This window comes from Streptomyces sp. ISL-12, from assembly GCF_018614415.1.
GTDB lineage: Bacteria > Actinomycetota > Actinomycetes > Streptomycetales > Streptomycetaceae > Streptomyces.
The window spans coordinates 1-54,013 of sequence record NZ_JAGGOO010000074.1; the positions used below are offsets into that span (position 1 = coordinate 1).

A 54,013-nucleotide genomic window follows, 5' to 3' on the forward strand; every position below is an offset into this window, starting at 1 on the left:
GGCTCGGGCTCGGGCTCGGGCTGGGGCTCGGGCTCGGGCTGGGGCTCGGGGTCGCGGTCGGGGACATGGGGGCCTCGCTGTTCTGTCCGTCGGTCGTACGCGCATGCTGCCGCACCCCCGGTCGCGGCGGGCGACAGGGGGTGCGGCAGAGCGGTCCCGGACGGGTCAGGCGGAGACCGTCTCGCCCGGCAGGGACAGGTCGAGGTCGACCGGGTGGCCGGTGCCGGTGTGGGTCGCCGAGTGGGCGAGCGGGCCGTGCCCCGCGGCGCGGGCGGCCAGGACGTACGGGCCCGGGGCGGGCACGGGCAGCGCGTAGCCGCCGTCGGGCGCGGAGAGGGCCGCGCCCGCCTGCCGTCCGTGCCGGTCGATCAGCGTGACCTTGGCACGGGCGACGGGCGTGCCGTCGGCGGCCAGGACACGGCCGCGGAAGCCGCGCAGCACCTCTCCGGCCAGTACTTCCTCGGCGCGGGCCAGGTTGGCGTCCTCCTCGCTGCTCGCGCGCAGCTGGGTGTGGGCGGAGGGGCGGCGCCGGGGGAGGAAGAACGCGAAGACCAGGCCGGCGGCGACCGCGGCCGTCGCGATCAGGAACGAGACGCGGAAGCCGTGCATCGTCGGGACGGCGACGCCCCCGACGTCGTCGGCGGTGTTGGCCAGCACCATGCCGATGACGGCGCTGGACACCGACGTACCGATGGACCGCATCAGGGTGTTGAGGCCGTTGGCCGCGCCCGTCTCCGAGGCCGGGACCGCGCCGATGATCAGCGCGGGCAGCGAGGAGTAGGCGAGGCCGATACCGGCGCCGAGCAGCACCGAGGTGACGACCGTCTGCCAGGCGGCGCTCATCAGGCCGAGGCCGCCGCCGTAGCCGACCGCGATGACCAGCAGGCCGACGATGAGGGTGGTGCGGGGGCCGTAGCGGGCGGAGAGACGGGCGTAGACCGGGGCCGTGAACATCATCGTCAGGCCGAGCGGCGCCACGCACAGGCCGGCGACGACCATCGACTGGCCGAGGCCGTAGCCGGTGGCGGCGGGCAGCTGGAGGAGCTGGGGGAGGACCAGGGAGACGACGTAGAAGGAGACGCCGACCATGATCGAGGCCAGGTTGGTGAGCAGGACCTCGCGGCGTGCGGTGGTGCGCAGGTCCACGAGGGGGGCCTTGACGCGCAGTTCCATCAGGCCCCACAGCAGCAGGACGACGACGGCGGCGGTGAACAGGCCGAGGGTGGTGGGCGACGACCAGCCCCAGTCGCTGCCCTTGGTGATGGGCAGGAGGAAGAGCACCAGGCCGGCGGAGAGGCCGAGGGCGCCGGGGAGGTCGAAGGTGCCCTTGGCGCGCAGCGGGGACTCCGGTACGACGGCCAGGGTCAGGGCGATGGAGAGGATGCCGAGGCCGGCGGCGCCGTAGAACAGGGCGTGCCAGTCGGCGTGCTGCGCGACGAGGGCGGCGGCGGGCAGGGCGAGGCCGCCGCCGACGCCGATCGAGGAGCTCATCAGCGCCATCGCCGAGCCGAGCCGTTCGCGCGGCAGCATGTCGCGCATCAGGCCGATGCCGAGGGGTATCGCGCCCATCGCGAAGCCCTGGAGCGTACGGCCGACGATCATCGGGAGCAGGGCGTCGGTGAACGCGCTGACCAGCGCGCCGACCACCATCACGGCCAGGCTGAGGATCAGCATGCGCCGCTTGCCGTAGAGGTCGCCGAGGCGGCCCATGATCGGCGTGGCGACGGCTCCGGACAGGAGCGTGGAGGTCAGCACCCAGGTGGCGTTGCTGGGCGTGGTCTCCAGGAGTCGGGGCAGGTCCTTGATGACCGGGACGAGCAGGGTCTGCATCACCGCGACGACGATGCCCGCGAAGGCGAGGACCGGGACGGTGGCCCCGGTCGCTCGCCCGGTGGGTTCGTCGGTCGTCGTGTGGCTCATTGCGTGCGGTCCTCCGGGACGGGTGTGAGCGGATGCGTGCGAGGACGTACGCGCAGGGGCGGCGTACGGGATGTGTGTATGCCCAACCTGGTTTGCCGAAGCACCTATTCCGTTGCTTCGAGTCCCTAAGTAATTCTTGACCTGCTCTTTAGATCCAGCCTTGGTGGCGGGCCTCGCGGAGGGCTTCCGCGCGGTTGCGGGTGCCGGTCTTGCCGATGGCGGCGGAGAGGTAGTTGCGGACCGTGGACTCGGACAGGTGCAGGGCGGCGGCGATGTCGGCGACGGTGGCGCCGTCCGCGGAGGCGGTGAGGACGTCGCACTCACGGGGGGTGAGCGGGCTCGGACCGGCGCTGAGCGCGGCGGCGGCCAGGGCCGGGTCGATGACGGTCTCGCCGGCGAGGACGCGGCGGATGGTGCCGGCGAGTTCCTCGACGGGGCCGTCCTTGACGAGGAAACCGGCGGCGCCGGCCTCCATCGCGCGCCGGAGGTAGCCGGGCCGGCCGAAGGTCGTGAGGATCAGCACCCGGCAGTCCGGGGCCCGCTCGCTCAGCTCGGCGGCGGCGTCGAGGCCGCTGCGGCCCGGCAGCTCGATGTCCAGGAGGGCGACGTGGGGGCGGTGCGCGAGAACGGCCTCGACGATCGCGTCGCCGGTGGCCACCTGCGCGACGACCTCGATGTCCTCCTCCATGCCGAGCAGCAGCGCGAGCGCGCCGCGCATCATGCCCTGGTCCTCGGCGAGGAGGACGCGCGCCGGTGCCGGTCCGTACGCAGCCTGCGGCGTCTCGTCCATGGGCCCAGAGTACGGGCGCCGTCGCGGGCCGGAGCGGGGGCGAGCCGCGTCCCGCGCCCGGCCGGAGGCGGGGCGAATCCCCTCCCGCGCCCGGCCGGAGGCGGTCCGTTCCGGGGCGGGGACGGCGACCCGGCCGCCCTCCGAGGAACGGCGGGCCGCCCCCGCCCGGCCGGAGGCGGTCCGTTCCGGGGCGGGGACGGCGACCCGGCCGCCCTCCGAGGAACGGCGGGCCGCCCTGCTCACCTCCCCGTGCCCCCCGCCGCCGCCGAGACCGCGCCGGCCGCGTCCCCCACCGGCAGCTCCGCCCGCACCTCGAACCCGCCCCGCCCCGTCACCCCGGCCGTCAGCACCCCGCCCGCCGCGGCGAGGCGTTCCGCCAGACCGGTCAGGCCGGTGCCGGGGGTGCCGGGGGTGCCGGGGGTGCCGGGGGCGCCGGTCAGGCTCATGCCCGGGCCGCCGGGGCCGCCGGTAAAGCCCATGCCCGGACCGCCCGGACCGCCTGGCACGCCGGGGACACCGGCCAGGCCCGTCCCCGGCCCACCGGGAACACCGGGGGCGTCGGCCGTCCCCGTCCCCGGCCCGTCGTCCGTGACGGTCAGCCGGACCCGCCCCGCACCGCCGAGCAGCGTGATCTCGCAGCGGCTCGCCCCGCTGTGCCGTACGACGTTCGTCACCGCCTCCCGTACCACCCACCCGAGCAGTGCCTCGGTCCCCGGCGGCAGTGGCGGGCCCGAGCGGCGCACCACCGGTTCCACGTCGGCGGCGCGCAGCGCGGAGCGGGCCCGGTCCAGCTCCGTACCGAGGCTGCCCTCGCGGTAGCCCGTCACCGCCTCCCGGATCTCGGTGAGCGCCTGCCGGCCCACCGCCTCGATGTCGGTCACCTGGGTGACGGCCGCCGCGGGGTCACGGGCGGACAGCCGGCGGGCGGCCTCCGCCTTCACCACGATCACCGACAGGGTGTGGCCCAGCAGATCGTGCAGGTCGCGGGAGAAACGCAGCCGCTCCTCGGCCACCGCGCGCCGGGCCAGTTCCTCGCGGGCGGCCCGCAGTTCCCGTACCGCGTCGGACAGGCCCAGGATCGCCGCCGTCACCATCGTCGACAGCAGCGTGCCGTACGCGATGTTCAGGCCGTTCCAGCCGTCCTTGACGCCCGTGACCACCCCCGCCAGGGCCGCCAGGGCCCAGCCCCATCGGGCCAGCCGCCGCCCGCGCAGGGCCGCGCCCGCCGCCAGGCCCAGCAGCGGGAAGAACAGCGCCCAGGTGCCGCCGTAGGCGAGCGTCAGGGCGCAGGTCAGCAGGCCCATCAGGAGCAGGGCCGACCGCGTCGACGGCGCCCGGCGCCTGGTCCGGTCGAAGGAGCGGAAGGTGACGTAGACGTACAGCGAGTTGAAGGCGAGCAGGCCCGCGCCGGCGAGGACGGGGTCGGACGTGTCGTCCTGGAAGAGGTTGGCGAGCGAGCCCAGGCCCATCAGCAGCCAGGGGAGCAGGGCGAAGCCGGTGGGCGGCGGGCCCGGCGTCCCCTCCCGGCCGCGCGGCTCGCGCGCCAGGTCCCAGGCGTCCAGTCGGCAGGAGATCCCGCGCAGCGCTCGTGGCCGAGTCATGGTCCTTGTCTTCCCCTTCCGGCCTCATGTCTCCGGTCCGGTCCGGTCCGGTCCTGTCCGGTCTGTCGGGCCCGATTCTGGTCGCGGGGCGGCAGGGCGCGGCAGAGACGCCCGTACGGCTTCCGGCGGGACGAATGTCCTGGTTCCCTCGGAGCAGCCAGTGCCCCGACCGCCGTCAGGAGAACCGTGCCCATCGACGCAGCCGCCGCCCTCGCCGCCGCACCCCGTACCGGAGAGATCACCTGGGACCACAAGGACGTCCAGCTCTACCACCTCGGCATCGGCGCCGGTGTCCCCGCCACCGACCCCCGCGAGCTGCGCTACGTCCTGGAGTCCCGGCTGCACGTCCTGCCGAGCTTCGCCACCGTCGCCGGCGCGGGCGCGCCCGGTGTGACGGCCGGGCTGGACCGGCCCGGCGTCGACGTCGACCTGGCGCACGTCCTGCACGGCGGCCAGCGGGTCCGGACGGCGCGGCCCCTGCCGGTGCGCGGCACGGCGGCCGTGACCTCCCGGATCACCGCCGTGTACGACAAGGGCAAGGCGGCGGTGCTGGTCCTGCGGACCGAGGCGGCGGACGCCGACGGGCCGCTGTGGACCGACGACGCCGAGATCTACGTACGGGGAGCGGGCGGGTGGGGCGGGGAGCGCGGGCCTTCGGGGCGGGCCGAGGTGCCGGGCGGGGAGCCCGACGCGGTCGTGGAGCGGCGGGTGAGGGAGGAGCAGGCGCTGCTCTACCGACTCAGCGGCGACTGGAACCCGCTGCACGCCGATCCCGCGTTCGCGGCGCGCGCCGGGTTCGGGCGGCCGGTCCTGCACGGGCTGTGCACCTACGGCATCACGCTCAAGGCGGTCGTCGACACGCTGCTCGACGGGGATGTGACCCGGGTACGGGACTACCGGACGCGGTTCGCCGGGGTGGTGTACCCGGGGGAGACGCTGCGGGCGCGGATGTGGCGGGATCGGGCGGGCGCGGGCGCGGGCGCGGGCGCGGGCGCGGGAACGGGAACGGGAACGGGGACGGGGACGGGGACGGGAACGGGAACGGGAACGGGAACGGGGACGGTGGTGCGGGTGGCGGTGGATGTCGCGGGGCGCCGGGACGCGGCCCCGGTGCTGACCGGGGCCGTCACCGTCACCGATGCCGTCGGCTCCCGTGCCGTGCCGTGCCGTGCCGTGCCGTGACGTGCCGTGACACGCGTCGGCCCCGCCCGTCATGGTGACCGGGCGGGGCCGACGCGTACGTCGTGTCAGGCGGCGGCCGTCCCGCTCTGCTCGGCCGGCTTGCGATGACGGCCCTGCGGGGCCGTCTCGCCGTCCTGCACGGAGACCGGACCGCGGTGCCGGCCGTGGCCGGAGTCGGTCGTCGTCCGAACGTCGGCACCGTCGGCCCGCATCGGCTGGTTCGTGCTGGCGTCGTTCATCGGAAGGAATTCACCCCGTCAACATGATCTTTCTAACAGCCGAAGGAGTGTAACCGGCACGCCTCGGGGGCGAATCCAGACGGCCGCGCCAACCGGCACTACTTTGTTACAAGCCGCGCCAGCGGGGCCTCCTGGAGCGGAACCGGACGGGGCGAGACCTCCGCCGCCGGGGGCTCCGGGGCCGGCTCGGGTTCCGGGTCCGGATCTCCCGGCACGGCCAGCGCGGCCACGGCGCAGGGCAGTTCCGCCGTGGCGTACGGCAGCCGGAGCAGGCCGTCGGCGGACCACCAGCCCGCGCCGGCCAGCCAGCCGCGCGGCGCGGGCAACTGGTGCAGTTGCCGCCGGTCGGGCCGCCACATCCCGACCCAGCTGCCCGTCGGGCCGTCCACCCGCAGCGCCACCGCGCACCGCTCCGGCGTCAGCATCTGGCCGGGCTGGATCGCGAACGGCGTCAGGGCGCGGTCCGGCAGCCGCAGGCACCGCGGGAACCGCACCGGCAGCGTGCTGCCCAGCACCCCCCAGCCCAGCCGGGCCCGCCCGGGGGAGGGCGCGTCGGAGCGGATCAGCAGCAGCCCGCTGTCCGGGTCGGCCAGCAGCAGCCGGTCGTCGCTGCCGGCGGCGATCTGGAGCAGGGGCGAGACCTCACCGCCCCGCTCCAGGTCCACGACGACCGTCTTGACGACCGGCCCGGCGGGCCCGGCCTCCTCCCGGTCGAGCGCGAGTATCCGGGCCGTACGGTCCAGCCACACCCCGCCCGAGCAGCGGCCCGGCACCTCGGCCAGGTGCTCAGGGCCGAAGGCGCCGCCGGCCACCAGCCACACGGACGCCGACCGCGGGCCGACTTCCAGGGCGTACGCCGTCTCGCCGTCCGGCGCCGGCGGCAGCAGCCGCAGCCGGGTCCCGTCGTCCGGGCACTCCACGCCGCCCATCGGCAGCTCACCGGTGCCGGGCCCCTGGGTCGGGTACAGCAGCGTGAAGACGTGCCGGCCGCCCGCCCGGCGGTGGATCAGCACCCGTCCGTCGCCCATCGGCTGCACCTCGGTGCCCGGCTCCTCCGGCTGGTCGCCGGGCAGCGGCACCGCGTACGGCTCGGGACCGTCCAGCGTCCAGCGCTCCGGGTAACGGGCCCCGTCACGGCCGGCCAGCCGGGCCGCGTACGCCGCGTCCACGGTGAGGGAACAGCCCGCCCGCGGTGTCCCGTCGCTTCCCTGGTCCGCCGAAGGCTCGATAGCACAGGCTGTCATCGTTCGGTCACCTCCGGCGACGAAGCTAGTTTCGTACGCACGGACGTGGTCCCGACGACCGTCCGCTTCACACAAACGGATGGAAGCGAAACGGTTCGCCTGAGGATCGAGCGGCGGATGTGCTGGTCCCGGCCGGGTCGCGGGCGGGCGGGGAACGGGGCGGCGGTGGCGGTACTGCGCCGCGAAACAGGCAGGTAGCCTTGGGTCCGTGCCCCGTCTGTCAGAAGTCATCGCCGCGCTGGAGAACCTGTGGCCCGCCGAGCGGGCCGAGTCCTGGGACGCGGTCGGCACCGTCACGGGGGAGCCCGGCCAGGACGTCCAGCGGGTCCTGTTCGCCGTCGACCCCGTCCAGGAGATCGTCGACGAGGCGGTGGACCTCGGCGCCGACCTGCTGGTCACCCACCACCCCCTGTACCTGCGGGGCACGACCACGGTCGCCGCCTCCACCTTCAAGGGCCGCGTGGTGCACACGCTCATCAAGCACGACATCGCGCTGCACGTCGCCCACACCAACGCCGACACCGCCGACCCGGGCGTCTCGGACGCGCTGGCCGGCGCCCTGGACCTGCGGGTCACGGGGCCGCTGGTGCCGGACGCCACCGACCCCGCCGGGCGCCGCGGCCTCGGCCGGATCTGCGCCCTGGACCACCCGCTGACCGTCCGCGAGCTGGCCGCCCGAGCCGCCGCCCGGATGCCCGCAACCGCGCAGGGCATCCGCGTCGCCGGCGCCCCCGAGGCCCTGGTCCGCACGGTCGCCGTCAGCGGCGGCTCCGGCGACAGCCTCTTCGAGCACGTACGGGCGGCCGGTGTCGACGCCTTCCTCACCGCGGACCTGCGCCACCACCCGGCGTCCGAGGCCGTGGCGCAGGGCCCCCTCGCGCTGCTGGACGCCGCGCACTGGGCCACCGAGTGGCCCTGGTGCGAACTGGCCGCGAGCCAGCTCGACGAGATCTCCGACCGGCACGGATGGGACCTGCGCGTCCACGTCTCGAAGACGGTCACCGACCCCTGGACCAGCCACTCCCCTTCACCTGGAGCCCCCAACTGAACGCCGCGCCCGCCGACCAGATCCGACTCCTCGACGTCCAGGCCCTCGACGTCCGCCTCCAGCAGCTCGCGCACAAGCGCCGGTCGCTGCCCGAGCACGCCGAGCTGGAGTCGCTGAGCAAGGACGCCACCCAGCTGCGCGACCTGCTCGTCGCCGCGCAGACCGAGGAGAGCGACTGCGCCCGCGAGCAGACCAAGGCCGAGCAGGACGTGGACCAGGTGCGCCAGCGCGCCGCCCGCGACCAGCAGCGCCTGGACTCCGGTGCCGTCACCTCCCCGAAGGACCTGGAGAACCTCCAGCGCGAGATCGCCTCCCTCGCCAAGCGCCAGGGCGACCTGGAGGACGTGGTCCTGGAGGTGATGGAGCGCCGCGAGTCCGCCCAGCAGCGGGTCGCCGAGCTGACCGAGCGGGTCGCCTCCGTGCAGGCGAAGATCGACGACGCGACCGGACGCCGGGACGCCGCCTTCGAGGAGATCGACGGCGAGGCCGCCTCGGTGACCAAGGAGCGCGAGGTCGTCGCCGGTTCCGTCCCCGCCGACCTGCTCAAGCTCTACGACAAGCTCCGCGAGCAGCAGGGCGGCATCGGCGCGGCCAAGCTCTACCAGCGCACCTGCCAGGGCTGCCGCCAGGAGCTGGCGATCACCGACATCAACGAGATCCGCGCGGCGGCCCCCGACACGGTGGTGCGGTGCGAGAACTGCCGTCGCATTCTCGTCCGTACGTCCGACTCGGGACTGTAGGTCTTCTGAGGGTGGTGGCTGTGCGGGAGTTCGTCGTCGAGGCCGACGGGGGATCGCGGGGCAACCCCGGTCCCGCCGGGTACGGCGCGGTGGTGCGGGACGCGGCCACGGGGGAGACCCTGGTGGAGGCCGCCGAGTACCTGGGCGTCGCCACCAACAACGTCGCCGAGTACCGGGGCCTGCTGGCCGGCCTGCGCGCCGCGCACGGGCTGGACCCGCGGGCCACGGTGCGCGTGCGGATGGACTCCAAGCTCGTCGTCGAGCAGATGTCGGGCCGCTGGAAGATCAAGCACCCCGCCATGAAGCCGCTCGCCACCGAGGCGCGGTCCGTCTTCCCGCCGGACCGGGTGACGTACGAGTGGATCCCGCGCGCGAGCAACAAGCACGCCGACCGGCTGGCCAACGAGGCGATGGACGCGGGGGCGCGCGGCGAGCGGTGGTCGCCGTCGGCGTCGACGGCGGAGCTGGACGGTGACGGTGGCGGTAGCGGAGGCGGAGGGACGGCCGCCGATGTGGGCGGAGGCGGAGGGGCGGCCGTAGACGCGGGCGGTGTCGGTGGTACGGCCGTAGACGCGGGCGGTGTCGGTGGTGCGGCCGCCGATGTGGGTGGTATCGGTGGCACGGCAGCCGATGTGGGTGCCGCGCGGACCGTCGCCACCCCCGGCTGGGGACCCCCCGACATGGGCGCCCCCGCCACCTTCGTCCTCCTGCGCCACGGCGAGACCCCCCTCACCCCGCAGAAGCGTTTCTCGGGCAGCGGCGGCAGCGACCCCTCCCTCTCGGACGCCGGCCGCGAGCAGGCCGAGAAGGCCGCCGCCGCCCTCGCCCGGCGCGGCACCGTCCAGGCGGTCGTCACCTCCCCGCTGGCCCGCACCCGGCAGACCGCCGAGATCGTCGCCGCCCGCCTGGGCCTCGACGTGAGCGTGGAGGAGGGCCTGCGCGAGACCGACTTCGGGGCCTGGGAGGGCCTCACCTTCGCCGAGGTCCGCGAACGCTGGCCCGACGACCTGAACGCCTGGCTCACCTCCCCGGAAGCCGAACCCACCGGCGGCGGCGAGTCCTTCGCGGCGACCGGCGCCCGGATCGCCGCCACCCGCGACAAACTGGTCGCGGCGCACGCCGGCCGCACGGTCCTCCTGGTCTCCCACGTGACGCCGATCAAGACGTTCGTCCAACTCGCCCTGGGCGCCCCCACCGAGTCCCTGTTCCGCATGGAACTGTCGGCGGCCTCCCTGTCTGCGGTGGCCTACTACGCCGACGGCGGCGCCAGTGTCCGGCTCTTCAACGAGACGTCACACCTGCGCTGAGCCGAGCTCTGCCGCCTCCCGCGCCAGCGCCTCGACCCGCCCCCAGTCCCGCCCGGCGACCGCGTCCTTCGGCAGCATCCAGCTCCCGCCCACACAACCGACGTTGGGCAGGGCGAGGTACTCGGGCGCGGAGGCCGGGGTGATCCCGCCCGTCGGGCAGAACCGCGCCTGCGGCAGCGGGGCGGAGAGCGCCTTGAGGTAGGCGGTGCCGCCCGCCGCCTCGGCCGGGAAGAACTTCATCTCCCGCACCCCGCGCTCCAGCAGCGCCACCACCTCCGACGTGGTCGACACCCCCGGCAGGAACGGCACGCCCGACGCCCGCATGGCCTCCAGCAGCGACTCCGTCCACCCCGGACTGACCAGGAACCGCGCCCCGGCCGCCACGACCTCCTCGACCTGCGCGGCCGTGATGACGGTCCCCGCGCCGACCACCGCGTCCGGCACCTGCTCGGCGATCGCCCGGATCGCGTCGACGGCGGCGGGCGTCCGCAAGGTGACCTCGATCGCGGGCAGCCCACCGGCCACCAGCGCCCGCGCCAGCGGTACGGCGTCGGCGGCGTCGTCGACGACCACCACGGGGACGACGGGCGCGAGGTCGAGCACGGAGACGGCGGCGGACGCGGAGGGGGAGGGCAGCGCAGAGGTCATGCCCTCATCCTCTCCGCGAGGCGCACTACACGCAAAGCTCATTGCGTATACTGCAACGCACGTGCCCTCAGTGCACCTCGTCCACCAGCACATCCAGCGCCCAGGCCCGCCCCGCCCTCGCGGGCGCCTGGGCCTCCACCACGTACCCAAGGTCCCGCAGCGCCTCCACCAGCTCCGCCGGACTCCCGGGCGCGGCCCCCTCGGTCAGCAGGCTCCGCACGATCCGCCCCTTGGTCGCCTTGTTGAAGTGGCTGACCACCTTGCGGGTGGGCGCGTGCAGCACCCGTACCGTCGCCGTCCGCTCCGCGACCTCACCCTTCGGCTTCCAGGCCGCCGCGTACGCCGCCGACCGCAGGTCCAGCACCAGCCCGTCCCCGGCCGCCTCCGGCAGGACCTCGGCCATCGGAGCACGCCAGTGCCCGGCCAGCGCCCCGAGTCCCGGCAGCTTCACCCCCATCGAGCACCGGTAGGAGGGAATCCGGTCGCCGACCCCGACCGCACCCCACAACCCCGAGAAGACCAGCAGCTCCCGCCCGGCCCGCCGCTTCGCGGCCTGGTCGAGGGAGCCCAGGTCCAGCGCGTCGTACAGCACCCCGGTGTAGACCTCCCCGGCGGGCCGGGCCCCGGCCGTCCGCAGCCCGGCGTTCTTGCCGACCTCGCCCCGCAGCCCCTCGCTCAGCCCGAGCACCTCCCGGGCCTTCTCCTTGTCCGCCGCGCACAGCTCGACCAGCTCGTCGAGCACGGCCGCCCGCGCCTCGGCGAGCCCCGGCAACGACAGCGACTCCGGCTTCAGCGGGGCACCCCGCCCGGACGGCGCCTTCCCCTCGGACGGCGGCAGCAGGACAAGCACACGTACTCCTTCGATCGAGCTCCCGCCAGGGTACGACCCGCCCGGCCCGGCCTGGCCGGTCGTTTGGATCACGCCGCGGACGCGGGGTCCGGCACGCGCTCCCCCACTGCCTGAACGGCGTGGGGGGACCCCCATCGCGTTGCCGCCCTCCTGCGCCTTGCAGCCGCACGCACCAGACCCCGCTCACCGGCATGGACACGTCCCGCCGATGTCCTGCGTCCTGATCCGAACGACAGGCCCTAAGCGTCCGCTCGCGCCTCCTCGACCGCCCGTACGAACCCGGCGGCGTCGTCGGCATGGCAGCGCACGACGCGTACCTCGCTGCGCTGCCCGAGGAAGCCGACGTGGACGACGGGCCGCTCCAGGAGCAGCGTGACCGAGGTCTGCGACCCCACGGCCAGGTCCAGCTCGCCGTCGGCCGGCGCGTGCGTCATGCGCAGCTCCCGCCGCACCGAGCCGATCAGCTCCAGCGGAATCCGCAGGTCGGCGTGGAGGGCCCGGCGGACGCGCAGGACGCCGGCGTCGGGATCGAGGACGTGCGGACGGACCACGGAGGCGGCGTGCAGCCCGACGACGAACAGGACGGTGTACACGTCCAGGACGAGCACCACGTGGTGCGCCGCGGGCCAGTCCCGGAGCAGGACGGACATCCCCACGGCCTCCACCACGCACACGAACGCGACCCCGAACGCCATGGCCCCCTGGCCCCGCGTGTACCCGAAGACCCGTGCCGCGGCCGTCGCCCCGTGAGTCCGCCGCGCCACCCACAGGCCGAGGCTCGCCAGCAGCCGCAGCTCGTGCCGGACCAGAGCGCGAGCCACCCTCATGACCACCGCCCCCGCGAGGCGATCCACAGCGCCAGCTGGACCGCGCGCGCCTGCGCGGGCGCGAAGTCCGCGTAGAGGGCACGCAGGAATCCGTGCCCGGTGTCGAGGACGTCCCCCTCCTCCGGCACCATCTCCGCGGGTATGCAGTCCGCCAGCGCCCGGCCCGCCTCCGCCACCCGGGGATCGTCGGGCTCGGCCTCCGCCACCTCGTCGAGCAGGGCGTACGCCCGGTGGGCCCGTGCCACCGCCTCCGGCGACCCCAGCGCCCCGCGCAGCACGCTCACCATCCGCTCCCGCTCCTCCGGCGGGGCCACCGTCTCCAGCAGCGCGAGCACCTCCCGGTCCAGGGCGGCCATGGGAGAGCCGGACAGGGGCGGGGTGGCGGCGAACAGCGCGGCCAGCTCCGGTGAGACCGGCCCTTCGGCGGGCAGCTCCCCGCCGTCCAGCAGCCCTCGCAGCCGCGCCCGCCGCTCCCGGATCGCCGCCTCCTGCCGCGCCAGGTCGGCGTCCAGCTCCTGAAGCACCTCGGTGAGTTCCTTCCCGGCGTCGTCGGCGAGCACGTCCCGCACCTCGGCGAGCCCCAGCCCCAGCTCGGTCAGCCGCCGGACCCGGGCCAGCACGACGGCGTGCCGGAGCGTGTACGTCCGGTACCCGTTGGCCAGCCGCTCGGGTTCGGGCAACAGGCCCTGGTGGTGGTAGTGCCGTACGGTCCGCGTGGTGACGCCGACGGCGTCGGCGAGTTCTCCGATCCGCATGGGATCAGTAGAAACGTTGACCTTGCGGCAAGGTCAAGGGGGCGGCGGATGTGTCACGATCGAGGGAACGGCTACCGATCCCGTCGACAGGTGATCTTCCGATGTCCCACTCTGGCGAGCGACCGAAGGAGGGGCGTGACATGACCGCCATGGCCCACGAGCCGCTCACGCAGGCGGACGTCCTGCTGGAGGGGTTCCTCGCCCTCGACACTCCGGAAGGCTTCCGGGCCGAGCTGATCGAGGGAGAGATCGTTGTGACACCGCCGCCGGACGGGGATCACGAGGATTACATCAATCTGATCGTCAAGCAGGTGATCAGGAAGTCTCGGACCGACATGGATTTCTCGGGCAACAAGGGCTTGAAGCTGGAGAGCGGAGGCGCCTGCCCCAAGGACCACGTGATCCCGGACGGCACGTTCGCCCCGACCCGCCTGAGGCTCTACCGGGGTGCCGAAGCCTGGATGCCCTGTGACGGCGTCGCCATGGTCCTGGAAGTCACCTCCACCAAGCCCCAGGCCGACCGCGAGGCCAAGCGCCGCTGCTACGCCCGTGGCGGCATCCCTCTCTACCTCCTCGTCGACCGGGAGACCTCGGCGGTCACGCTGTTCAGTGATCCGGAGCGGGACGACTACCGGGACCACCACACGCGCCCCCTCGGCAAGCCCCTCTCCCTCCCCGCCCCCTTCGCCTTCGACCTCGACACCGCGGACTTCCTCTGACGCCGGGCCCGGTACCATGGTCCACACGGCAGACGAGCCGGGCGGACGGCCGCGTGGAGTCCCTTACGGGGCTCCCCGAGGAACGTCCGGGCTCCACAGGGCAGGGTGATGGCTAACGGCCACCCGGGGTGACCCGCGGGACAGTGCCACAGAAAGCAGACCGCCCAGCGCTCAGGCGCTGGGTAAGGGTGAAACGGTGGTGTAAGAGACCACCAGTGCCCAGGGCGACCTGGGCAGCTAGGTAAACCCCACCCGGAGCAAGGTCAAGAAGGGGGCACCCCGGTGCCCCTGCGCGGATGTTCGAGGGCGGCCCGCCCGAGTCCGCGGGTAGACCGCTGGAGGCCGGCGGCAACGCCGGTCCTAGATGGATGGCCGTCACCGAGGGGTCCGCGAGGCCCCTTCGGGACAGAACCCGGCGTACAGCCCGACTCGTCTGCCGCCCCTCCCTCGCGGCCCCCGCCGAGCGCGGTCGTCCTGCTCGATCGGCGGGTGCGTCGTCACAGGTAGCGGCGAATGGGCTGGACAGCGTATTCGCGGGTGCGTTGCAGGAGGTCGCGTCTCCTCCAGCGGCTGGGCCGCATCAGTCGGCTCGCCGCCGTGTCGGCGTCGAAGTGAGCGTCGAGGGTCGCGGTGAACTCCTCGTCCAGGACGGCGAGCATGACTTCCTCGTCGTGGGCCAGGGAGCGCCGGTTGAAGTTGGTCGAGCCGACGAGAGCCGCCGTGCGGTCCACGGTGATGACCTTGGTGTGCAACATCGTCGGCTGGTACTGGTGCACCTTCACTCCGCAGGCGAGCAGGTCCTCGTAGAAGTGCTGTCCGGCCAGCTGGCAGACCCGCTTGTCGGTGTGCGGGCCGGGCAGCAGGATCTCCACCTCGACGCCGCGCCGCGCGGCGGCGCACAGCAGCCCGATGAAGTAGGCGTCCGGGGAGAAGTAGGCGGTGGCCAGCCGGAACCGCTCCTCGGCCGACTCGATCATCACCCGGATCAGGGTCTGCATGTCCTGCCAGCCGAAACTGGCCGAACCGCGCACCACCTGCACCACCGCGTCGCCCTGCGGGCGGTGGCCGGAGAACCGGTCGCGGTCGTCGAAGAGCTCGTCGTGGCACTCGGCCCAGTTCTGCGCGAACGCCGCCGCGATGCCGTCCACGGCCGGCCCGCGCACCCGCACATGGGTGTCCCGCCACTCGCCGGGACCACGGGCGTCACCGCACCACTCCTCGGCGATGCCGACGCCGCCGGTGAAGGCGGTCTGCTCGTCCACGACCAGCACCTTGCGGTGGCAACGGTGATTCTGCTTGAGGGGCGACAGGTACAGCGGCTTGCGGAACCAGGCCACCTGCACGCCCGACCGGCGCATCTCCTCCAGCAGATCCTTGTCGATCAGCCGGCTGCCGAAGCCGTCCAGCAGCAGTCGCACCCTGACCCCGTCCCGGGCCCGATCCGCCAGTGCGTGCGCGAACTCGCGGGCTATGGCGCCCTTCCAGTACACGAAGGTCATCATGTCCACCGTGTGCTCGGCGGACCGGATGGCGTCGAGCATGGCGGGGAAGATCTCGTCGCCGTTGCGCAGGGCGACCAGGGCGTTCCCTTCGGTGGCCGCGATGCCGATCAGACGCTCCAGCCGGCGCCGTATCCGCACGGCCCGCTCACCGGCGGCCTCGCCGCCCCGGGTGCCGTCCGCGGTACCCGGTATCTGCTGGGTGCTGGTCATTCTTCGCCTTCCGGGCCGGGAGAGGTCAGTCGTTGGCGGCGGCCACCAGCTCGCGCACGTTCTCTACGCCGCCGCAGCCGGATTCCAGATACCGCGCGCGTGCCTTCAGGAACTTCTGCCCCAGTGCGGCGCGGCGGTCCTCGCCGACGTTCTCCCGGGCATCGTTGAGGAGGGTGCGTTCTTCCTCGTCCGCGTGGTGGTTGACCGCCGTGACCAGCTCTTCGAGCTTTTCGTCCCATGCGTCGGAGGCGGTGTCCTCCACCTCCAGCAGGGCCAGCAGCGCTTCATTGGCTTCGTGGTGCTCATGGACGCTGTGGTCGACGTCCTCGCCGTCGACGTTCTTGTACCGCCGCAGCGCCGGATAGACCTCGTCCTCCTCGGCCGAGGCATGTGCGATGAGCAGATCCGCGAACTCCGCCAGGGCGGCGGCACGGTCCGCTTCGACATTCCGCATGACGCGGAAGAGGTCCTCCATACGGCGGTGGTCCCGCAGGATGAGCTCGACGACATCGGTGGACGACACAGGGACTCCCTGACTTCGTGTGACGGTGATACGAAGTCGCGGATACCCGGGTTCCCGCGAACGAGACGTACCGGCTGGTGAGCGTGAGTCAGCGGGACTCGGTCGTGGGGGCGGACGGACAGAAGCAGACCGTGACGGCCTTGCCGTGGGGGCAGGGGCGTGCTTCCCAGTCGTCGGCCAGGGCGTCGACGAGGAACATGCCGCGCCCGCCGAGGCGGTCGCGGCTGGGCTCGCGGGGGGTGGGCAGGGCGGCGTCGTCGTCGTGCACGGTGATGTGCAGGCACCGGCCGTCCCAGGTCATCACGAGGCGGGCCGCGGAGTGGGCGTGGAGGTGGGCGTTGGTGACCAGTTCGGAGACGGTCAGCAGCACGTCGTCCACCGTATGCGAGCGGTGGTGCGTCCAACCGAGGCTCTCCAGGTGCTCGCGCGCCCAGTCGCGTGCTGCCTTCGGGCCGGTACTCATCGGGAGGGAGCGCGCCCAGCCCACCGCCCGCACTGACGACTCGTCCACTGTGGTTCCTCTCTGTCCGGGGTCCGGGGTCCGGGGTCAGAACGGCATACGGCCGCGGGCCCGCCGGCCCGCCGACCCGCTGCGGCCGACAGCCCTGGAACTGCTGCGGAAGGGCTTGCTGAGCGCACGGCCGAGGACGCCGGGAGCCTTACCACCGGTCCGTGACCCGACGTTGAGCGTGCGCTGGGTGCCGCGCTGCGGGTGGTGGGACAGGCGCGGTAGGAGGAAGGCGAGAACGGCGAGAACGACACACACGGCGACTATGCCGACGATCATCATGACGGAACTCCTCGCTCTGAGACGTGACTTCCGCGTGCCCTGGGGGCGCGGAGCCATGCCGTGGAACGGGGTGGTACCGGACGTGAGGGGAGGGCGGACGCCGTCGTGCGACCATCAGCGCCACTACGGCGTGCGCTGTCGTGGTCAGGCCGGCTGGCCGAGGGGCCGGATGGTCAGGGTGTTGAGGTCGACGCCCGCCGGTTGGTCGAGGGCGAAGCGGACGGCCTCGGCGATGGGCTGGGGAGACAGGGCGAAGGGGGGAACGCTGACGCCTTCCCAGAAGGGTGTGTCGATCATGCCGGGGTTGACGACCGTGACACCGATGCCGCGGGTCGTGGCGAGCAGGCGCAGGTTCTCGGCGAGTCCGGTGGTGGCCCACTTGGTGGCCGAGTAGAGATTGCCGGGAGAGTTCTTCAGCCCGGCGACGCTGCCGATGAGCACCAGCCGTCCGCCCGTGGCCTCCAGGTGGGGCAGGGTGGCATGGGCCAGCAGGGCGGGGCCGAGGACGTTGGTGAGAACCATCGGCGCCCACGACGTCGGGTCGCCGGCCCCGATGGAGTCGCCGGACATGAATCCGGCGTTGGCCACCGCCGCGTCGAGGGCACCGAAGTGCTCCACGGTGCGGGTGACGGCCGACGCGGTGGCCTCCCAGTCCGCCGCGTCCGCGACCAGGCCCAGCAGCCGGCCGGGGTGGCCGGCCTCGTCGAGGAAGGTCTTCAGCTTGTTCTCGTCGCGGCCGGTGACCGCCACGCGGTGGCCGCGGTCGAGGAGCAGCCGGGCGGTGTGGGCGCCGATACCGCTGGTCGCGCCGGTGATCAGTACGGTCTTGCTGGACATGGTCGGGCTCCTGAGGTGGATGGGGGGCGGCGGCCCGTGCTGAGCGCCGCTCAAGCGGTTCGCCGACCTCATGGAACCGGCGCCGTCAGAGGCGGACAAGGCCGTGTTCATGGGGGGTATAAACACAACCCCTCTACCGGCGGGACCCTGGGTAACCTGGACGAATGGAACCTCCGCCCGAGAGTCGCACCGGTGATCCCGTCGACAACCGCTCGGACATCCGCGGCTTCCTCACGAGCCGACGTGCCAAGCTCTCCCCGGAGCGGGTCGGACTGCCCACCGGCCGGCGCCGACGGGTTCCCGGACTGCGGCGCGAGGAGGTCGCGGCCCTCGCCGGCGTGAGCACCGAGTGGTACACACGCCTGGAGAAGGGCCACATCAGCGGCGTCTCCGAGGACGTACTGGAAGCGGTCGCGCGGGCGTTGCTCCTCGATGAGGACGAGCGCACCTACCTGCTCGATCTGGCCAGAGCGGCCCGCCCCGCCCGCCGCGGGTCGCGCCGCCGCAAGGACGTCAAGATCCCGCCGTCCGTCCAGTGGATGGTGGACTCCATGACCATGGCCCCCGCCTTCGTACGCACCGGCCGTCTGGACATCGTCGCGAGCAACGCGCTGTGCAGGGCCCTGTATTCGCCGATGTTCGACAGCGCAACCACCGGCGAGCGGGGCTGCCCCAACTTCCCCCGTTACTTCTTCCTCGACCCCGGCTCCCGCGACTTCTTCGTCGACTGGGAGGAAGGCGCGAGGGCCACGGTCGCGGTGCTCCGCGCCGAAGCCGGACGTGAACCTCACGACCGGGCCCTGCGTGAGCTCGTCGGTGAACTGTCCACGCTCAGCCCCGACTTCCGCACCATGTGGGCCAGTCACGACGTACGGATCCGCCACGAAGGCGTCAAGCGGCTGGATCATCCCGAAGTCGGCCGTCTGGAGATGACCTTCCGCTCCCTGAACCTGCCCCTGCCGCAACGGGCCGTACACGACCTGATCATCTACACGGCCGAGCCGGGCACCCCCTGGGAGGACCGCCTCAAACTGCTCGCCAGTTGGGCAGCACCGCAGACCTCACCCACGGAGCCGACCCGCCCGCCCCACTGACCTCACGCCATGTCCACCTCCGCCGGCCGGGCCGGCAGGATGAGGTCCAGCGCGGCCGGCCAGGTCCTTCGCCGACCTCACCGGTGATCACTGCTGCGGCAAGTCCGAGAACGCGCCTGGTCATGGCCCCTCTTCACGAGTGGCACTGACGTGTCAGTACTCCGGGCCCAGGACCGTAAATGACGTGCGTCCGTTCGACATCCTGGGCTACGTTCTCCCTGTTCGAAGGGGGACCCAAGTGGCGAAGCTGAACCAGATCATCGCCGTCGAGAAGGGCGTCAAGAGCAAGTCGCTCCAGGACGTCACCGCCGCGCACCAGAAGGTGCTCAAACCCGCGCTGCTCGCCGGGATCTCGCGTACGTACCAGCCGAAGGACGAGGAGGGCGAGCAGTTGCCGCCCGAGTCCACGCGGGTGCAGGTGCAGGCGGAGGACGTGCTGCGGGAGACGGCCGCGTCGCTGACCCGGCTGTTCGACGTGACCGCGACCAAGGACTGGGCCAACTGCACCGCCCGCGCCGATGTCACGGTCGACGGGCGGACGATCGTCGCGGACGTCCCGGTCAGCTATCTGCTCTTCCTGGAGAAGCAGCTCAGCGACCTGCACGCCTTCGTCAAGAAGCTGCCCACCCTCGACGCCGCCGAGTCCTGGGCCCTCGACCCGTCCACCGACTGGTGGAAGACGGAGCCGGTGCGCACCATCCGTACCAAGAAGGTGCCCCGCAACCACGTCAAGGCGGAGGCCACCGAGAAGCACCCGGCGCAGGTCGAGGTGTACTACGAGGACGTGCCGATCGGGTACTGGACGACCGTGAAGTTCTCGGGCGCGCTTCCCGCGCGGCGGGTCAACGAGCTGGCCGAGCGGATCGAGAAGCTCCAGCAGGCGGTGAAGTTCGCCCGCGAGGAGGCCAACGGCGCCGAGGTCACCGACCAGCGGGTCGGGGACGCGGTGTTCGGTTACCTCTTCGGGTGAGACCGCCCGCCCCTCATCTCCCCCGCGTGCGAGCGCGGGGGTGCGCAAGCTGAAACTGAACGTTCAGCCTGAAGTGGCGTGTGGCCCTACCGGGCCCGCGCCGTCAATCTCAGACTCTCGCTCCAGTCTCAGCATCGCCGCCGATCGCCGGGTCGACGGAGCCGGACGAACGCCGTCGGATGGGAGTTCGAATCTCTCCTGCACCGCTTCGTGGTGCGGTAGTTCAAAGGAAGAACACGACGGCCTGACGACTGATCCGGTCTCCGCACTGAAACCGGCGTGCGCATCAGGTGGCAGCCCCAGGGGCCCGGGAGCAGGCTACGCTCCCGGGTCCCGCCACGTTCCCCCATGGATCACCGGGTGTTATGGATCACCGGGTGTTGTGCGGTCGCGCCGCCACCCGTTCCAGATGTCCCGCGAAGACCTGCCGGGCCTCCGGTGTCAGGGTACGCAGTGCCACCAGGGCCGTGATGGCGACGTCGCACAGCTCCGCCTCGACGTCGTCCCAGGTGTGGGTGACGCCCTTGCGGGGGTTCTGGCCGGTCACGCCGATCACCGCCTCGGCGACCTCGCCGACCTCCTCGGAGAGTTTCAGCAGGCGCAGCAGCAGGCCCTCCCGGCCGGCTCGCTCGGGCTGGTCGGTCTCCAGCCGGCGCCACAGGTCGTCGATGACGGAGAAGAGGTCGGTGCGCTCGTCGGTCATGCGGAGCAGCCTGCCAGGTCACCTCAGTCGAACAACGGTTCCTGCTCGCCCTCCGCCGCCCGCCGCATCCGCCGGTTGCGCCCGCCGATCACCACCGCCGTCGCCGCGGCCGTCACCGCGAAGGCCACCGGCACCATCCAGTTCCGGTTCACGGCGTGCCCGAGGGCGGCGTCGAGGGAGAGGCGGCCGGGGCCGGTGACCGCGAGACCGGTCGCCGTCAGGCCCAGCGAGGCGGCGTACTCGTAGCCGCCGCCCTGGGCGAAGAAGCCGTTCGGGGCGTGCACCGCCGCCGCGCCCGCCATCGCGCCGGCCGCCGCCGCACCGGCCGCCGGGGTGGCCAGGCCCATCGCCAGCAGCAGCCCGCCGCCCGCCTCCGCCAGCCCCGCCATCGTCGCGCTCCGCTTCCCGGGAACGTAGCCCATGGCCTCCATGGCCTGGCCGGTCCCCTCGATCCCGCCGCCCCCGAACCAGCCGAGCAGCTTCTGCGCGCCGTGCGCGGCCAGCACCCCGCCGGTCCCCAGCCGGAGCAACAGCAGGCCGACGTCACGCCGGTCGTAACAGCAGGTCATGGTGGACTCCTTAGTCGAGCGGCAGCACCCCCCGGGTCTCCTGCTCCCCCCAGGTCTCCTGCTTCCACCGTCGCACCCCGCGTGCCCGGCGGGCCCGCCCCCGGGCGCCGTTCGGGTGGCGGGGGGCCACGGGCGGTGTGAGGCTGGCCGCCATGACGATCCAGACGACGCGACTGAGCGACCCGGCCGTCCGTGCCTTCGTCGCCGCGGTGAACGCCCATGACCGCGAGGCCTTCCTCGCGCTGCTCGCGCCCGACGCCACGATGTCCGACGACGGGGCCGACCGGGACCTCGACGACTGGATCGACCGGGAGATCTTCTCCTCCCACGGTCGTCTGGAGGTCGACAACGAGTCCCGGGACGGCCGGGCCCTCGTCGCCCGCCACCGCAACGACACCTGGGGCGAGATGCGCACCCGGTGGGCGTTCACCGTGGACGACGACGGGAAGATCACCCGCTTCGAGACCGGGCAGGCGTAACGGCGAGGACCGCGGGCGGGGGTTGCCTTCGGGTGCGCTTCAACTCCTAGCGTCCCGTCCATGGAGAAGATCTACGGACACAGCGACAGGGTGCTCGGCTTCGGGTGCTGGGCGATCGCCGGGGAGTGGTGGGACACCGCCGGGCAGCCGCTCGGCTGGGGGAAGACCGACGACGAGGAGTCCGTACGGGCGATCCACCGCGCCCTCGACCTCGGCGTCACCTTCTTCGACACGGCGGACGTCTACGGGGCCGGGCACAGCGAACGGCTGCTGGGCCGCGCCCTCGGCCGGCGCCGCGCGGACGTGGCCGTCGCCACCAAGTGGGGCAACCTCTTCGACGAGCGGACCCGCACCCTCACCGGCGCCGACCCCACACCCGAGTACGCCCGCCGCGCGCTGACCGCGTCCCTCGCCCGGCTCGGCACCGACCACGTCGACCTCTACCAGCTCCACCTCGGCGACGTCGCACCGCACCGCGCCGCCGAACTGCGCGACCTCTGCGAGGAGTTCGTCAAGGAAGGGCTCGTGCGGGCGTACGGCTGGTCCACCGACGACCCGCAGCGGGCCGCCGTGTTCGCGGCCGGGGCGCACTGCGCGGCCGTGCAGTACCGGGCCAACGTGCTCCAGGACGCCCCCGAGATGCACGCCCTGTGCGAGACGGCGGACCTCGCGGGGATCATCCGCAGCCCCCTGGCCATGGGGCTGCTCACCGGCAAGCACGGGGACGGCCGGGCCCCGGCGGCGGGGGACATCCGCAGCGCCCCGCCCGCCTGGCTGCCGGGGTTCGGCGACGGCGGCGGTGCCGATCCCGCGTGGCTGGCCCGGGTCGAGGCGCTCCGGGAGGTGCTCACCAGCGGCGGCCGTACGCTCACCCAGGGCGCCCTGGCCTGGCTGTGGGCCCGCAGCCCGCGCACCGTCCCCATCCCCGGGTTCCGGTCGGTCGCGCAGGCCGAGGAGAACGCGGGCGCGATGGCGAAGGGACCGCTGGGCGAGGCGGAGATGGCCGAGGCCGAGCGGATCCTGGGGCGCTGACGCCCGGAAGCCGGGGGCATGTGGCAGCCGTTCCGCGTACCGGCGCGTACCTCGCGCGAGCCTGCGCGGGGTCCACCCCCTGCCGGTACCGCGGAACGGCTGCTCCCCCCTCGGGATGGTCCGTCGGCGCCACATGCCCACCGGCGCTCCGATTGTGGAGCTTCGGTGAAGGAGAGTTGAGCATAAGGCGGCTACGGGCCGCAATGCTGCGGACTTCACGACTCCGCTTGTGTAGATCCGCTCGGCCGGGACGGTCGTGACGGCCGTCCCGGCGCGTTCACGCGAGCGTGGCCACCGGCTCCTCGCCCGGGTAGCGCACACCCACGCGGTCCCGGATCGCGTCGAGCGTCCGCATCACCGCCAGGGTGCCGTCCAGCGGGAGCAGCGGGGACTCGGTCTCCCCGGCCCGCAGGGCGCGCATCACCTCCCGGGCCTCGTGCGCGAGACTGGCCCGCGGGCCGTCCGCCGGGTCGGCCGTGAACTCCTCGGGGTCGCGGCCGTCCCGGTGCAGCACGAAGCGGCTGGGGAAGAAGAAGCCGTCCGGTACGTCGATGCGGCCCGTCGAGCCGGTGATCGAGGCGGAGTTGGCCGTACCGCCGACGATGGAGCAGTGCAGCGCGCCCAGGGCGCCGTTGTCCCAGGAGAGCAGCGCGCCCGTCTGGAGGTCGACGCCCTCCTCCGAGAGTGTCGCGCTCGCCGTCACCCGCGACGGCTCCCCGAGCAGCAACTGGGCGAAGGAGACCGGGTAGACGCCGAGGTCGAGCAGCGCGCCGCCGCCCTGCGCCGGGTCACGCAGCCGGTGGGCGGGCGGGAAGGGGCCCGCCAGCCCGAAGTCCGCCTGGACCGTGCGCACCTCGCCGATCGCGCCGTCGTCGACCAGCGCCTTCAACCGCCGGACCAGCGGGTTGCAGTACATCCACATCGCCTCCATCAGGAAGGCGCCGCGCTCCCGGGCGAGGGCGACCAGTTCCGCCGCCTCCCGCGCGTTCAGCGTGAACGGCTTCTCGCACAGCACGCCCCGGCCCGCCTCCAGGCAGAGGCCGGCCGCCGCGCGGTGCGACGAGTGCGGGGTGGCGACGTACACCACGTCGACGTCCTCGTCGTGCGCCAGCGCCTCCCAGCCGCCGTACGCCCGCGCGATCCCGAACCGCTCCGCGAACGCCTTCGCCGACGCCTCGGTCCGCGACGCCACCGCCACGATCTCCGCGTCCGGCAGATCGACCAGGTCCGCCGTGAACCTCGCCGCCATTCCGCCGGTCGCCAGAATTCCCCAGCGCACCTTCTGTTCGGCCACCCGTGCCCACCCTCACCGAATTTGTCGTACAAGCTGATCGTTCGAGCTGAGAGCATAGGCGGCGGATCCGTCGAAGAGGGAGGGGGCGCATGGCCGACCAAGGGGTGTCCGCGTCGCACACAACACCGCCGCACATACCGCCGCACCCAGCACCGGGGACGTCACCGGGCACGTCACCGGGGACGTCACCGGACACGCCACCGCCGCCGCGCGCGGTCGGCCGTACCGGCCTGCTCGTCATACTCGTCCTCGGCGGTCTGACCGCGACGCCGTCGCTGGCCCTGGACATGTACCTCCCGGCCCTCCCGGAGGTCACCGACACCCTGCACGCGTCCGCCGCGACCGTGCAGCTCACCCTGACCGCCTGCCTGGCCGGCATGGCGCTGGGCCAGTTGGTCATCGGCCCGCTCAGCGACCGGCTGGGCCGCCGCCGCCCGCTGCTGGCCGGCCTCGCCGTCTACGTCCTCGCCACCGCCCTGTGCGCCCTGGCGCCCACCCTCGAACTCCTCGTCGCCTTCCGGCTGGCGCAGGGACTCGCGGGCGCCGCCGGCATCGTCATCGCCCGGGCCGTCGTCCGCGACCTGTACGACGGCGTCGCCATGGCCCGGTTCTTCTCCACCCTCATGCTCGTCTCCGGGGTGGCGCCGATCGCCGCGCCGCTGATCGGCGGCCAGGTGCTGCGGTTCACCGACTGGCGGGGCGTGTTCGCCGTGCTCGCCGTCGTCGGGGTGGTGCTCGGCGCCGTCGTCTGGACCAGGCTGCCGGAGACCCTGCCGGCCGCCGAGCGGCACGGCGGCGGGATCGGCGAGGCCCTGCGGTCGATGCGGGGCCACCTCGCCGACCGGGTGTTCACCGGGTACGTGCTCGCGGGCGGCTTCGCCTTCGCCGCGCTGTTCGCCTACGTCTCCGCCTCCCCGTTCGTCGTCCAGGAGATCTACGGGGCATCCCCGCAGACCTTCAGCCTGCTGTTCGGCCTCAACTCGGTCGGCCTCGTCGTCGTCGGCCAGATCAACGGCAAGGTGCTCGTCGGCCGGGTCCCCCTGGAGCGGGTGCTGGCCATCGGCCTCACCGTCGTCATCGCCGCCGCGACCGCGCTGCTGCTGATGTCCCTCGGCGCCTTCGGCGACGTGGGACTGGCGCCGGTCGCCGCCACCCTGTTCGTGCTGATGTCCGCGATGGGCATCGCCATGCCCAACACCCAGGCGCTGGCCCTGATGCGGGTGAAGAGGGCCGCCGGGTCGGCCTCCGCGCTGCTCGGTACGTCCACCTTCCTGATCGGCGCGCTCGCCTCCCCGCTGGTCGGCGTCGCCGGGGAGGACACCGCCGTCCCGATGGCCGTCGTCCAACTGGCCGCGGCCCTGGTGGCACTGGCCTGCTTCATGGGAATGTGCCGTCCCTGGAAGGCCGGAACGGCACGCGCGGGAGCGGAGGGGGAAGGAAGCTGAGCGCACCGAGGCTGCGCAGCGACGCGCCGGAACGGGCCGGACTCGACCCGGGCCTGCCGCGTCGGCTGGTCCAGCGGGTCCGGGACCTCACCGCCGGGGAACCCCCCTGGGCGGCCGGGGCCGTCGTGGCCGTCGGCCGCGGACCCGTGCTCGCCGTCGAGGAGGCGGCGGGCTGGGCCGTGCGGTACGCGGCGTACGACGCCCGCGGCGGTACGGGCGTGGAGCTGCCGGCCTCCTCCCGGGTGCCGGTGACCCCCGGCACCCCGTTCGATCTGGCCTCCCTCACCAAGCTGTTCACGGCGGTCGCCGCCGTCCAGCAGATCGAGCGGGGCACGCTCGGCATCGACGCCGAGGTCGGCGCGTACCTGCCGGACTTCCGCGCCGCCGCCGTACACCGCCTCACCGTGCGGCACCTGCTCACCCACACCTCCGGGCTGCGGCCCGAGCTGCCGCTCCACGACTGCGCCGACGGCGCGGAACGGCTCGCGAGGCTCCGTGCCGAGGCACCGGCCGGGCCGGTCGGGACGTACCGCTACTCCGATGTGAACATGCTGCTGCTCCAGCAGATCCTGGAACGGATCACCGGCCGCGCGCTGGACGTCCTGGTCCACGACGGCATCACCCGGCCGCTGGGCATGACGGCCACCCGCTTCGGGCCGTGCCCGGGGGCGGCGGCGACGGAGGACCAGCGGCGGCCCTGGGCCAAGGCGGACCGGGGGATGCTGCGGGGGGTCGTGCACGACGAGAACGCCTGGGCGCTGGGCGGGGTGGCCGGTCACGCCGGGCTGTTCTCGACCGCCCGGGACCTGTCGGTGTTCTGCCGGGCGCTGCTGTCCGGCGGCTCCTACGGCCCGGCCCGCATCCTCGGCCCCGGCTTCACGGAGCTGCTGCTCGCCCCGCCGGGCCTGGGCTTCGCCCTCGACCAGCCGTGGTTCATGGGGGAACTGGCGGGGCGCGGGGCGGCCGGCCACACCGGCTTCACCGGCACGAGCCTGGTCATCGACCGGGCGACGGACACCTTCGTGGTGCTCCTCGCCAACACGGTCCACCCCTGCCGGCGCCCGCCGGACAGCCGCCCCCGGGCGGCGGTGGCGACGGAGGTGGCGCGTGCGGTACGGGATCGGTGAGCGGATGGGCCGTTCCTGTCATCCGGCCGCTCGCTTGAGCGGATGGATGACAGGTGGGCGGTGACTGTTGGCCTTCTGCCGTCGTCAGTCGGGTGGTGCCTGTGGGAGGCGGCGGCGACGGGGCCGGTGAGCGGCAGGGCTGCCCCTGCCATCAGCCCGCTCGTATGAGCGGATGGGGGACAGGTGGGCGGCGACTGCTCACCTTTAGAATCGCTGGGTGAACGCCCCCGCACCGCCCGCCGACACCCTGCGCACCGCCCTCGCCGGGCTGCTCGACGGGCTGCCGCCGCGACAGGCCGCCCAGGCCGTGGAGCGGCTGATCGCCAACTACCGGGGCGCCACCCCGACCGACGCGCCGATCCTGCGGGACCGTGCCGACGTGGTCGCCTACGCCGCCTACCGGATGCCCGCCACCTTCGAGGCGGTCCGCTCGGCGCTGGCCGCGTTCGCGGCGGCCGTGCCCGGCTGGGCGCCCGCCTCCCACACCGACGTCGGCGGCGGCACCGGCGCGGCGACCTGGGCCGTCGGCGCCACCTGGGACGGGGAGCGGGCCTCGACCGTGCTCGACTGGGCCGAGCCCGCCCTCGCCCTCGGCCGGGAGATCGCCGCCGCCGAGCCGGCCCTGGCCGCCGTACGCTGGCAGCGCTCGCGGATCGGAGCGGCGCTCACCCTGGACCCCACCGACCTCGTCACCGTCTCCTACGTCCTCAACGAGCTGACCGCCCCCGACCGCGCCGCCCTCGTCGACGCCGCCGCCGGCGCCGCGCGGGCCGTCGTGATCGTCGAACCGGGCACACCCGACGGCTACGCCCGGGTGATCGAGGCCCGCGACCGGCTCGTCACCGCCGGCTTCCACGTCGCCGCCCCCTGCCCGCACAGCGCCGCCTGCCCCATCGCCCCCGGCACCGACTGGTGCCACTTCTCGGCCCGGGTCAGCCGCTCCTCCCTGCACCGCCAGGTCAAGGGCGGCTCCCTCGCCTACGAGGACGAGAAGTTCGCCTACGTCGCCGCCGCCCGCCCGCCGGTGCCGGTCACCCCCGCCCACTCCCGTGTGGTCCGCCGCCCGCAGATCCGCAAGGGACAGGTCCTGCTCGATCTGTGCGAGCGGGAACCGGCGCTGCGCCGCACCACGGTCACCAAACGCCACGGCGACCTGTACCGGGCGGCCCGCGACACGGACTGGGGCGACCCCTGGCCGCCCGCGTGACGAGACGCACCGTCTTGCCGTCCTGGTAGATTCGTCCCATGCCCGCTCCCAGACGCCGCAGTGAGAAGTCCCGCAGGGCCATCTACGACGCCGCCCTCGCCCTCGTCGGCGAGGTCGGCTACCCGAGAACGACCATCGAGGGCATCGCCGCCCGCGCCGGCGTCGGCAAGCAGACCATCTACCGCTGGTGGTCCTCCAAGGCGGACGTCCTGCTGGAGGCGTTCCTCGACCTCGGCGAGCGGCAGGCCGCGGAGGCGGCGGAGGCGGCGGAGGCCGGGCGGGAGCAGGAGGCGGGGCGGGAACCGGAAGCGGACCCGGCCTCGTACGGCATACCGGACACCGGCGATCTCGCCGCCGACCTCAAGGCCGTGCTGCGGGCCACCGTCGACGAACTGCGGGACCCGAGGTTCGCCACCCCGGCCCGCGCCCTGGCCGCCGAGGGCGTCGTCGACGAGGAACTGGGCCGGACCTTCGTCGCCAAGCTGCTGGAGCCCTCGCTCCAGCTCTACGTCGACCGGCTGCGCGCCGCGCAGCGGGCGGGCGACGTCCGCCCGGAGATCGACCCGCGCATCGCCCTGGAGCTCTTCGTCTCCCCGCTGGCCCAGCGCTGGCTCCAGCGCACGGCACCGTTCTCCTACGAGTACACCGACACCCTCGTCGACTACGCCCTGCACGGTCTCGCTCCGCGCTGAACGGTCTCGCCCAGCGGCCGCCGGACATCGCTGACCTGGGAACCATGTCCCTTCCCGGTCCCGGCGCGCACAATGGTGGGACCATAGGGCATGCTGATGCGCACGACGGCGAGGCGAGGGGATAGATGAGCGCGGAGTTCGGCGGCCGTAGCGGCCTACAGGGCAGGCTCTCCCACTGGTTGCGCGGACGCCGCCCGAAACAGGCCGCCGACGAGGGCGGCCGGGAGACCCTGCTGCTCGCCGCCGCCGCGGCCGGACTGCCGCTCGCGCCCGCCGCGCACCCGGCCGGCTACCGCTGCTCGTGCGACCGCGTCGGCTGTCCCACCCCCGCCCGCCACCCCGTCTCGTTCGCCTGGCAGACCCAGTCCACGACCGACCGCGCGCAGATCGAGCGCTGGGCCCGCCACCAGCCGCAGGCCAACTTCATCACCGCCACCGGCATGGTCCACGACGTCCTCGACGTCCCCCTCCAGGCCGGCCGCGAGGCGCTGGAGCGGCTGCTCGCCACCGGGGTCGAGGTCGGCCCGGTCGCCGAGAGCGACGACGGCCGCATGCTCTTCTTCACCCTCACCCGCGGTACCCCCGAGGACGAGGACGAGTGGTGGCCGTGCGAACTGGACTGCCACCCCGACACCACGGACGAGCACCCGGGCCTGCGCTGGCACTGCCGCGGCTCCTACGTCCTCGTACCGCCCGCCCGGCTGCCCGGTGACCACGGCGTGCACTGGGTGCGGGGCCCGGAGCACCCGCTGCCGGACCCGCTCACCCTGCTGGAGGCGCTCACCGACGCGTGCGCCCGGCACGCCGGCACCGACGCCGACCAGGCGGGCACCGCCTGGCCCCTGCGCCACTGACCCCCGCGACCGGCCCGAGTGCCCCGCGTCACTCGCCCTTCGCCGAGGTCAGTCCCTGGACCCGCCCCAGGATCGACACCTCGTCCTCGGCGGAGTCACCCGCCGGGTCGAAGGCGACCTCGTTGGAGACGAACTCCATCGTCAGCGCCTGCTTGATCTCGCCGTCGGTCAGCGCGAGCACGTCCTTGTTGGGCGTGGGCACCGAGGCGCCCCGCGCGGCGGTCTGCTTCTCGTAGTGCCGGGTGGTGAAGAACACCAGCGCGCCGCCGTCCTCCGTGCGCAGCGCCAGCGGGGCGTAGTCGCCGTCGGTCAGCGGTTTGTCGATGTACTGCGTGGCCAGCCCCGGCCGGCTCGCCTGTGTGTCGCGCTGCGCCCGCCAGGCGCTGGTGTGCGCGCCGGGGGCGAAGCCGTCCCCGCCGTCCTGGAGGTAGTCCGTGTAGCTCTTGCTCAACTTGGCGGGACTGACGGCCAGTTGCGCGGAGTTCGTGGACACGGCCTCCGCCCAGCCGTCCTTGTCGGTCTTGAACTCGGGCACGTCGTCGGGGGCGACGAGCGTCAGATACGCCACCTGCCAGGTCTCGTCCAGGCCGTCCCGGGTGAACACCAGCAGCCAGCGCACGTCCCCGCCCTTGTTGCCGCGGGCGTCGGCGAGGAACCAGCGCGGCCAGCCCGCCTTCTTCGGGATCGTGTAGGTGACGTCGGTCAGCTTCAACGGGCTGTACGACGGGTTGCCGTCGGGGTTGTTGGACCTGCCGGCCTTCAGCCGGGCCGCGTCGATGTCGGCGAGGGCCCCGGTGGTGTGATCGGCGTCCAGGGAACCGTCGTACGCCTTGTCCGCCTTGTTGTACGCGGCGGTGAACTCCGCCAGTGCCTCGGCGGCCTCCGCGCGGGTGGCTCCGGGCAGCACCTCGCGCTCGCCGTGCACCACCACGCACCCGCTCGCCGTCAACGACAAAGCGATCACGGCGGCCCCTGTCAGGACGCTCCGGTCAAGCCTGCTCATCAGGTTCCTTCACCTTCCCCTTCCCGGAGGCGAACCCTACCGGTGCCCGGCGCCGCGCGGACGCCGGGACCGGATACCGGGTCGGGCGGCGCTCACGGGTCGCGGCGCGGGGTGACCAGGACGGCGCCGGTGCGCGGGTGGGGGAGTACCTCCACGGGCTGGTCGTAGACCTCCGACAGCAGGTCGGCGCGGAACACCTCGCCCGGCGTCCCGTCGGCCGCGACCCGGCCGGCCCGCAGCACCGCCGCCCGGTCCGCGTAGGCCGCCGCCAGGCCCAGGTCGTGCAGGACGACGACGACCGCGTCCCCGGCCCGCGCCCGTTCCCGGCACAGCCGCAGCACCAGTTCCTGGTGGCGCAGGTCCAGGGCGGCGGTCGGTTCGTCGAGCAGCAGCACCGGGGCGCGCTGGGCGAGGACCCGGGCCAGGGCGACGCGGGCGCGTTCGCCGCCGCTCAGCGCGGAGAACGGCCGCCCGGCGAAGGCGCTCACCTCGGTACGGGCCATCGCCTCGGCCACCACCGTGTCGTCCTCGTCCGCCGACGGCGTACCGGCGTACGGGGCGCGGCCCATCCGGACCACCTCCTCGACCGCGAACGGGAAGGACAGCGCGGCGGACTGGGGCAGTACGGCCCGGCGCAGGGCCAGTTCGGCCGGGGACCAGTCGGCCACGGGGCGGCCGTGGACGCGGACGGTCCCGCCGGCCGCCGGGAGGTCGGCGGCCAGGGCGCCCAACAGGGTGGACTTCCCCGCCCCGTTGGGGCCGACGAGCGCGAGGACCTGGCCGGCCCGGACGGTGACGTCGACGCCGTCCAGGACCGGCCGGCCGCCGAGCCGGACGCGTACGTCCTCGGCCTCGGCCAGGATCTCGCCGGGCGCGGCCGGGGCGGGCGGCGCCGGCCGGGGCGGTACGAGCCGCGGCAGCCTCATGCCCAGCCTCCCTGTCCGCGCCGGGTGCGGCGCAGCAGCCAGAAGAAGAACGGACTGCCCAGCAGCGCCGTCAGCACCCCGAGGGGCAGTTCGGCGGGCTGGGCGACGGTCCGGGCGGCCAGGTCGGCCGCGAGCAGGACGAGCGCGCCGAGCAGGGCGCTGCCCGGGATCAGGAACCGGTGGCCGGGCCCGGCCACCATCCGCAGCAGGTGCGGGACGACCAGGCCGACGAAGCCGATGACACCGGAGACGCTCACCGCCGCCGCCGTCAGCAGCGCGATGACCAGGATCAGGACGATCCGCAGCCGCTCCACGTCCACGCCCAGGTGCCGGGCGGGGCGTTCGCCGAGGGCGAGGAGGTCCAGGCGGCGGGCGTACAGCGGGGCCAGCCCCAGGCCGATCGCCGCGCACGGCAGCACGGCGAGGACCTTCGGCCAGGTCGCCTGGGCGAGCGAGCCGAGCTGCCAGAAGGTGATCTGGTTGACGGCGGCGGTGTCCGCGAAGAACAGGAACAGGCCGATCAGCGCGCCCGCGAAGGCGTTCACCGCGATGCCGGTGAGGATCAGCGTCACCACTTCCGTCCGGCCCCCGGAGCGCGCCATGACGTACACCACCAGGACCGTGACGAGCCCGGCGGCGAACGCGAAGACGGAGACGGTCCAGGTGCCGAGGAAGCCCAGCCCGAAGGCGATCGCGGCGACCGCGCCGACCGCCGCGCCCGAGGAGACGCCGATGACGCCCGGTTCGGCCAGCGGATTGCCGAACACGCCCTGCATCAGCGCGCCCGCGCAGCCCAGCGAGGCGCCGACCAGCAGCGCGAGCACGATCCGCGGGAACCGTACGTTCCACAGCACCGACTCCGCGACCCGGTCCAGCGCGGCGCCGCCGAGCCCGACGCGGTGCAGGGCCGAGCCGACCACGTCACCGACGGGCACCGGATAGGCGCCGGTCCCGGCCGCGACCGGGACCAGGAGCAGCAGCGCGGCGGCCAGGCCGGCGGTCAGCAGCCAGGCGGTGGAACGCCGGCCGCGCGGCGGGGCGGGGGCGGCGGGCGGACGCCCGACGGGTCTGTCGTCCACGGTGTCCACGGTGGTCATCAACACAGATTAGGTGAGGCTAACCTCTGTTCGCCACTGAAGTCCCGGGCGGCCGCCGGTGTTTCAATGCTCCCGTGACTGACTACGACGTGCTGCGCGTCTTCTGCGCGGCGAACGGCGGCTACGGCAACGAACTCGGCGTCGTCCGGGACGGTTCCGTGCTGCCGGAGCGGGCGGAGCGCCAGGCATTCGCCGCCAAACTCGGTTTCAGCGAGACCGTGTTCGTCGACGACCCCGAGCGCGGCGTCATCGACATCTACACCCCGACCCTGCGCCTGCCCTTCGCCGGCCATCCCTGCGTCGGCACGTCCTGGCTGCTCGACGTGCCCGAGCTCGTCACCCCGGCCGGGGTGGTGGGCGCCCGGCAGGACGGGGAGTTCAGCTGGATCGAGGCGCGCGCCCAGTGGGCCCCGCCGCGCACCCTGCGCCAGTACGCCACCCCGGCCGAGGTCGACGACCTGCCGGTGCCGCCGAAGGGGGAGCGAAGCGAGATGGGGGTCCCCCCGGACGAAGTCTGGGGGAGGATCTACGCCTGGGCGTGGGAGGACGAGGCGGCCGGGCGGATCCGGGCCCGGGGCTTCCCCGGCCGGGACGACGGCATCGACGAGGACGAGGCGACGGGCGCGGCGGCCCTGCTGCTCACCGACCGGCTGGGCCGGGCGCTCAACATCACCCAGGGATCGGGCTCCCAGATCCTCACCGCCCCGCAGCCGCACGGGTGGGTGGAGATCGGCGGACGGGTGTTCCTGGAGCGCTGATTCCCCGTAACCGGCCGTTCTTGACAGGGCAACAGGTGATCGATTTACTCGGGCGCGCCGACCCCCACAGTCGGCGAAGAGGTACGCCCAGCCGGTAATTGGCACCCCCAGCCAGCAGCCCGGACCGAGTCGCCAGGACCGCCGTAGGGCGTCCGAGGCGGGGACGTATCCGCAACGTATGGAGCTCGAAGGATGAGCCGTTCTCCCCTGCACTCCCGCACTGCCCTGACGGCGGCCGGCGCCGTGGCGCTGGCCGCCCTGGTGTGTGCCCCCGGCAACGCCACCGCCGCCACGATCACGCTGCCCCCCGCCGGCGCCGGCTTCGACTACCAGATCGGCGGCGCCTACACCCCGCCCGCCGGTGTCGAGGTGGTCACCCGCGACCACGAGGACTCCCCGGTCAGCGGCCTGTACAACATCTGTTACGTCAACGCCTTCCAGACCCAGCCCGGTGCCGCCGGCGAGTGGAAGGGCCTGCTGCTCCAGGACGCCGACGGCAACGTCGTCTACGACGACGAGTGGGCCGGCGAGGCCGTCCTCGACATCACCACCGAGGCCAACCGCAAGGCCATCGCGGAGAAGGTGGGCGGCTGGATCGACGACTGCGCGGCCAAGGGCTACCAGGCCGTCGAACCGGACAACTTCGACACCTACGACCGCTTCTCCGACCTGCTCGACGCCTCCCAGGCCCAGGACCTGATCCAGCGGCTCGCCGCCCGCGCGCACGCCGCCGGCCTGGCGATCGCCCAGAAGAACACCGCCGACCTGGCCGCGAACCGCGAGGCCAACGGCCTCGACTTCGCGGTGGCGGAGGAGTGCGGCAGGTACGAGGAGTGCGACACCTACACCGAGGCGTTCGACGACCACGTGATCGTCATCGAGTACGACGACGAGGGCATGGCCAACGCCTGCGCCGGCTGGGGCGACACGCTCAGCATCGTCAAGCGCGACTACGACGTCACCACCCCCGGCAGCGGCGAGTACGTCCGCGAGACCTGCTGAACCCCTGAAACGGGGGCGCCGGGACGGAGTACCGCCCCGCCCCGGCGCCCCACACCCGCCCGCCGCCGCTACGCGCTGAGCGGGAACTCCTCGCCCAGCGCCCGGAAGACCGCCGTGTTCAGGGCGAACGCCCGCTTGCACTCGGCCACGATCCGCTGCCGCTCCAGCTCGTCGGCCCGGATGCCGTCCAGCAGCTCCCGGTACCCGCGCTTGAACGCGGCCGGGTTGGTGATCTCCTCGAAGACGTAGAACCGGACCCCGTCGCCCTTCTTCGCGAAACCCCAGGTCCGCTCGGCCTTGTCGCGGATGATCTGGCCGCCGGAGAGGTCGCCCAGGTAGCGCGTGTAGTGGTGGGCGACATAACCCGCCGGCCACTGCTCGGCGCACTCCCGCACCCGGGCCGCGTACTCCTCGGTGGCCGGCAGCGGGGCCAGCCCCGCCCGCCACCCCGCGCCCCGCAGATGCGCCAGGTCGCGCTCCAGCGACGGCAGCCGCTCCAGCTCCGGCTGGATGAAGGGCCCGGCCACCGGGTCGGCCGCGAGCCGCCCGGCGGCGGCCTCCAGCGCCTCGTACACGAACCACAGCTGCTCGGTGTAGCGCGCGTAGGCGTCCACGCCGAGCCGGCCGCCGAGCAGATCGCTCATGAACGTCGAGGTCTCGGCCTCCACATGCTGCGCGTGGGAGGCGGTGCGGATGAGCGTCGAGAAGGAGTCCATGCGCCCGATCTTCTATGGTTAGGCTTACCTAAGTCAATAGCTTGCCGACGGCCTGTCGGTAAAAGCGTACCCGGGGGCGCGCGAAAAGACCCGCCCTCCGGAAGAGAGCGGGTCGGCGGGGGCGCGGGAGGGCGTCAGGGCAGCGTGAGGATCTCCGCGCCGGTCTCCGTCACCACCAGGGTGTGCTCGAACTGGGCCGTGCGCTTGCGGTCCTTCGTCACGACCGTCCAGCCGTCGTCCCACATCTCGTACTCGTGCGTGCCCAGCGTCAGCATGGGCTCGATCGTGAAGGTCATCCCGGGCCGGATGACGGTGGTGGCGTGCGGGCTGTCGTAGTGCGGGATGATCAGCCCCGAGTGGAACGACGAGTTGATGCCGTGCCCGGTGAAGTCCCGCACCACGCCGTACCCGAACCGCTTCGCGTACGACTCGATGACCCGCCCGATGATGTTGATCTGCCGGCCCGGCCGGACCGCCTTGATCGCGCGGTTCAGCGACTCCCGGGTCCGCTCGACCAGCAGCCGGCTCTCCTCGTCGACGTCACCGACCAGGTAGGTGGCGTTGTTGTCGCCGTGCACGCCGCCGATGTACGCCGTCACGTCGAGGTTGACGATGTCGCCGTCGCGCAGCACCGTGGAGTCCGGGATGCCGTGGCAGATCACCTCGTTGACGCTGGTGCACAGCGACTTGGGGAAGCCGCGGTAGCCGAGCGTCGACGGGTAGGCCCCGTGGTCGCACATGTACTCGTGCGCCACCCGGTCCAGTTCGTCCGTGGTCACCCCCGGTGCGATGAGCTTCGCGGCCTCCTCCATCGCCCGCGCGGCGATCCGCCCGGCCACCCGCATCGCCTCGATCGTCTCGGGCGTCTGCACCTCCGGACCGGTGTACGGCGTCGGGGCGGGCTTGCCGACGTACTCGGGCCGGCGGATGTTTCCGGGTACGGAACGGTTGGGAGAAAGCTCCCCTGGTACGAGCAGCGACTGGCCAGACATGTCAGCGAGTCTAACCAGCGGGCATACGAGACCATGTCCCTGGCGAAAGGAGCCGGTCATGGCCCTGTTCAAGAAGCGTACGGTCGGCAAACCGGGCGAGTGGTACTACTGCCTCCAGCACCAGAAGGTCGAGGAGGGGCCGGAGTGCCCGGCCAAGGACCGCTTCGGTCCGTACGCGTCGCGCACGGAGGCGGAGCAGGCGATGCGGACGGCGCGTGAGCGCAACCTCCAGTGGGAGAACGACCCCAAGTGGCACGACGCGCCGGAGCCCGAGTGATCTCGCGGGGCGGCCGCGGGTAGGGGGTGGCTGGTCGCGCGGTTCCCCGCGCCCCTTGAGGGACATGCGGTGAACGCGCCCCACAGGTTGCGCGGGGAACCGCGCGAGCAACCACGAACCACCCGCACCCGACCCACGACAACAGGAGCCCCCATGACCGCCGCAGGCCCCGGCACCCGCCCGGAGGGCGCCCCCTCCGTCCCCTTCCGCGCCGGCGAGGACGGCCACGCCAGCTACCGCATCCCCGCCGTCGTCCGCACCGCGACCGGCACGGTCCTCGCCTTCTGCGAGGCCCGCGCCACCGGCCCCGCCGACCACGGCACCATCCGCGTCGCCGTCAAGCGCTCCACCGACGGCGGCCGCACCTGGGGCCCCCTCGTCGTCGCCGCCGAGAACGGCGACGACCTCGCCGGCAACCCCGCCCCGGTCGTCCTCGGCACCGGCCGCGTCCTGCTCGTCCACGTCCGCAACGCCGCGCACGCCACCGAGGCCGCCATCCGCCGCGGCGAGGTCACCGCCGAGGACGGGCGCCGCGTGTGGGTGACCCACAGCGACGACGACGGGCTCACCTGGTCCCCGCCCCGGGAGATCACCGACCGGGTCAAGCGCCCGGAGTGGCGCTGGTACGCCACCGGCCCCGGCCACGCCCTGCGCCTGCGCACCGGCCGCGTCGTCGTCCCCGCCAACCACTCCCTGCCCGAGGGCCCCGACGGCGGCCACTGCCTGCTCAGCGACGACGACGGCGCCACCTGGTACCTCGGCTACGTCGACGACGGCGACGGCACCGCCACCCGCGTCGCCGCCAACGAGTCCACCGCCGCCGAACTCCCCGACGGCCGCCTCTACGTCAACGCCCGCACCATGCCCCCGTCCCCCGGCCCCCGCGCCGACGCGTACTCCGAGGACGGCGGCCGGACCCTGACCGCCCCCTTCCGCCGGCAGCCGGACCTGTCCGGCCCCGTCTGCCAGGGCAGCGTCCTCGCCCTCCCCGACGCCGGCCCCCTGCTCTTCTCCGGCCCCGCCGACCCCGCCGCCCGCGCCCGGATGACCCTGCGCGTCTCCACCGACGGCGGCACCGGCTGGCGCCCGGCCCACACCGTCGACGACCGCCCCGCCGCCTACTCCGACCTGGTGCCCGTCGGCGCCCGCTCGGTCGGCCTGCTCTACGAGACCGGCGACGCCGGACCGTACGAGACGATCACCTTCCGGCGGCTCGCGGTGTCCGCCGGCGGACCCGCATAGAGTCGGCCCATGACCTCTACCGACAGCGACAGCGCCGCACAGCAGAAGGCCCCCGCCAAGGACCCCTGGGACCTCCCCGACGTATCCGGCCTGGTCGTCGGCGTCCTCGGCGGGACCGGGCCGCAGGGCAAGGGCCTCGCCTACCGCCTGGCCCGGGCCGGCCAGAAGGTGATCGTCGGCTCCCGGGCCGCCGACCGCGCCCGGGCCGCCGCCGAGGAGATCGGCCTCGGCGTCGAGGGCGCCGACAACGCCGAGACCGCCCGCCGCAGCGACATCGTGATCGTCGCCGTGCCCTGGGAAGGACACGGCGACACCCTCACCTCCCTGCGCGAGGAGCTGGCCGGCAAGCTCGTCGTGGACTGCGTCAACCCGCTCGGCTTCGACAAGAAGGGCGCCTACGCCCTCAAGCCCGAGGAGGGCAGCGCCGCCGAGCAGGCCGCCGCCCTGCTCCCCGACAGCCGGGTCACCGCCGCCTTCCACCACCTGTCCGCCGTCCTCCTCCAGGACCCGGAGATCGAGGCCATCGACACCGACGTGATGGTGCTCGGCGAGGCCCGCGCCGACGTCGAGACCGTCCAGGCGCTGGCCGGCCGCATCACCGGCATGCGCGGCGTCTTCGCCGGGCGGCTGCGCAACGCCCACCAGGTCGAGTCGCTGGTCGCCAACCTGATCTCCGTCAACCGCCGCTACAAGGCCCACGCGGGACTCCGCGTCACGGACGTATGAGGCGATGGGGGACACTGGTGGTCAGCAGCCAGACCGCCCGTGTCCCCCGACAGGAGCCGACCTCATGCCCCGCCTCGCCCTCTACGCCCTGATCGTCTGCGTGCTCGCCGTGGTGGCGGCCGTCGTCTCCTTCGCCGAGGGCGTCGTCCTGGTCGGCGTGGTCTGGGTGCTGCTGGCGGGACTGTCGTCCAACATGTGCTGGTACTACTTCAAGCGCCGCCGCGCCTGAGTCACGACCCCATCGTGCACAGCTCGTCCGTCTGCCAGAAGCGGTACAGCTCGAAGCCGCAGTACGAGTCGAAGTCGCTGATGCCCAGCGACCGCAGTACGGCGTCGATCGCGTCGAAGAACACGCCGTTCAGCGCCGGGACCCACAGCAGCGCGAACACGAACAGCAGCCCGAACTGGGCGAACGGCTCCAGCTGCCGCCGCACGCTGTACGGCAGCCAGGGCTCGATCACCCCGTAGCCGTCCAGCCCCGGCACCGGCAGGAAGTTCAGGATCGCCGCCGTGACCTGGAGCAGCGCGAGGAACGCGAGGGCCAGCCGGAAGTCGCCCGGTACGCCGTCCAGCGCGTCCAGCCAGAACGGGGCGGTGCACACGACGGCGAACGCCACGTTCGTCAGCGGGCCCGCCGCCGAGATCAGGCTGTGCCGCCAGCGGCCCCGGACGCGGCCCCGCTCGATGAAGACCGCGCCGCCCGGCAGACCGATGCCGCCCATGATGACGAAGACGACGGGGAGCACAATGCTGAGCAGCGCGTGCGTGTACTTCGCCGGGTTCAGCGTCAGATAGCCCTTGGCGCCGACCGAGACGTCCCCGCTGTGCAGGGCGGTGCGGGCGTGCGCGTACTCGTGCAGGCACAGGGAGACGACCCAGGCGGCCGTCACGAACAGGAACACCGCCAGCCCCGGCTGCTCGGCGAACCCGGTCCAGGTGGCCCAGCCGGTGACCGCGGCGACGGCGACGATCCCGAGGAAGACGGGGGAGACCCTCCCCCAGTGCCTGAACGGCCTGGGGGGACCCCCATCGTCACTGGGGCGGGCGGGGGCGGTGGTCATGACAGCGGGGCTCCTGTGCTCGGGGCTCGTGGTGCGCGTTCGCGGTGCGGGCTCGGGGAGGGGCTCGGGGAGGGGCTCGACCGTACCGGTGCCGGGGTGGGAACGTCCCACGGGGGACCGCCGGTTCCATGCCCCGGTAAACCCGGAGGCGGCGCGGACGCGTCCCCGGAGAGAATGGACCCCGTGCGCTACCGCATCCTCGGCACCACCCAGGCATTCCGCCCCGACGGCAGCCCCGTCCCGGTCGGCGGGGCGCGGCTGCGCGCGCTGCTGACCGTGCTCGCGCTGCGGGCCGGCCGGACCGTACCGCCCGGCCTGCTGGTCGACCAGGTGTGGGCCGACGACCCGCCCGCCGACCCCACCGGCGCCCTCCAGGCCCTGGTCGGACGGCTGCGCCGGGCGCTCGGCGCGGACGCGGTCGCCCTCGCCGACGGCGGCTACCGGCTCACCGCCGCCCCCGACGACGTCGACCTGCACCGCTTCGAGCGGCTGGCCGGCGAGGGCGCCCGCGCGCTGGCCGACGGCGACCCGGACAAGGCGGCCGGCGTCCTCGACGACGCCCTCGCCCTGTGGCGCGACCCGGTCCTGGCCGACCTGCCCGACCGCACCGCCGAGGCGGCCCGCTGGGAGACCCGGCGGCTGGACGCGCTGCGCGCCCGGCACACCGCCGCGCTGCGGCTCGGCGACGCCGAGCGGTTCCTGCCCGAGCTGACCGCCCTGTGCGACGCCCACCCCCTGGACGAACCCCTCCAGGCGCTGCGGCTGCGCGCCCTGCGCGGCACCGGCCGCACCGCCGAGGCACTGGCCGCCTACGAGGACGTACGCCGCCTGCTCGCCGACCGGCTCGGCTCCGACCCGGCACCGGAACTGCGGGCCCTCCACGCCGAACTGCTGCGCTCCGAGGCCCCGCCGCCGCCCGGACCCCGCCCGGCCCGCCCCCGGGGCAACCTCCGGGCCCGCCTCACCTCCTTCGTCGGCCGGGACACCGACCTGGAGACGCTCCGCGCCGACCTGGGCGCCACCCGGCTCGTCACCCTGCTGGGCCCCGGCGGCTCCGGCAAGACCCGGCTCTCCCTGGAAGCCGCCGAGGCCGCCGGGGACACCGCGCGGGACGGCGCCTGGCTCGCCGAACTCGCCCCGGTCGACGACCCCGCCGCCGTACCCGAGGCCGTGCTGACCGCCGTAGGAGCCCGCGAGACCGTGCTCTACGGCGCCGGCGCCGAGGAGCTGCGGGTCGCCGCCGACCGGCCCGCCACCGCCGTCGAACGCCTCGTCGAGCACTGCGGGCGGCGCCGGATGCTGCTCGTCCTCGACAACTGCGAGCACCTCGTCGACGCCGCCGCCCGCCTCGCCGAGGAACTCCTCGCCCGCTGTCCCGGCGTCACCGTCCTCGCCACCAGCCGGGAACCCCTCGGCGTACCGGGGGAGCTGCTGCGGCCGGTGGAACCGCTGCCCGAGCCGTCCGCGCTGCGCCTGCTCGCCGACCGGGGCCGGGCGGCCCGCCCCGGCTTCCGCGTCGAGGACGACCCCGACGCCTGCGCCGAGATCTGCCGCCGCCTGGACGGCCTGCCGCTCGCCATCGAACTGGCCGCCGCCCGGCTGCGGGTCCTGACCCCCCGCCAGATAGCCGACCGGCTCGACGACCGCTTCCGCCTGCTCACCTCCGGCAGCCGCACCGTCCTGCCCCGCCAGCAGACCCTGCGCGCGGTCGTCGACTGGTCCTGGGAGCTGCTGGACGAGGACGAACGGGAGGTGCTGTGCCGCCTGTCGGTGTTCGCCGGCGGCTGCGACCTGGCCGCCGCCGAGGCCGTCTGCGGCCCCGCCGCCCTGGACGCGCTCGGCTCCCTCGTCGACAAGTCCCTGGTGGTGGCCGCCCCCGCGGGCGGCGGCGGCGAGATGCGCTACCGGCTCCTGGAGACCGTCGCCGAGTACGCGGGTGAACGCCTCGACGAGACCGGCGGCCGGTCCGCCGCCGAACGCGCCCACCTGACGTACTACCGCGAACTCGCCCGCACCACCGACCCGTTGCTGCGCGGCCCCGGTCAGATCGCCGCCGCAGAGCGCATGGAGCGGGAGTACGAGAACATCCGCACCGCGCTGCGGCACGCAGTCACCGAACGCGACGAACAGGAGGCGCTCTGCCTGGCGCTGTCCCTGGTCTGGTACTGGCAGGTGCGCGACCTGCGGATCGAGGCCCGCACCTGGTGCGAAGAGGTCATGGCCCTCGGCCCCGACCCGTTCGCCGAACCCGTCCGGCCCGCCGCCCCGGTCTGGGAGCGCTGCACCGGCGCCCCGCCCCCGATGACCGGCGCGCTCCTCGACGAGGCCCGGCGCGGCGTGCACCTGGCCCACCTCGCCTGCATGGACACCGACCTGTCCGCCTGGCAGGACCCGGCCGCCCAGCGGAAACTGCGGGCGATCGCGAGCGCCTACGAGCCCGGCCAGCCGCAGACCTGCCGCAGCCCGGGCATGATCTGGTTCTACGCGGTGCTGCTCACCGGCGACCTGGACCGGCTGCGCGAGATCATGGACGCCTCGGTGCGCACCTGCCGCCGGACCCCGGGCTTCGAGTGGGAGCTGGCCGGCGCCCTCCAGATGCGTGCCAACCTGCTGGCCAACCGCTCCGGCTGGGTGGCGAACGCCAGACGGGACGCGGACGAGTCCCTGGAGATCTACCGGGGCGTCGGAGACATCTGGGGCGTCGCCGAGGCGCTCTCCGCCCGCGCCGAGGTCCGCGAGCGGGTCGGCGACTTCGCGGGCGCCGCCGACGACTACGCGGAGGCCCGGGAGTACGCCGAACAGCTCGGCGCGCACGCCCAGGTGGACGTCCTCGACGCCCGCCGGGGCAGCGCGCTGCTGGGCGCGGGCCGGGCCGAGGAGGGGGAACGCCTGCTGCGTGAGGTCATCGACCGCACCGCGGACGCCCCGCACAACGGCGCCATGCCCGCCGCCCGGCTCTTCCTCGCCGGACAGCTCGGCGCCGACGACCGGGTCGCCGAGGCACGCGAACAGCTGCGCCTGCTGCGCGAGTCGTTCGCCCTCGACCAGTTCGTCGTCTTCGACGCCTTCATCAAGGGCGCGGAGTCCTGGGTCGACGCGCTGCAGGGACGGTACGACGACGCCCTGGACAGGGTCCGGGAGGCGCTGGTGGCGGGCCGGGACCCGCTCTCCGAGACGATCGCGCCGCACATGCGGCCGGCCTACCTGGTGATGGCCGCGCTGGCCCTGGCCCGGGTCGACGGGGAGCGCCGGGCAGCGGACGCCGCGCGCTGCCTCGGCGCCGCCGCCGCGCTGCTGCCGGGCGACCACGTCGAGACCGTCATGGAGCGGGCCGCGCGGACGCGGGCCGTCGAGTGGACCCGCGCCGCGCTGACCGACGAGGCGTACGAGGCCGCGTACGCCGAGGGCGGCGGCCTCTCCGTCGAGGAGGCCGCCGCCCTGGTCTGACCGGAGCACCGCTCAGCTCTTCGTGCGGAACTTGTGGATCGCCACCGGCGCCATCACCGCCGTGATCGCCGCCGACCAGCCCAGCGTGATCCACAGGTCGTGCGCGACCGGGCCGCCCACCATCAGTCCGCGCGCCGCGTCCGCGAGCGTGGAGAGCGGGTTGTAGTCGGTGAACGCCTGCAGCCAGCCCGGCATCGACTGGGTCGGCGCGAAGATCGACGAGCCGAACTGGAGCGGGAACAGCACCAGGAAGCCCATCGCCTGCACGGACTGCGCGTTCTTCAGGACCACGCCGAGCGTGAGGAACACCCACATGATCGACGAGGCGAACGCGGCGGACAGCCCCACGGCCGCCAGCAGCCCGCCCCAGTGCTCGATGTCGAAGCCGACCAGCACGGCGACGATCATCAGCACCGCGGTGGCGAACAGCATCCGCGCCAGCTCCACCGTGATCTTCGCGAACAGCACCGAGCCGCGCCCGATCGGCAGCGACCGGAACCGGTCCATCACCCCGGAGTTGAAATCCTGGCTGAACCCGGTGCCGACGCCCTGCGACAGGGTCATGCTCATCATCGCGATCATGCCGGGAATCACGTACTGGACGTAGCCGTCCTGTCCGCCGCCCAGCGCCTGGCCGATCGAGCCGCCGAAGACGTACACGAACAGCAGGGTGAAGACGACCGGCATCAGCAGCGCGTCGAACATCGACTCCGGGTCCTGCCGGATCCACAGCAGGTTGCGGCGGATCAGGGCGCCGGTGTGCCGGACGTGGCCGCGCAGCGGGATGCGGGCGTCGGCCGTGGTGACGGTGGTGGCGCTCATACGGCGACCTCCTCGCGGGCGTCGGTGGCGGGCGCGGCGTCCTGCGGGGCACTGGCGCGGTGGCCGGTGAGGGACAGGAAGACCTCGTCCAGGCTGGGCAGTTCGGTGGTGACGGAGGAGAGCGTGACGCCCTGCGCGGTGACCGCGCCGACCACCGCGGTCAGCTGCTCGTCGCTGAGGATCGGCACCAGCACGGCGCCGCGCTCGGCGTCGACGGTGGTGGAGGCGAGCCCGGTGATGCCCAGCCCGTCCAGGAACGCGGCCATCGGCCGCAGCTGCTCCGGGTCGGCCGGCCGGACCTGCAGGGTGCGCCCGCCGACCTTCGCCTTCAGCTCCTCGATGCCGCCGTTCGCGATGACCTTGCCGCGGTCCACGACGGTCAGCTCGGAGGCGAGCTGTTCGGCCTCCTCCATGTACTGGGTGGTCAGCAGGACCGTCACGCCGTCCCCGACCATGGCCTTGACCTCGTCCCACACCTCGTTGCGGGTGCGCGGGTCCAGACCGGTGGTGGGCTCGTCCAGGAACAGCACCTGGGGCCGGCCGATCATCGAGGCCGCCAGGTCCAGGCGCCGCCGCATACCGCCGGAGTACGTACCCGCGGGCCGCTTGGCGGCGTCGGTGAGCGAGAACCGCTCCAGCAGCTCGTCGGCCCGCGCGCGGGCGTCCTTGCGGGACAGGTCGAGCAGACGGCCGATCATGTAGAGGTTCTCCCAGCCGGGGAGCTTCTCGTCGACGGAGGCGTACTGCCCGGTGAGTCCTATGACGCGGCGCAGCTGCCGGGGCTGGCGCAGCACGTCGTACCCGGCGACGACGGCCTCGCCGGAGGTCGGGGTGATCAGGGTGGACAGGATGCGCACCAGCGTGGTCTTGCCGGCGCCGTTCGGCCCGAGCACGCCCATCACGGTGCCCTCGCGCACGTCCAGGTCGACGCCGTCCAGCGCCCTGGTCTCGCCGTAGTGCTTGACCAGCCCCCGGACACGGACGGCGGGGCGCGCGCCGTCGGGGCGGTTGTCGATTCGCTTCATGCCGACGACGGTGCCAGCCCGCACCGACAGACGGCCGACAGACCGCCGACATCCGCCCGCGGGGTATGGCGGGGCCCCGCCGACGGGGGAAGATCGGCGGGGCCCGGCGTCGTACCGCAGTGGCTCTCAGGGGGTGAGCAGTGGTTCCCAGGGGGACCAGTGGCTCTCAGGGAGTGACTAGTGGACGGAGTGCTCCTCCTGCGGGAACGTTCCGCCCACGACGTCCTCGGCGAACGCCTTCGCCGCGTCGCCCATGACGGTGCGCAGGTCGGCGTACTTCTTCACGAACTTCGGCACCCGCCCGCCGGTCAGCCCGAGCATGTCGGTCCACACCAGCACCTGCGCGTCCGTCTGGGGACCCGCGCCGATGCCGACGGTCGGGATGTGCAGCGTCCGGGTCACCTCGGCGGCCAGCTCGGCCGGCACCAGCTCCAGGACGACCGCGAAGGCGCCCGCGTCCTGCACGGCCTTGGCGTCCCGCAGCAACTGCTGGGCGGCCTCCTCGCCGCGGCCCTGTACCCGGTACCCCATGGCGTGCACGGACTGCGGGGTCAGGCCGATGTGCGCCATCACCGGGATGCCGGACTCGACGAGCAGCCGGATCTGCTCGTGCGACCGCTCACCGCCCTCCAGCTTCACCGCGCCGGCCCCCGCCTCCTTCACCAGCCGGGTCGCCGAGCGCAGCGCCTGCACCGGGCCCTCCTGGTACGAGCCGAAGGGCAGGTCGGCGACGATCAGGGCCCGGCTGGTGCCCCGGACCACGGCGGCCGACAGCATGGTCATCTCGTCGAGGGTGACGGGGACGGTGGTGTCGTAGCCCAGGTGACAGTTGCCGGCCGAGTCGCCGACCAGCATGACCGGGATGCCGGCCTCGTCGAACACGGACGCGGTCATCGCGTCGTACGCGGTGAGCATGGGCCACTTCTCGCCGCGCTCCTTGGCCAGCGCGATGTCCCGGACGGTGATGCGGCGGGTGCCCTTGCCCCCGTACAGCGCCTTGCTGCTGCCGTCGGAGGGCTTGTTGTTCGGTGCGTTCTGGGCAGCCGAGAGCTGCGTCATGGCAACGGCTCCTTCATGTCATCTCGAGGCGCCCTGACGGCGTCCCCGGATCACCTCCATGGTGGCACCTCCCGCCGGTCGGCGGCTAGGGGCCCCGCACCGACCGGAGGGAAGGGCGCCCGCCGGCCCCCGCGCGCCCCCGCGTGCACATCCCCCTGCCCGTACGGCCCCGGGGGGAGGGCGGAAAGGGCATGTTTGATCCCCTAGGGTTGTCGCACGGGGTGACCGTGTGTACAGCAGGCAGTGAGGCGACGAGGGTATGGCGCAGCAGGTTCACGTGGCGGAGACGGACGACGACGGCGCCGGACCGGAGCGCCGTCAGGACCGGCTGCGGCGCCTGCTGGACCGGGTGACCAGGGGCTGGCGCGGGGACCGCCGGATCTGGCGCCGGGGCGTCGTCACCGCCGTGGTGGCCGTCCTGCTCGCCGGCGTCATGGCCGGGCACGCGCGCATCCCGAACGCGGTCGGCAACCTGGGCAGCCTCACCGAGACCTTCCTGCCGTGGTTCGGCCTGCTGATCCCCGTACTGCTGCTGATCGCTCTGGCCCGCAGGTCGGCGACCGCGCTGATCGCGCTCCTGGTCCCGGCCGTGGTGTGGGCCGACCTCTTCGGTGGCCTGCTCACCACCAAGTCGCAGGGCGGCGGCGACCTCACGGTGGCCACCCACAACGTCAACGCCGACAACGCCGACCCGGCCGGCACCGCCCGCGCGGTCGCCGCCTCGGGCGCGGACGTGGTGGCGCTGGAGGAACTGCAGGCGTCGAAGGTCCCGACGTACGAGAAGGCGCTGAAGTCGGTGTACGCGTACCACCGGGTCGTCGGCACCGTCGGCCTGTGGAGCACGTACCCGATGAGCGACGTCGGCCCCGTCGACATCAAGCTGGGCTGGACCCGCGCGATGCGCGCCACCGTCGCCACCCCGGCCGGCGAGGTCGCCTTCTACGTCGCCCACCTGCCCTCGGTGCGGGTGAAGCTGGCGGCCGGGTTCACGGCCCGCCAGCGGGACCGCAGCGCCGACGCGCTGGGGCAGGCCATAGAGCGGGAGACCCTGGACAAGGTCGTGCTGCTCGGCGACCTGAACGGCACGATGAACGACCGCGCGCTCAACGCGGTCACCTCCCAGCTGCGCTCCACGCAGGGCGCGGCGGGGGACGGGTTCGGGTTCAGCTGGCCGGCGTCGTTCCCGATGGCGCGGATCGACCAGATCCTGGTCCGGGGCGTGGAGCCGGAGAGCAGCTGGACCCTGCCGGCGACGGGCAGCGACCACCTGCCGGTGGCCGCGCGTGTGAAGGTGGACACATCGGCGGACTCGTCGGGGTCCTGAAAGCCCAGCTCACGCCTCTCCCACCCGTTCCCGACCGCCTGCGGAAACCCGCGCGTCACCTCGCGGAATACTCGGCCTGAGAGACTTTGTTCCGTACGGGAACATACACAGTCCCCGATCCCGTACGCACATCCGCTCTCGAAAGGCGAAGACCTTCATGCCCCTGGCCCTGCTCGCCCTCGCCGTGGGCGCCTTCGGCATCGGCACCACCGAGTTCGTGATGATGGGCCTGCTGCCCGACGTCGCGGACGACCTCGGCATCTCCATCCCCGCCGCCGGTCACCTGGTCTCGGCCTACGCCCTCGGCGTCGTCGTCGGCGCCCCGCTGCTGGCGGCGGTGACCGCCCGCATGTCCCGCCGCACCGTCCTCATCGGCCTGATGGGCCTGTTCGTCGTCGGCAACGCCCTGTCGGCCGTCGCCCCCGGCGAAACGTCTCTGCTCGCCGCCCGCTTCCTCAGCGGTCTGCCGCACGGCGCCTTCTTCGGCGTCGGCGCGGTGGTCGCCACCGGCATGGTCGCCCCCGAACGCAAGGCCCGCTCCGTCTCCCTGATGTTCCTCGGCCTGACCGTCGCCAACATCATCGGCGTCCCCGCGGCCACCGCCATGGGCCAGTCCCTGGGCTGGCGGGCGACGTTCCTCGGCGTCAGCGCGATCGGCGTGGCCGCGATGGCGGCGCTGCTGTTCCTCGTCCCCCGCGACCAGGCCCCGAGCGAGGCGACCGGCGGCCTGCGCGGCGAACTGCGGGCGCTGAAGTCCGTCCCCGTCTGGCTGGCCCTCGGCACCACGGTCGCCGGCTTCGGCGCGCTGTTCTCCGCGTACAGCTACATCACGCCGATGCTCACCGACGCCGCCGGGTACGCCGACACCAGCGTGACGCTGCTGCTGGCGCTGTTCGGCGTGGGCGCGACGGCCGGCAACCTGCTGGGCGGCCGCCTGGCCGACCACTCCCTGCGGGGCACGCTGATCGGCGGCCTGGTCTCCCTGGTCGTCATCCTGGCCCTGTTCCCCGTCCTCCTCAGCACCCAGGTCACGGCCGCGGTGGCGGTGGCCCTGCTCGGCGCGGCGGCCTTCGCGACCGGTTCCCCGCTCCAGCTGATGGTCATGGAGAAGGCGTCGGCGGCCCCGTCCCTGGCCTCCTCCGCCAACCAGGCCGCCTTCAACCTGGCCAACGCCGGCGGCGCCTGGATCGGCGGCCTCGCCCTGGCGGCGGGCCTGGGCGCCACCTCCCCGGCCCTGGCGGGCTCCGCCCTGGCCGTCCTCGGCCTGCTGGTCGCCGGCGTGGCATGGGCGGTGGACCGCAGGACGGTCACACCGGGGCGCGTGGTGGCGGGGCATGTGCCGGCGCGGGAATCGGCTCAGGCGGTACGCCACTGACGGCTGCCGCCGGTCACGGAGCCTGGGCGGTCTCCCGCTCGGCGAGGAACTCGTCCAGGAGCCGGAACAGCACCTCGACGGCACGGGCGTCGTCCTCGGGCGGCAGCTCGTGGATGTGCCGCCAGCCGTGCGGCAGGGCGATGTGCAGCGCGACGCCGGGCCAGGCGTGGTCGCACTCCTTCCCGCGCCGCGCGAAGAGCCACTCCCGCAAGCCGTCGAGCCCGGCACCGCCGTGCCGGGCGGCGTGCTGGTCGTAGCCGGTCAGGAAGGCGACCACCATGTGGAAGGTCGCCCTGCCGACGAACAGGTCCGGATACTGCCGGACACGGGCGAAGTACTCGCGCTCACTCAGCTCCGAGTCAGGCGTCACACCGACTTCACGAATCCCGCCCAGGCGCCGGACGACAGGGTGAGGACGGGGCCGGTGGCGTTCTTGGAGTCGCGGATGTGTATGGCGGTTGTACCGGCGGCGATCTCTACGCACTGGCCGCCTTCGGCTCCGCTGTAGCTGCTCTTGGACCAAGTGCGGCCGGACGCGACGGTCGAGGACTCGGCGTTCTTCATAGCGATCCCAGCACCCTTTCGATGAACTCCGATGACTCCCTCGGAGTGAGAGCCTGCGATCGGATAATCCCATAACGCGCGGCGGAGAGAGCTGCCTGCTTCGGGTCGGTTTCAAGGGCGCTGGTCCCCTGCGCCTCGGCGTACACGAACTTTTTGCCGTCTTCCCGCGTGACGACCGTGAACGGCCCGTCCACGCCCGCACTCTCCACGCAGCTGAGCGGCATGACCTGGATCTCGACGTTCGGTTCCTGACCAAACAGAAGAATCTGTTCCAACTGCCCTCGCAGTACGCCCTGTCCACCGTAGGGACGTCGCAACACCGACTCGTCCATCACGAAGCTCAACAGCGGTGCGGGACGCCGGTCGAAGATGCCCTGGCGAGCCTGCCGCGCCGCTACCCGCTGCTCGATGGTCTCCGGGGCCAAGGGCGGACGCCGCATCCCCAGCAATGCCCTCATGTACTCCAGCGTCTGGAGCAGGCCGTTGACGATGAGTGTGTCGTACATGAGCAACTCGACGCACTCCTTCTCCAACTGCGCCATCCCCTGGAAGAACCCCGGATACTGAGCCCGCTCCATCTCCTCCTTCCAGTTGCTCAACAGCCCGTCCGCCCCGACCGCTTCATCCGCGCGGTCGATCGTCCGGGGCAGCGGGATCCTCCGGCCCTGCTCGTACGACGCCACCGTCGACGCCGAGTAACCGATCCGCCTCCCGAACTCCTCGCGGTCCAGGCCGGCCCGCAGCCGCAGCGTCTTCATGCTTCTCCCGAAGGCGCAGACCACGCCCTTCCCGGCCTCGCCCTCCGGGCGCCGACCGTCCTCGTCCCCGCCCGGCAGGGCATCCGTGTTCTCCGTCATCTCGACCACCGCCTCCTCGGTCCAACGCCCGTCGCGGGGGCGGCGTCACGCCGCGCACCCCGTACCCGCAGCCGCACCGCGCGTACAGTCAGCTGCCGTCGGTGCGTCACCACTGGTCACGCTACGCGACCGACGGGACCGTGATCGGCATGATGACCGAACCCGACATCCCCACCGGTACCGCTTTCGAGATGTGCTTCACCTCCACACCCCGGGGCGCCCGCCTCGCCCGCCGCCTGACGGCCGTCCGGCTGGACGCGTGGGGCGTCCCGTACGGCACCCGGCCCCACGACGACATCGTGCTGATCGTCGCCGAACTGGCCGCCAACGCCGTCCGGCACGGCCACGTCCCCGGCCGGGACTTCCGCCTCCACCTCCACGTGACCGCCGACGGCCGCGCCGTACGCGTCGAGGTCACCGACACCCGAGACGAACGCCTCCCGCGCCACCCCTGCGCCCCGGACACCACCGGCACCGACGAGTCCGGCCGCGGCCTGCTCCTCGTAGCGCACCTGGCCACCCGCTGGGACTGGCACCCGCGCGAGGACGGTCCGGGCAAGACGGTCTGGGCGGAGTACGCGCCGGTGTCCGGAGGGAAGGAAGCGGGGGCGGGGGGTCCGTATGAGGCGATCCGGTAGATGTTCAGGACATGTCAGTCGGCGGGGGCGCCGGCTGAGCACCCTGAGGATTGAGAGCCCTACACCCATCAAGGGGGAAACATGCTTTCGTCCGTCAAGCGCGCCCTGACCAGGCGCCGCAGGGCAGCCACCGTCGCCGTCACCGCATTGCTCGTCACCGGGGCCGGGCTGACGTTCGCGCCCTCCGCGAGTGCGGACGCCTTCAGGTGTCCGTCCGGCTTCGGCAGCGACTCGCAGTCGATGTGCGCCTACGTGGACATCACCTCCGGCACCCTGACCGTCCGCTCCGGTCCCGGCACCAACTACGGATCGGTGGGCAGCCTCTCCGACGGGACTCTCGTCGAGGTGGACTGCTGGGACTACGGCACCTCCGTCAACGGCTACAACATCTGGACCAACCTCTACAGCGCCGGCGGCAACCGCTGGGTGAGCGATTACTACCTCACCACCGGACGTGTGCAGAACTTCATCAGGCAGTGCTGACCCGGCTGACCGGCGTCACATGTCCACGTAGCCGTACACCCGGTCGAAGCGCCGTGCCGTCAGGTCCGCGCGGCGGATCAGCCAGGTGATGACGCCGCTGTCCAGTTCCCTGACCTCCTGGGGGCAGCGCCAGGTGGCCAGCGGTATCCAGTCGTCGGCGTCCTGAGGGGCGTCGTCCCGCGCGACGAGGAGCGGGTCGTCGTTGCGGACGACGGGGTGGCCGCCGAGGGCGAAGGTCCAGGTGGGCCAGGAGCCGCCCACGTGGGTCCAGGCGTCCTCCAGTTCCCCGGCCAGCTCGTACTGCTCGTCGTCCGCGTCCTCCCACCGCGTCTCCGTGAAGGCGTCCGTGTCGACGGGGGACAGGTGCTGCCACATCCGGCGCAGCTCCTGCGGCTCGAACGGGCCGAAATCGGAGTCCGTGCGACGGGTGGCCGTCGGCGTCCCGGCGGGGACGTGGAGGACCGCCTCGCCCCTCTGCCCCCGGAAGTCCAGGGCCGGGTCGGCGAAGAAGAGCAGGTGGCCGTCGGCGGGCAGGGGGAGCCCGGCGGTGTCCGGCGGGAGGAGCGCGCAGTCGACCGAGGCGACCAGCGGGTACGCCGGGGCCGGGACGCCCTCGGGCAGCGACGGGTGGCCGCCCATGCTCACCAGCGGCGGCCCGTCACCGTCCGGTGCGAAGAACGCGCCGGGCACCAGGCTCCGTATCCACTCCTCCGCGTCCTCCGCCGGCAGCCCCCGGGACGCCGCCTCCGCACGGAAACGGCCGACCCGGTCCGTGTTCCAGTCATCGATCATGGGCGACACCCTAGGGGCGCTGTCCGGGCAACGGCAGCAGAAGACGGAAGGCCGGAATGGCGACCGCCGCGACGATCAGGTGCATGACCATCAGGGCGATGACGCCGCCCCAGCTGGTGCCGGGCTCGTCGGAGGTGCCGAGGAGGATGTCGGGGACGAAGGTGACGAGGAGGATCACCGGTATCCACGTGCGCAGCACCCGGGCGGGGCGGGCCGAGCGGGCCCGGACCAGCGCCCAGCCCCCGGCGCCGGCGAGCACGCCGACGACGGTGAGCAGGGCGTAGTCGGACAGGTGGAGCGGCTCGAAGTCGTCGGAGACACCGGCGGCGTGGGCGAGGGCGGCGACGGCGGCGTTGAGGGCGACGGCGACGACGGCGGCGGCCGCCAGGCCGCCGGTCACCACGAGCCCGCCGGGGCGGCGGGCGGAGTCGGCGGGGCGGGCGGTGGTCGGTCCGTTCACGGTGTACTCCTCGGCTCGGCACGGCGTCGCGTCGGCCGCACGGCGCCGCGTCGGCCATCGGCTCGGCACGGCGTCGCGCGGATTTCGTGCGCCGAACGTAACGACTCGTCGCGCTGCGTCGAACCGATCGCCGCCAACCCATCCCGCGAGCACCCCGCGGACGTCCCGAAGGGGCCACCGCGGTGCCACCGCCCTCCCCGCCGCACGGGCGGGGTCACGCCCCCACGTACGCCGCCAAGTGCTCCCCCGTGACCGTGGACCGCGCCGCGACCAGTTCCGCCGGCGTCCCCTCGAACACGACCCGCCCGCCGTCGTGCCCGGCCCCCGGCCCCAGGTCGATGATCCAGTCCGCGTGGGCCATGACCGCCTGGTGGTGCTCGACGACGATGACCGACTTGCCGGAGTCGACCAGCCGGTCCAGCAGGGCCAGCAACTGCTCGACGTCGGCCAGGTGCAGGCCCGACGTCGGCTCGTCCAGCACGTAGACTCCGCCCTTCTCCGCCATGTGCACCGCCAGTTTCAGCCGCTGCCGTTCGCCGCCGGAGAGGGTGGTGAGCGGCTGGCCGAGGGTGAGGTAGCCGAGGCCCACGTCCAAGAGGCGGGTCAGGATCTTGTGGGCGGCCGGAGTGCGGGCCTCGCCCTCGCCGAAGAAGGCCAGCGCCTCGGTCACCGGCATCGCCAGCACCTCGGCGATGTCCCGGCCGCCGAGCCGGTGCACGAGGACGGACGCGTCGTACCGCCGGCCCTCGCACTCCTCGCAGGTCGTGGAGACACCGGCCATCATGCCGAGGTCGGTGTAGACGACGCCGGCGCCGTTGCAGGTGGGGCAGGCGCCCTCGGAGTTGGCGCTGAACAGCGCCGGCTTGACCCCGTTGGCCTTGGCGAACGCCTTGCGGATCGGGTCGAGCAGGCCCGTGTACGTCGCCGGATTGCTGCGCCGCGAACCGCGGATCGGACTCTGGTCGACCCGGACCACGCCGTCCTCCGAGCGGACCGAGCCGTGCACGAGAGAGCTCTTGCCCGAGCCCGCGACACCCGTGACCACGCACAGCACACCGAGCGGGATGTCGACGTCGACGTCCCGCAGGTTGTGGGTGCGCGCGCCGCGGATCTCCAGCGCGCCGGTGGCCTCGCGCACCGACTCCTTCACGGCCGCCCGGTCGTCGAGGTGGCGGCCGGTGAGGGTGCCGCTGGCCCGCAGCCCCTCGACGGTGCCCTCGAAGCAGACCGTGCCGCCGGCCGTACCGGCGCCCGGCCCGAGATCGACGACGTGGTCGGCGATCGCGATCGCCTCCGGCTTGTGCTCGACCACCAGCACCGTGTTGCCCTTGTCGCGCAGCCGCAGCAGCAGGTCGTTCATCCGCTGGATGTCGTGCGGGTGCAGGCCGACGGTCGGTTCGTCGAAGACGTACGTGACGTCCGTGAGGGACGAGCCCAGGTGGCGGATCATCTTGACGCGCTGGGCCTCGCCGCCGGACAGGGTGCCCGAGGGGCGGTCCAGGGAGAGGTAGCCGAGGCCGATCTCCGTGAAGGAGTCCAGGGAGTGCTGGAGCGCGGTCAGCAGCGGCGCCACCGAGGGGTCCTTCAGCCCGCGCGCCCACTCGGCGAGGTCGCGGATCTCCATCGCGCAGGCGTCCGCGATCGAGACGCCGTCGATCTTCGAGGCCCGGACCGCCGGCGTGAGCCGGGTGCCGTCGCAGTCGGGGCAGGTCCCGGTCGTCGTCGCCCGCAGGACGAACGCGCGGATGTGCGGCTGGAGCGAGTCGACGTCCTTCGACAGCATCGACTTCTGGATCTTCGGGATCAGACCCTCGTAGGTGAGGTTGACGCCCTCGACCTTGATCTTGGTCGGCTCCTGGTGGAGGAGGGCGTGCAGTTCCTTCTTGGTGAACTCGCGGATGGGCTTGTCCGGCGAGAAGAAGCCGCAGCCCCGGTAGATACGGCCGTACCAGCCGTCCATCGTGTAGCCGGGGATCGTCAGCGCGCCCTCGTTCAGCGACTTGGAGTCGTCGTAGAGCTGGGTGAGGTCGATGTCGGAGACCGTGCCGCGGCCCTCGCAGCGCGTGCACATGCCGCCGGTGCGGTGGAAGGAGACCTTCTCCGTCTTCGTCTTCTCACTGCCCCGGTCGACCGTGAACCCGCCGCTCGCCGACACCGAGGCGACGTTGA

Annotated in this window: 57 protein-coding genes and 1 other RNA gene (1 of these 58 cut by a window edge); 26 read left to right on the top strand and 32 right to left on the bottom strand. The window is 73.3% G+C overall.

The features are described 5' to 3' along the window. Positions 1-165 precede the first annotated feature (165 nt). The 3 genes from J7I94_RS20795 to J7I94_RS20805 form a co-directional block, all read right to left on the bottom strand. Positions 166-1,920, bottom strand: coding sequence for an MFS transporter (locus J7I94_RS20795; RefSeq protein ID WP_215168687.1), 1,755 nt, complete (start codon positions 1,918-1,920; stop codon positions 166-168). A 148-nt stretch (positions 1,921-2,068) separates the two neighbouring features. Next, positions 2,069-2,710 (bottom strand): response regulator transcription factor, encoded by a 642-nt coding sequence (locus J7I94_RS20800; RefSeq protein ID WP_215168689.1) that lies wholly within the window; start codon positions 2,708-2,710, stop codon positions 2,069-2,071. A gap of 239 nt (positions 2,711-2,949) precedes the next feature. Beyond that, a complete protein-coding gene (locus J7I94_RS20805) occupies positions 2,950-4,311 on the bottom strand; it encodes a sensor histidine kinase (RefSeq protein WP_215168691.1) in 1,362 nt (453 codons plus the stop codon). Between the two features lie 186 nt (positions 4,312-4,497). Here J7I94_RS20805 and J7I94_RS20810 point away from each other — a divergent pair, with 186 nt between their 5' ends. Beyond that, entirely contained in the window at positions 4,498-5,493 is a 996-nt protein-coding gene (locus tag J7I94_RS20810; RefSeq protein WP_215168693.1) for a MaoC/PaaZ C-terminal domain-containing protein, read from the top strand. A 65-nt stretch (positions 5,494-5,558) separates the two neighbouring features. On the opposite strand, the gene J7I94_RS20815 is transcribed toward J7I94_RS20810, so the two are convergent. Together J7I94_RS20815 and J7I94_RS20820 are read right to left on the bottom strand one after the other, a co-directional pair. Further along, entirely contained in the window at positions 5,559-5,732 is a 174-nt protein-coding gene (locus J7I94_RS20815) for a hypothetical protein (RefSeq protein WP_215168695.1), read from the bottom strand. 98 nt (positions 5,733-5,830) lie between these two features. Further along, the gene (locus J7I94_RS20820) at positions 5,831-6,976 is read right to left on the bottom strand and encodes a hypothetical protein (protein ID WP_215168697.1); all 1,146 of its coding nucleotides are present in this window, start codon (positions 6,974-6,976) and stop codon (positions 5,831-5,833) included. Positions 6,977-7,184: 208 nt separating this feature from the next. On the opposite strand from J7I94_RS20820, the gene J7I94_RS20825 reads away from it, so the two are divergent. Genes J7I94_RS20825 through J7I94_RS20835 form a run of 3 tightly spaced genes read left to right on the top strand, consistent with a single transcriptional unit; the run spans position 7,185 to position 10,071 of the window. Then, on the top strand, positions 7,185-8,024 hold the full coding sequence (locus J7I94_RS20825; RefSeq protein ID WP_215168703.1) for a Nif3-like dinuclear metal center hexameric protein: 840 nt from the start codon (positions 7,185-7,187) through the stop codon (positions 8,022-8,024). Beyond that, positions 8,021-8,764: a zinc ribbon domain-containing protein gene (locus J7I94_RS20830; protein ID WP_215168800.1), complete on the top strand. Its 744-nt coding sequence runs from the start codon at positions 8,021-8,023 to the stop codon at positions 8,762-8,764. Before J7I94_RS20825 ends, J7I94_RS20830 begins: the two co-directional genes overlap by 4 nt. A 20-nt stretch (positions 8,765-8,784) precedes the next feature. Beyond that, entirely contained in the window at positions 8,785-10,071 is a 1,287-nt protein-coding gene (locus tag J7I94_RS20835; RefSeq protein ID WP_215168705.1) for a bifunctional RNase H/acid phosphatase, read from the top strand. Here J7I94_RS20835 and eda read toward each other — a convergent pair. The 4 genes from eda to J7I94_RS20855 all read right to left on the bottom strand — a co-directional run bounded on the left by eda (position 10,057) and on the right by J7I94_RS20855 (position 13,151). Next, positions 10,057-10,719, bottom strand: coding sequence for a bifunctional 4-hydroxy-2-oxoglutarate aldolase/2-dehydro-3-deoxy-phosphogluconate aldolase (gene eda, locus J7I94_RS20840; RefSeq protein ID WP_215168707.1), 663 nt, complete (start codon positions 10,717-10,719; stop codon positions 10,057-10,059). The genes J7I94_RS20835 and eda overlap by 15 nt on opposite strands. 67 nt (positions 10,720-10,786) lie before the next feature. After that, positions 10,787-11,569 carry a peroxide stress protein YaaA gene (gene yaaA / locus J7I94_RS20845; protein WP_215168709.1) on the bottom strand — a complete coding sequence of 261 codons (783 nt, stop codon included), beginning with the start codon at positions 11,567-11,569 and terminating at the stop codon, positions 10,787-10,789. Between the two features lie 239 nt (positions 11,570-11,808). Continuing rightward, entirely contained in the window at positions 11,809-12,396 is a 588-nt protein-coding gene (locus J7I94_RS20850) for a hypothetical protein (RefSeq protein ID WP_215168711.1), read from the bottom strand. After that, complete coding sequence (locus J7I94_RS20855) at positions 12,393-13,151, bottom strand: MerR family transcriptional regulator (RefSeq protein ID WP_215168713.1); 759 nt, start codon at positions 13,149-13,151, stop codon at positions 12,393-12,395. Before J7I94_RS20855 ends, J7I94_RS20850 begins: the two co-directional genes overlap by 4 nt. A 140-nt stretch (positions 13,152-13,291) precedes the next feature. Here J7I94_RS20855 and J7I94_RS20860 point away from each other — a divergent pair, with 140 nt between their 5' ends. After that, on the top strand, positions 13,292-13,870 hold the full coding sequence (locus J7I94_RS20860; protein WP_215168721.1) for a Uma2 family endonuclease: 579 nt from the start codon (positions 13,292-13,294) through the stop codon (positions 13,868-13,870). A gap of 33 nt (positions 13,871-13,903) precedes the next feature. Further along, an RNA gene (gene rnpB, locus J7I94_RS20865) (RNase P RNA component class A) lies at positions 13,904-14,306 on the top strand. 61 nt (positions 14,307-14,367) lie between these two features. On the opposite strand, the gene J7I94_RS20870 is transcribed toward rnpB, so the two are convergent. The 5 genes from J7I94_RS20870 to J7I94_RS20890 form a co-directional block, all read right to left on the bottom strand. Beyond that, positions 14,368-15,582, bottom strand: a complete 1,215-nt coding sequence (locus J7I94_RS20870; protein WP_215168723.1) for a phosphatidylserine/phosphatidylglycerophosphate/cardiolipin synthase family protein — start codon at positions 15,580-15,582, stop codon at positions 14,368-14,370. A gap of 25 nt (positions 15,583-15,607) precedes the next feature. Continuing rightward, a complete protein-coding gene (locus J7I94_RS20875; protein ID WP_215168725.1) occupies positions 15,608-16,105 on the bottom strand; it encodes a hemerythrin domain-containing protein in 498 nt (165 codons plus the stop codon). Between the two features lie 88 nt (positions 16,106-16,193). Then, a complete protein-coding gene (locus tag J7I94_RS20880) occupies positions 16,194-16,616 on the bottom strand; it encodes an ATP-binding protein (RefSeq protein ID WP_215168727.1) in 423 nt (140 codons plus the stop codon). Positions 16,617-16,652: 36 nt separating this feature from the next. Further along, positions 16,653-16,895, bottom strand: a complete 243-nt coding sequence (locus J7I94_RS20885) for a DUF6411 family protein (protein WP_215168729.1) — start codon at positions 16,893-16,895, stop codon at positions 16,653-16,655. A gap of 144 nt (positions 16,896-17,039) precedes the next feature. Beyond that, entirely contained in the window at positions 17,040-17,732 is a 693-nt protein-coding gene (locus J7I94_RS20890; RefSeq protein WP_215168731.1) for an SDR family oxidoreductase, read from the bottom strand. Between the two features lie 164 nt (positions 17,733-17,896). Between J7I94_RS20890 and J7I94_RS20895 the strand changes: the two genes are divergently transcribed. Together J7I94_RS20895 and J7I94_RS20900 are read left to right on the top strand one after the other, a co-directional pair. Beyond that, positions 17,897-18,826 (top strand): helix-turn-helix transcriptional regulator, encoded by a 930-nt coding sequence (locus tag J7I94_RS20895; protein WP_215168733.1) that lies wholly within the window; start codon positions 17,897-17,899, stop codon positions 18,824-18,826. Between the two features lie 238 nt (positions 18,827-19,064). Further along, a complete protein-coding gene (locus J7I94_RS20900; RefSeq protein ID WP_215168735.1) occupies positions 19,065-19,796 on the top strand; it encodes a hypothetical protein in 732 nt (243 codons plus the stop codon). Positions 19,797-20,166: 370 nt separating this feature from the next. Here J7I94_RS20900 and J7I94_RS20905 read toward each other — a convergent pair whose 3' ends face one another. Both J7I94_RS20905 and J7I94_RS20910 read right to left on the bottom strand, forming a co-directional pair. Further along, a complete protein-coding gene (locus J7I94_RS20905) occupies positions 20,167-20,499 on the bottom strand; it encodes a MazG-like family protein (protein ID WP_215168737.1) in 333 nt (110 codons plus the stop codon). A 23-nt stretch (positions 20,500-20,522) separates the two neighbouring features. Next, entirely contained in the window at positions 20,523-21,068 is a 546-nt protein-coding gene (locus J7I94_RS20910) for a DoxX family protein (RefSeq protein ID WP_215168739.1), read from the bottom strand. 152 nt (positions 21,069-21,220) lie between these two features. Between J7I94_RS20910 and J7I94_RS20915 the strand changes: the two genes are divergently transcribed. Together J7I94_RS20915 and J7I94_RS20920 are read left to right on the top strand one after the other, a co-directional pair. Continuing rightward, a complete protein-coding gene (locus J7I94_RS20915; RefSeq protein WP_215168741.1) occupies positions 21,221-21,547 on the top strand; it encodes a nuclear transport factor 2 family protein in 327 nt (108 codons plus the stop codon). A gap of 60 nt (positions 21,548-21,607) precedes the next feature. Beyond that, positions 21,608-22,579 carry an aldo/keto reductase gene (locus tag J7I94_RS20920; protein ID WP_215168743.1) on the top strand — a complete coding sequence of 324 codons (972 nt, stop codon included), beginning with the start codon at positions 21,608-21,610 and terminating at the stop codon, positions 22,577-22,579. Between the two features lie 277 nt (positions 22,580-22,856). Here the strand turns inward: J7I94_RS20920 and J7I94_RS20925 are convergent, their stop codons facing one another. After that, on the bottom strand, positions 22,857-23,873 hold the full coding sequence (locus J7I94_RS20925) for a Gfo/Idh/MocA family protein (RefSeq protein ID WP_215168745.1): 1,017 nt from the start codon (positions 23,871-23,873) through the stop codon (positions 22,857-22,859). Between the two features lie 89 nt (positions 23,874-23,962). On the opposite strand from J7I94_RS20925, the gene J7I94_RS20930 reads away from it, so the two are divergent. From J7I94_RS20930 to J7I94_RS20950, 5 genes are all read left to right on the top strand, one after another. Further along, positions 23,963-25,318, top strand: coding sequence for a multidrug effflux MFS transporter (locus tag J7I94_RS20930; RefSeq protein ID WP_215168747.1), 1,356 nt, complete (start codon positions 23,963-23,965; stop codon positions 25,316-25,318). Next, the gene (locus J7I94_RS20935; RefSeq protein ID WP_215168749.1) at positions 25,261-26,445 is read left to right on the top strand and encodes a serine hydrolase; all 1,185 of its coding nucleotides are present in this window, start codon (positions 25,261-25,263) and stop codon (positions 26,443-26,445) included. Before J7I94_RS20930 ends, J7I94_RS20935 begins: the two co-directional genes overlap by 58 nt. 217 nt (positions 26,446-26,662) lie before the next feature. Further along, positions 26,663-27,652 (top strand): small ribosomal subunit Rsm22 family protein, encoded by a 990-nt coding sequence (locus J7I94_RS20940; RefSeq protein ID WP_215168750.1) that lies wholly within the window; start codon positions 26,663-26,665, stop codon positions 27,650-27,652. A 38-nt stretch (positions 27,653-27,690) separates the two neighbouring features. Then, positions 27,691-28,344 (top strand): TetR/AcrR family transcriptional regulator, encoded by a 654-nt coding sequence (locus tag J7I94_RS20945; protein ID WP_215168753.1) that lies wholly within the window; start codon positions 27,691-27,693, stop codon positions 28,342-28,344. 125 nt (positions 28,345-28,469) lie between these two features. Then, positions 28,470-29,198, top strand: a complete 729-nt coding sequence (locus J7I94_RS20950; RefSeq protein ID WP_215168755.1) for a bifunctional DNA primase/polymerase — start codon at positions 28,470-28,472, stop codon at positions 29,196-29,198. A gap of 28 nt (positions 29,199-29,226) precedes the next feature. Here J7I94_RS20950 and J7I94_RS20955 read toward each other — a convergent pair whose 3' ends face one another. The 3 genes from J7I94_RS20955 to J7I94_RS20965 all read right to left on the bottom strand — a co-directional run bounded on the left by J7I94_RS20955 (position 29,227) and on the right by J7I94_RS20965 (position 32,224). Beyond that, a complete protein-coding gene (locus tag J7I94_RS20955) occupies positions 29,227-30,201 on the bottom strand; it encodes a hypothetical protein (protein ID WP_215168756.1) in 975 nt (324 codons plus the stop codon). A 92-nt stretch (positions 30,202-30,293) separates the two neighbouring features. Further along, positions 30,294-31,127 (bottom strand): heme ABC transporter ATP-binding protein, encoded by an 834-nt coding sequence (locus J7I94_RS20960; protein WP_215168758.1) that lies wholly within the window; start codon positions 31,125-31,127, stop codon positions 30,294-30,296. Beyond that, the gene (locus J7I94_RS20965; protein ID WP_215168760.1) at positions 31,124-32,224 is read right to left on the bottom strand and encodes an iron ABC transporter permease; all 1,101 of its coding nucleotides are present in this window, start codon (positions 32,222-32,224) and stop codon (positions 31,124-31,126) included. Before J7I94_RS20965 ends, J7I94_RS20960 begins: the two co-directional genes overlap by 4 nt. A gap of 74 nt (positions 32,225-32,298) precedes the next feature. On the opposite strand from J7I94_RS20965, the gene J7I94_RS20970 reads away from it, so the two are divergent. Further along, a complete protein-coding gene (locus tag J7I94_RS20970; RefSeq protein WP_215168762.1) occupies positions 32,299-32,982 on the top strand; it encodes a PhzF family phenazine biosynthesis protein in 684 nt (227 codons plus the stop codon). A gap of 192 nt (positions 32,983-33,174) precedes the next feature. After that, positions 33,175-33,984: an endo alpha-1,4 polygalactosaminidase gene (locus tag J7I94_RS20975; RefSeq protein ID WP_215168764.1), complete on the top strand. Its 810-nt coding sequence runs from the start codon at positions 33,175-33,177 to the stop codon at positions 33,982-33,984. 68 nt (positions 33,985-34,052) lie between these two features. Here J7I94_RS20975 and J7I94_RS20980 read toward each other — a convergent pair whose 3' ends face one another. Together J7I94_RS20980 and map are read right to left on the bottom strand one after the other, a co-directional pair. Further along, positions 34,053-34,700 carry a heme oxygenase (biliverdin-producing) gene (locus J7I94_RS20980; protein ID WP_215168766.1) on the bottom strand — a complete coding sequence of 216 codons (648 nt, stop codon included), beginning with the start codon at positions 34,698-34,700 and terminating at the stop codon, positions 34,053-34,055. A gap of 134 nt (positions 34,701-34,834) precedes the next feature. Continuing rightward, complete coding sequence (map, locus tag J7I94_RS20985) at positions 34,835-35,692, bottom strand: type I methionyl aminopeptidase (RefSeq protein ID WP_215168768.1); 858 nt, start codon at positions 35,690-35,692, stop codon at positions 34,835-34,837. 58 nt (positions 35,693-35,750) lie between these two features. Between map and J7I94_RS20990 the strand changes: the two genes are divergently transcribed. From J7I94_RS20990 to J7I94_RS21005, 4 genes are all read left to right on the top strand, one after another. Beyond that, a complete protein-coding gene (locus J7I94_RS20990) occupies positions 35,751-35,969 on the top strand; it encodes a hypothetical protein (protein ID WP_215168769.1) in 219 nt (72 codons plus the stop codon). A 153-nt stretch (positions 35,970-36,122) separates the two neighbouring features. Beyond that, complete coding sequence (locus J7I94_RS20995) at positions 36,123-37,211, top strand: exo-alpha-sialidase (RefSeq protein WP_215168771.1); 1,089 nt, start codon at positions 36,123-36,125, stop codon at positions 37,209-37,211. 9 nt (positions 37,212-37,220) lie between these two features. Then, positions 37,221-37,937, top strand: coding sequence for an NADPH-dependent F420 reductase (gene npdG / locus J7I94_RS21000; RefSeq protein ID WP_215168773.1), 717 nt, complete (start codon positions 37,221-37,223; stop codon positions 37,935-37,937). 64 nt (positions 37,938-38,001) lie between these two features. Then, on the top strand, positions 38,002-38,166 hold the full coding sequence (locus J7I94_RS21005; RefSeq protein WP_215168775.1) for a hypothetical protein: 165 nt from the start codon (positions 38,002-38,004) through the stop codon (positions 38,164-38,166). Position 38,167: 1 nt separating this feature from the next. On the opposite strand, the gene J7I94_RS21010 is transcribed toward J7I94_RS21005, so the two are convergent. Continuing rightward, on the bottom strand, positions 38,168-38,998 hold the full coding sequence (locus J7I94_RS21010) for a site-2 protease family protein (RefSeq protein ID WP_251075476.1): 831 nt from the start codon (positions 38,996-38,998) through the stop codon (positions 38,168-38,170). Positions 38,999-39,172: 174 nt separating this feature from the next. Between J7I94_RS21010 and J7I94_RS21015 the strand changes: the two genes are divergently transcribed. Then, entirely contained in the window at positions 39,173-42,445 is a 3,273-nt protein-coding gene (locus J7I94_RS21015) for a BTAD domain-containing putative transcriptional regulator (RefSeq protein WP_215168777.1), read from the top strand. 12 nt (positions 42,446-42,457) lie between these two features. On the opposite strand, the gene J7I94_RS21020 is transcribed toward J7I94_RS21015, so the two are convergent. The 3 genes from J7I94_RS21020 to panB form a co-directional block, all read right to left on the bottom strand. Further along, positions 42,458-43,267 carry an ABC transporter permease gene (locus tag J7I94_RS21020; protein ID WP_215168778.1) on the bottom strand — a complete coding sequence of 270 codons (810 nt, stop codon included), beginning with the start codon at positions 43,265-43,267 and terminating at the stop codon, positions 42,458-42,460. Next, positions 43,264-44,292 carry an ATP-binding cassette domain-containing protein gene (locus tag J7I94_RS21025; RefSeq protein ID WP_215168779.1) on the bottom strand — a complete coding sequence of 343 codons (1,029 nt, stop codon included), beginning with the start codon at positions 44,290-44,292 and terminating at the stop codon, positions 43,264-43,266. The genes J7I94_RS21020 and J7I94_RS21025 overlap by 4 nt, the downstream gene beginning before the upstream one ends. Before the next feature lie 177 nt (positions 44,293-44,469). Beyond that, a complete protein-coding gene (gene panB / locus J7I94_RS21030) occupies positions 44,470-45,351 on the bottom strand; it encodes a 3-methyl-2-oxobutanoate hydroxymethyltransferase (RefSeq protein ID WP_215168780.1) in 882 nt (293 codons plus the stop codon). A gap of 259 nt (positions 45,352-45,610) precedes the next feature. Between panB and J7I94_RS21035 the strand changes: the two genes are divergently transcribed. Both J7I94_RS21035 and J7I94_RS21040 read left to right on the top strand, forming a co-directional pair. Further along, positions 45,611-46,675, top strand: coding sequence for an endonuclease/exonuclease/phosphatase family protein (locus tag J7I94_RS21035; protein ID WP_215168781.1), 1,065 nt, complete (start codon positions 45,611-45,613; stop codon positions 46,673-46,675). 157 nt (positions 46,676-46,832) lie between these two features. Beyond that, a complete protein-coding gene (locus J7I94_RS21040) occupies positions 46,833-48,050 on the top strand; it encodes an MFS transporter (RefSeq protein WP_215168782.1) in 1,218 nt (405 codons plus the stop codon). Positions 48,051-48,063: 13 nt separating this feature from the next. Here the strand turns inward: J7I94_RS21040 and J7I94_RS21045 are convergent, their stop codons facing one another. The 3 genes from J7I94_RS21045 to J7I94_RS21055 are packed head-to-tail and all read right to left on the bottom strand — an operon-like array spanning position 48,064 to position 49,471. Further along, complete coding sequence (locus tag J7I94_RS21045; RefSeq protein ID WP_215168784.1) at positions 48,064-48,420, bottom strand: hypothetical protein; 357 nt, start codon at positions 48,418-48,420, stop codon at positions 48,064-48,066. Next, on the bottom strand, positions 48,417-48,614 hold the full coding sequence (locus tag J7I94_RS21050; protein ID WP_215168786.1) for a DUF397 domain-containing protein: 198 nt from the start codon (positions 48,612-48,614) through the stop codon (positions 48,417-48,419). Before J7I94_RS21050 ends, J7I94_RS21045 begins: the two co-directional genes overlap by 4 nt. Beyond that, positions 48,611-49,471 carry a helix-turn-helix transcriptional regulator gene (locus J7I94_RS21055; RefSeq protein WP_215168788.1) on the bottom strand — a complete coding sequence of 287 codons (861 nt, stop codon included), beginning with the start codon at positions 49,469-49,471 and terminating at the stop codon, positions 48,611-48,613. The genes J7I94_RS21050 and J7I94_RS21055 overlap by 4 nt, the downstream gene beginning before the upstream one ends. 149 nt (positions 49,472-49,620) lie before the next feature. On the opposite strand from J7I94_RS21055, the gene J7I94_RS21060 reads away from it, so the two are divergent. Then, positions 49,621-50,109: an ATP-binding protein gene (locus J7I94_RS21060; RefSeq protein ID WP_251075477.1), complete on the top strand. Its 489-nt coding sequence runs from the start codon at positions 49,621-49,623 to the stop codon at positions 50,107-50,109. An 81-nt stretch (positions 50,110-50,190) separates the two neighbouring features. Then, positions 50,191-50,592, top strand: coding sequence for an SH3 domain-containing protein (locus J7I94_RS21065; RefSeq protein ID WP_215168790.1), 402 nt, complete (start codon positions 50,191-50,193; stop codon positions 50,590-50,592). 15 nt (positions 50,593-50,607) lie between these two features. On the opposite strand, the gene J7I94_RS21070 is transcribed toward J7I94_RS21065, so the two are convergent. The 3 genes from J7I94_RS21070 to J7I94_RS21080 form a co-directional block, all read right to left on the bottom strand. Further along, positions 50,608-51,384 (bottom strand): DUF1963 domain-containing protein, encoded by a 777-nt coding sequence (locus J7I94_RS21070; RefSeq protein WP_215168792.1) that lies wholly within the window; start codon positions 51,382-51,384, stop codon positions 50,608-50,610. A gap of 10 nt (positions 51,385-51,394) precedes the next feature. After that, positions 51,395-51,844 (bottom strand): DUF6069 family protein, encoded by a 450-nt coding sequence (locus J7I94_RS21075; RefSeq protein WP_308114648.1) that lies wholly within the window; start codon positions 51,842-51,844, stop codon positions 51,395-51,397. A 214-nt stretch (positions 51,845-52,058) separates the two neighbouring features. Then, positions 52,059-54,013, bottom strand: the 3' portion of a protein-coding gene (locus J7I94_RS21080) for an excinuclease ABC subunit UvrA (protein ID WP_215168794.1). The gene runs 463 nt beyond the window's last position; the window shows 1,955 of its 2,418 coding nt (coding positions 464-2,418); its start codon lies off the right edge, out of view — the gene reads right to left on this strand; its stop codon occupies positions 52,059-52,061.

What these genes read in the sequence shown, in the direction of transcription:
- J7I94_RS20800 (WP_215168689.1), bottom strand. Translation starts at nt 2,710, where the DNA reads ATGGACGAGACGCCGCAGGCTGCGTACGGACCGGCACCGGCGCGCGTC.
- J7I94_RS20930 (WP_215168747.1), top strand. Translation starts at nt 23,963, where the DNA reads ATGGCCGACCAAGGGGTGTCCGCGTCGCACACAACACCGCCGCACATA.
- J7I94_RS21070 (WP_215168792.1), bottom strand. Translation starts at nt 51,384, where the DNA reads ATGATCGATGACTGGAACACGGACCGGGTCGGCCGTTTCCGTGCGGAG.
- eda (WP_215168707.1), bottom strand. Translation starts at nt 10,719, where the DNA reads ATGACCTCTGCGCTGCCCTCCCCCTCCGCGTCCGCCGCCGTCTCCGTG.
- J7I94_RS20805 (WP_215168691.1), bottom strand. Translation starts at nt 4,311, where the DNA reads ATGACTCGGCCACGAGCGCTGCGCGGGATCTCCTGCCGACTGGACGCC.
- J7I94_RS20855 (WP_215168713.1), bottom strand. Translation starts at nt 13,151, where the DNA reads ATGCGGATCGGAGAACTCGCCGACGCCGTCGGCGTCACCACGCGGACC.
- J7I94_RS20895 (WP_215168733.1), top strand. Translation starts at nt 17,897, where the DNA reads ATGGAACCTCCGCCCGAGAGTCGCACCGGTGATCCCGTCGACAACCGC.
- J7I94_RS20850 (WP_215168711.1), bottom strand. Translation starts at nt 12,396, where the DNA reads ATGAGGGTGGCTCGCGCTCTGGTCCGGCACGAGCTGCGGCTGCTGGCG.
- J7I94_RS21005 (WP_215168775.1), top strand. Translation starts at nt 38,002, where the DNA reads ATGCCCCGCCTCGCCCTCTACGCCCTGATCGTCTGCGTGCTCGCCGTG.
- J7I94_RS20905 (WP_215168737.1), bottom strand. Translation starts at nt 20,499, where the DNA reads ATGACCGACGAGCGCACCGACCTCTTCTCCGTCATCGACGACCTGTGG.
- J7I94_RS20890 (WP_215168731.1), bottom strand. Translation starts at nt 17,732, where the DNA reads ATGTCCAGCAAGACCGTACTGATCACCGGCGCGACCAGCGGTATCGGC.
- J7I94_RS20885 (WP_215168729.1), bottom strand. Translation starts at nt 16,895, where the DNA reads ATGATGATCGTCGGCATAGTCGCCGTGTGTGTCGTTCTCGCCGTTCTC.
- J7I94_RS20995 (WP_215168771.1), top strand. Translation starts at nt 36,123, where the DNA reads ATGACCGCCGCAGGCCCCGGCACCCGCCCGGAGGGCGCCCCCTCCGTC.
- J7I94_RS21065 (WP_215168790.1), top strand. Translation starts at nt 50,191, where the DNA reads ATGCTTTCGTCCGTCAAGCGCGCCCTGACCAGGCGCCGCAGGGCAGCC.
- J7I94_RS20960 (WP_215168758.1), bottom strand. Translation starts at nt 31,127, where the DNA reads ATGAGGCTGCCGCGGCTCGTACCGCCCCGGCCGGCGCCGCCCGCCCCG.
- J7I94_RS20950 (WP_215168755.1), top strand. Translation starts at nt 28,470, where the DNA reads ATGAGCGCGGAGTTCGGCGGCCGTAGCGGCCTACAGGGCAGGCTCTCC.
- J7I94_RS20910 (WP_215168739.1), bottom strand. Translation starts at nt 21,068, where the DNA reads ATGACCTGCTGTTACGACCGGCGTGACGTCGGCCTGCTGTTGCTCCGG.
- J7I94_RS21050 (WP_215168786.1), bottom strand. Translation starts at nt 48,614, where the DNA reads ATGAAGAACGCCGAGTCCTCGACCGTCGCGTCCGGCCGCACTTGGTCC.
- J7I94_RS20920 (WP_215168743.1), top strand. Translation starts at nt 21,608, where the DNA reads ATGGAGAAGATCTACGGACACAGCGACAGGGTGCTCGGCTTCGGGTGC.
- J7I94_RS20915 (WP_215168741.1), top strand. Translation starts at nt 21,221, where the DNA reads ATGACGATCCAGACGACGCGACTGAGCGACCCGGCCGTCCGTGCCTTC.
- npdG (WP_215168773.1), top strand. Translation starts at nt 37,221, where the DNA reads ATGACCTCTACCGACAGCGACAGCGCCGCACAGCAGAAGGCCCCCGCC.
- J7I94_RS20815 (WP_215168695.1), bottom strand. Translation starts at nt 5,732, where the DNA reads ATGAACGACGCCAGCACGAACCAGCCGATGCGGGCCGACGGTGCCGAC.
- J7I94_RS20965 (WP_215168760.1), bottom strand. Translation starts at nt 32,224, where the DNA reads ATGACCACCGTGGACACCGTGGACGACAGACCCGTCGGGCGTCCGCCC.
- J7I94_RS20795 (WP_215168687.1), bottom strand. Translation starts at nt 1,920, where the DNA reads ATGAGCCACACGACGACCGACGAACCCACCGGGCGAGCGACCGGGGCC.
- J7I94_RS20870 (WP_215168723.1), bottom strand. Translation starts at nt 15,582, where the DNA reads ATGACCAGCACCCAGCAGATACCGGGTACCGCGGACGGCACCCGGGGC.
- panB (WP_215168780.1), bottom strand. Translation starts at nt 45,351, where the DNA reads ATGACGCAGCTCTCGGCTGCCCAGAACGCACCGAACAACAAGCCCTCC.
- map (WP_215168768.1), bottom strand. Translation starts at nt 35,692, where the DNA reads ATGTCTGGCCAGTCGCTGCTCGTACCAGGGGAGCTTTCTCCCAACCGT.
- J7I94_RS21055 (WP_215168788.1), bottom strand. Translation starts at nt 49,471, where the DNA reads ATGACGGAGAACACGGATGCCCTGCCGGGCGGGGACGAGGACGGTCGG.
- J7I94_RS20945 (WP_215168753.1), top strand. Translation starts at nt 27,691, where the DNA reads ATGCCCGCTCCCAGACGCCGCAGTGAGAAGTCCCGCAGGGCCATCTAC.
- J7I94_RS20860 (WP_215168721.1), top strand. Translation starts at nt 13,292, where the DNA reads ATGACCGCCATGGCCCACGAGCCGCTCACGCAGGCGGACGTCCTGCTG.
- J7I94_RS21010 (WP_251075476.1), bottom strand. Translation starts at nt 38,998, where the DNA reads ATGACCACCGCCCCCGCCCGCCCCAGTGACGATGGGGGTCCCCCCAGG.
- J7I94_RS20990 (WP_215168769.1), top strand. Translation starts at nt 35,751, where the DNA reads ATGGCCCTGTTCAAGAAGCGTACGGTCGGCAAACCGGGCGAGTGGTAC.
- J7I94_RS21040 (WP_215168782.1), top strand. Translation starts at nt 46,833, where the DNA reads ATGCCCCTGGCCCTGCTCGCCCTCGCCGTGGGCGCCTTCGGCATCGGC.
- J7I94_RS21020 (WP_215168778.1), bottom strand. Translation starts at nt 43,267, where the DNA reads ATGAGCGCCACCACCGTCACCACGGCCGACGCCCGCATCCCGCTGCGC.
- J7I94_RS20955 (WP_215168756.1), bottom strand. Translation starts at nt 30,201, where the DNA reads ATGAGCAGGCTTGACCGGAGCGTCCTGACAGGGGCCGCCGTGATCGCT.
- J7I94_RS20980 (WP_215168766.1), bottom strand. Translation starts at nt 34,700, where the DNA reads ATGGACTCCTTCTCGACGCTCATCCGCACCGCCTCCCACGCGCAGCAT.
- J7I94_RS20820 (WP_215168697.1), bottom strand. Translation starts at nt 6,976, where the DNA reads ATGACAGCCTGTGCTATCGAGCCTTCGGCGGACCAGGGAAGCGACGGG.
- J7I94_RS20975 (WP_215168764.1), top strand. Translation starts at nt 33,175, where the DNA reads ATGAGCCGTTCTCCCCTGCACTCCCGCACTGCCCTGACGGCGGCCGGC.
- J7I94_RS21035 (WP_215168781.1), top strand. Translation starts at nt 45,611, where the DNA reads ATGGCGCAGCAGGTTCACGTGGCGGAGACGGACGACGACGGCGCCGGA.
- J7I94_RS21025 (WP_215168779.1), bottom strand. Translation starts at nt 44,292, where the DNA reads ATGAAGCGAATCGACAACCGCCCCGACGGCGCGCGCCCCGCCGTCCGT.
- J7I94_RS21060 (WP_251075477.1), top strand. Translation starts at nt 49,621, where the DNA reads ATGATGACCGAACCCGACATCCCCACCGGTACCGCTTTCGAGATGTGC.
- J7I94_RS21015 (WP_215168777.1), top strand. Translation starts at nt 39,173, where the DNA reads ATGGACCCCGTGCGCTACCGCATCCTCGGCACCACCCAGGCATTCCGC.